This window comes from Streptomyces sp. NPDC002730, assembly GCF_042888805.1.
In the GTDB taxonomy this organism is placed as follows: domain Bacteria; phylum Actinomycetota; class Actinomycetes; order Streptomycetales; family Streptomycetaceae; genus Streptomyces.
Genome location: NZ_JBIAQG010000019.1, coordinates 1 through 55100, shown reverse-complemented (window position 1 = coordinate 55100; position 55100 = coordinate 1). Strand labels below are relative to the sequence as shown.

Sequence of the window (55100 nt, the reverse complement as noted above, 5' to 3'; positions counted from 1 at the left end):
ACGACGCCGACGACCTGGTGAGCGTGGCCCGCGCCGGGCACGCTGCCCCGGTGGACCGTGAACTCGCCGCCGCCGACGTGGCGTTGATCAGCTATACCTCGGGCACCAGTGGCACCCCCAAGGGCGCCATGAACCTCCACGGGGGCATCACCCACAACGCCGAGCGCCAGCGCACCGGTCACCCCGTGCCCGAGGGCGCCTGTTACTTCGCGCTCGCGCCCCTGTTCCACATCACCGGCATGGTCTGCGAGCTCGCCACCTGTATCGCCAACGCCGGAACCCTGGCTCTCGCCTACCGCTTCGAGGCAGGCGTCGTCCTCGACGCCTTCGCCGAGCACCGCCCCGCCTACACCGTCGGCCCCTCCACGGCCTTCATGGCGCTCGCCGCGCAACCCACCGCCACCCGCGAGCACTTCGACTCCTTCCGGGTGATCTCCTCGGGCGGGGCCCCGGTACCGCCCGCGCTGATCGAGAAGTTCCGCGCCGGCTTCGGCCCGTACATCCGCAACGGCTACGGCCTCACCGAGTGCACCGCGCCCTGCGCCTCCGTGCCGCCGGAGAAGGAGGCCCCGGTCGACCCGGCCTCCGGCACCCTCTCCGTCGGCCTGCCGGGACCGGACACAATCGTGCGGATCATCGACGAGAAGGGCGAGGAGGTGCCCTTCGGCGAGCAGGGCGAGATCGCGGTCAGCGGCCCCCAGGTCGTGCCCGGCTACTGGAGGCTGCCGGAGGCCACCGCCGAGACGTTCCCGGACGGCGAGCTGCGCACCGGAGACATCGGCTTCATGGACGCGGACGGCTGGCTCTATGTCGTCGACCGCAAGAAGGACATGATCAACGCCTCCGGCTTCAAGGTCTGGCCGCGTGAGGTCGAGGACGTCCTCTACACCCACCCGGCGGTGCGCGAGGCGGCCGTGGTCGGCGTCCCCGACGACTACCGTGGGGAAACGGTCAAGGCTTACATCAGCCTGCGCCCGGGGGCCAGTGCGGAAACGGCGGAGCTCTCCGCCTACTGCGCGGAGCGGCTGGCCGCGTACAAGTACCCGCGCGTGGTTGAGATCCTGCCGGAACTGCCGAAAACGACGAGTGGGAAGATCCTCCGGCGGGAACTGCGTTTCCCCAGGTAAGTTACTCAGTGGTACCGAGTGAGAGGCGGGTGGCGGCAATGGCCAGGACGACGGACAGGGACGGCACCCCTGTCCCGCAGAGGCTGCTGGCTGCCGCCACCCGGCTCTTCGCCGAACGCGGCTACGACCGCACCTCCGTGCAGGAGATCGTCGAGGCGGCCGGCGTCACCAAGGGCGCGCTCTACCACTACTTCGGCTCCAAGGAAGACCTGCTCCAGGAGGTCTATGCGCGGGTGCTCCGGATCCAGCAGGAGCGGCTCGACGCCTTCGCGGACGCCGACGAGCCGGTGGAGCAGCGGCTGCGCGGTGCCGCGGCCGATGTGGTCGTGACGACGATCGACAACCTCGACGACGCGGCGATCTTCTTCCGGTCCATGCACCATCTGAGCCCGGAGAAGCACAAGCAGGTGCGCGCCGAGCGCCGCCGCTACCACGAGCGGTTCCGCGCGCTGGTCGAGGAGGGCCAGCAGAGCGGGGTGTTCTCCTCGGCCACACCCGCCGACCTGGTGGTGGACTACCACTTCGGCTCGGTCCACCATCTGTCCACCTGGTACAGCCCGGACGGTCCGCTCACTCCGCAGCAGGTCGCCGACCACCTCGCGGACATGCTGCTGCGCGCGCTGCGCCCGTAGCCGAAACCCGGGGCTCCGCCCCGGACCCCGCACCTCAATCGCCGGCGGCGCTCCTTTGGAGCCCCGCCGGCGATTGGTTCGGGAGGGGGCCGGGTGGGAAAAGCCCCCGGCCAAGCTAGAGGTACTGCTTCAGCTCCCGCCGCGCCAGCGAGCGCTGGTGCACCTCGTCCGGCCCGTCCGCCAGCTTCAACGTCCGCGCCGCCGCCCACAGTTCCGCGAGCGGGAAGTCCTGGCTCACCCCGCCCGCGCCGTGCACCTGCACCGCCTTGTCGAGGATGTCGACGACCGCCCGCGGGGTCGCGATCTTGATCGCCTGGATCTCGGCGTGCGCCCCGCGGTTGCCGACCGTGTCCATCAGCCAGGCGGTCTTCAGGACCAGCAGCCGCAGCTGCTCGACGGAGACCCGGGCGTCCGCGATCCAGTTCTGTACGACACCCTGCTGGGCGATCGGCTTGCCGAAGGCCGTACGGGACACGGCCCGCTTGCACATCAGCTCGATGGCCCGCTCGGCCATGCCGATCAGCCGCATGCAGTGGTGGATACGGCCCGGACCGAGGCGCGCCTGGGCGATGGCGAAGCCGCCACCCTCCTCGCCGATCAGATTCGAGGCGGGCACCCGTACGTTGTCGAAGACGACCTCGGCATGGCCGCCGTGCGCGTGGTCCTCGTAGCCGTACACCTGCATGGCGCGCCGGACCTCCAGGCCCGGGGTGTCGCGCGGCACGAGGATCATCGACTGCTGGCGGCGGATGTCGGCGCTGTCCGGGTCGGTCTTGCCCATCACGATGAAGATCTTGCAGTCGGGGTTCATCGCCCCGGAGATGTACCACTTGCGGCCGTTGATGACGTAGTCGTCGCCGTCGCGGTCGATCCGCGTCTGGATGTTCGTCGCGTCGGACGAGGCCACCTCGGGCTCGGTCATGGCGAACGCGGACCGGATCTCCGCGGTCAGCAGCGGCTCCAGCCACTGCTTCTTCTGCTGCTCGTTGCCGAACTGCGCGAGCACCTCCATGTTCCCGGTGTCGGGGGCGGCACAGTTCAGCGCGGTCGGGGCCAAGTGCGGGCTGCGGCCGGTGATTTCGGCGAGCGGCGCGTACTGCAGATTGGTCAGTCCCGCACCGTGCTCCGCGTCGGGCAGGAAGAGATTCCACAGACCCTGCTTGCGCGCCTCGGCCTTGAGCTCATCAAAGATCGCCGGGGTGTCCCACGGCGAAGCCAGCTGGGCGCGCTGCTCGTGCTCGATCGCCTCGGCCGGGTAGACGTGCTCGTCCATGAAGGCGAGCAGCTTGGCCCGCAGTTCCTCGGTGCGCGCGTCGAATGCGAAGTCCATGGGGTACTCAGCCTTCCTGCAGGGTGGTGAGGCCGTGCTGGATGAAGAGGGGCACGAGATCGCCGATCCGGTCGAAGCCGGCGCCGACGGTCTGGCCGAGGGTGTAGCGGTAGTGGATGCCCTCGAGGATCACGGCGAGCTTGAACCAGGCGAAGGCCGTGTACCAGGAGATGGCGGAGGTGTCGCGGCCGGAGCGGGCGGCGTACCGCTCGATCAGCTCGGCCGCGTCCGGGTGGCCCGCCGCGCCCGCGGTGGTGCTGACGGGGGAGTCGGGCAGCTCCAGCTCGACGCTGTACATCACCAGCAGCCCGAGGTCGGTCAGCGGATCGCCGAGGGTCGACATCTCCCAGTCGAGGATCGCCTTGATCCGGTCGTCCGGGCCGACCAGGACGTTGTCCAGCCGGTAGTCGCCGTGGATGACGGTGGCCGCGGGTGAATCGGGCAGGGCGCGGCCGAGCGCGGCGTGCAGCTCGTCGATGCCGGCCAGCTCGCGGTTGCGGGAGGCGTCCAGCTGCTTGCCCCAGCGGCGCAGCTGCCGGTCGAGGAAGCCCTCGGGTCGCCCGAAGTCGCCGAGACCCACCGACTCGGGATCCACGGCGTGCAGTTCCACGAGGGTGTCGACCAGGCCGAGGACCGCGTCCCTGGTGCGCTCGGGGCCGAGCAGGGCCAGCTCCTCGGCCGTGCGGTACGGAGTGCCGTCCACGAACTCCATGACGTAGAACGGCGATCCGATCACCGAATCGTCCTCGCACAGCAGCACCGGCTCGGGCACCGGTACGGCGGTCGGGTACAGCGCGCTGATCACCCGGTGCTCGCGCTTCATGTCGTGCGCGGTGGCCAGTACGTGCCCGAGCGGGGGCCGGCGGACGACCCAGCGACCGGTGCCGTCGGTGACGGAGTACGTGAGATTGGAGCGGCCGCCCTGAATCAGCCGGGCGCTGAGCGGTCCGCTCACCAGACCCGGCCGCTCGCGGTCGAGGTAACCGCGCAGCTGCTCGGGATCGAGGCCTGGCGGGGGGACTGAGCTCATGGTTGGCACCTCCGGGGGCGCATAAGAACGGATCGCGTTCATGATGACCGACCAGTCGGTATGTAGTCCAGTGCGCAGCAGAACCTGGGGCTGGATCACATGCCCGACCGTCACATTGATGCATATCGGTCACATAGGGGAACAAGGTCGCTCTCGGGCAGACAGCGGTACGGGTACCGCTCAGGCGTGGCAGGCCACCGGTACGCCGCCGTTCATCGCCGCCATATCGCCGAACACGAGAACTGGATCCAGCGGCGAGCCCTCCGGCTCCCCGTCCAGCTCCGCGTACGCCCGGTGCAGATTCGCCACCAGCCGCTCGCTCTCGCGCAGCTCCGCGAAGACCCCGAGATCCGCCCCGCGCGCCGTCTCCAGCGGAGTGCGCCCCTTGGCGTGCCCCTCCTGGGCCAGCTCGGCGACATACCGCAGATAGCGCTCCGTCGCGTCGTAGGCCGACGGGTCGGTGACCGGACCGTGGCCGGGGACCACCGTCGTCGCATCGAGCGAGCGCAGCAGGTCCAGTGCCCGCAGGGACCCGCTCAGCGAGCCCACCGGGATGAAGGGCGTGCCGCCCTGGAAGATCAGGTCCCCGGTGAAGACCACCCCTTGCCGCGGCAGATGCACGACCGTGTCGCCGAGGGTGTGCGCGACGCCGCCGGGGTGGATCAGCCGCACCTCGATGTCACCGACATGGACGGTGAGCCGGTCGTTGTACGTCACGGTGGGGGCGGTGATCGTGATGTCGCCGAAGTCGGTCCGCGGCCACAGCAGATGGAGCTGATGGCCTGCCGCGAGCTGCTCGCTGCGGCACAGGTCGTGCCCGATCACCACGGCCCTCGGAGTGAAGACCGTGTTGCCGTAGGTGTGATCGCCGTGGTGGTGCGTGTTGACGATGGTGCGGGGCAGCGGGACGCCGCTCGCCAGGACCGCGTCACGCAGTGCTCGCGCCCGCCGTTCGGTGGCGGCGGTGTCGATGAGGAGGGTCGACTCCCCGTCGCTGACGAACCCCGCGTTGTTCAGGCACCAGCCGCCGTCCGGCTGGACATAGGCGTGCACTCCCGGCGCGAGCTGGACGGTGTACGGATCCGTTGCGGACAACTGAACTCCCCCGAGTCAAGGCCGAACTGGTCGGTAACAGACTGCCAGTTGGGCATGGCGCGGGGGAAGGCGGGAGCCGGCGGTGCTCAGTGGTCGTCCCAGTGTCCGTCGTGCTGGGCGTGCCGGTGTCCGTCGTGGACGTAGTCCACATGGTCACCGTGCTCCACGGCTGGGTGCCCGCAGCCCGGGCCGTGATCGTGCGCATGACCGCTGTGCGAGACATGCTCGCCCGGCTCGCACTCGTCCCAGTGCCCGGAGTGCGCCCTGTGGAGGTGGCCGTCGTGCGCGTAGTCGACGTGATCGCCGTGCGGAACCTCGGTATGTCCGCAGGCCGGACCGTGTGTGTGCTCGTGCGGGGGATGTTCGTGGTGGAGAACGGGCATGACGCTCACCTTTGATGTGATTCGTGGCGTTCTGTCGATCACCAGGCTAGCCGTGGAGACTCTGGTCATCCTGTATTCCCGGCCCCGTGCCGCGCCCGGGAATACAGGATGACCGCGCACACCGCACACCGCGCAGGCGCACGCGCCGTCCGGCCCGGGGTGCTCGCACTGCCCGGGGTGCGCGTGCTGCCCGGGGTGCTCGTACTGGAGGACCCGGCTTGCGCGAGCGCTGACCACACCTGAGGGTCGGATCATGAAGGCGATCAGCTACAGCCACTACGGCGGCCCGGAGGTCCTGGAGTACGGGGAGCGCCCCGACCCCACGGTCGGTCCCGACTCCATCCTGGTCAAGGTGCGCGCGGCAGCGGTCAACCCGGTCGACTGGAAGGCCCGCGAGGGCTATCTCGAGGCGATGTTCCAAGCGGTCTTCCCGGTCGTGCCGGGCTGGGACGTCTCGGGTGTGGTCGTCCAACCGGGCATCGCTGCAACGGAGTTCGCCGTCGGCGACGAGGTGATGGGATACGTACGCGAGGACTTCCTGTGCCGCGGCACCTTCGCCGAGTACGTCGCCGCTCCAGTCCGCACCCTCGCCCGCAAGCCGCTGAACCTGAGCTTCGAACAGGCCGCCGGGCTGCCGCTGGCCGGCCTCACCGCCTACCAGGTGCTCAACCGCGCGCTCGAGGTGGGCAGTGGGGACACGGTCCTGGTGCACGCGGCCGCGGGCGGCGTCGGCTCGCTCGCCGTACAGCTCGCCAAGCACGCCGGCGCGCGCGTCATCGGCACGGCGAGCGAGCGCAACCACGACCATCTGCGCGAGTTGGGCGCGGAGCCGGTGGAGTACGGGGAAGGGCTCGCCGACCGGGTGCGCGACCTGGCCCCCGACGGCGTCGACGCGGCCTTCGACACGGTCGGCGGGGACGCGCTCAGGGTCTCGGCCGAGGTGCTCGCCCCCCAGGGCCGCGTCGCCTCGATCGCGGACCGCGAGGTCCTCAGCCTCGGCGGCCACTACTGGTGGGTCCGGCCGGACGCCGCGGACCTGACGGCGTTGGCGGAGCTCGCCGAGCAGGGTGTGATCACCGTCCATGTGGACCGGACCTTCCCGCTGGAGCAGACGGCCGAGGCCCATGCGCTGAACGCGGAGGGCCGCACCCGCGGAAAGGTCGTCGTCACCGTCGACTGGGACGCCTGAACTCAGACGATCATCGCGACCGCGAAACCGGCCAGGGCGATCGTGCAGGCCACAGCGGCCAGCGCGGCCCGGTCCGACAGCACCTGCGGTCTGGGCCCGGCGCCCAGCGCGTGCACCCGCCGGTGGGCCACCCGCAGAAAACCCAGCCACACCAGCGCACTGCAGGCCACCGCCACGAACCCGGCCGTGCTCAGATCGCCGCCGGCCACCTGCCGGGCAGCGAGCACGGCCGCCACGGTGAACGCCAGGGTGGTCCTGCGCCACGCCAGCCGGGTTCGCTCGGGCTGCAGCCCCGGATCCCGCTCGGGCTGCAGCCCCGGACCCCGCTCGGGCTCGGCGGTCAACGCCCGCCCTCCCAGCCGAAGAGCACAACCACCACCATCGCCACCGCGACGACGGCGATCACCATGCTCAGGACGGTCGGGAACCGCGAAACGGGCAGATCCTCGCCCCGCCGCATCGCCCGCTCGCACCGCACCCAGTGATTCACGGCGCGCAGCGCACACAGCACCCCGGCGCCCAGCAGCCCGAGCGCCATCCCCGCGCGCATTCCCCAGGCCAGGTCCGGCAGAAACTGATCGACCGCGAACCCGCCGCCGATCAGTGCGAGCGCCGTACGCAGCCAGGCGAGAAAGGTCCGCTCATTGGCGAGCGAGAACCGGTAGTCGGGAGTCTCGCCCTCCTCCCGCACCCGCTGGGGCGCGAACCACAGCCGCAGGCTCCGTCCGATTTCGCTCACATGCCGCACCCTACCTGCGGGGTTGTCAGTGGCCCCGGCTACCGTGCGGCGGCATGGGCGACCAGGTGCACATCCCCGAGTACGAGCAGGAATTCGAGCTGGTGGCGGCCGAGGAGCTGGTGACCGGTCCGGCCTTCTGGTTCCTCCATCTGTGCTCGTGGCACGAGGAGCGGGAAGCCGTACGAGAACGCTTCGGCGCCGACACTGCCGATGTGGACGCGCTGTACGAGCAGCTCGCCGACGAAGAACACTGGCCGGTCTTCCGCGTCCCCCTCGGCGGCGGGCACACCGCCGTCGTCGCGCACCGCAACTTCCCCCAGGACAGCGGTATCGATTACTTCGTCCGCCACCCCGAGTGGGGGCGGCTCGGACACCTGGGTCAGATGGACGGTCATGACAGCGGACCCGGGCTGTCCTGGCACGAACTGACCGCCATCGCCGCCGCTGTGCCGGATGGCGTGGAAGGCCTCGCCGATCCCGCCGAGCGGTTTCTGATGCTGTTGCCCATGCTGCGCGACATCGACATGCCGCACGACGCCGCGGCGGTCGTCGCCCAGGCGCTGACGGACTGCGGCATACCTCAGGAGCACGCGCAGGACGTCGCGGGCAAGATCCTCGACAACTCCTTCTGGCAGCTGCCGAGTTGGGTCGTACGGGACGGCAGTCCGATCCCGGTCTGCGGCAGCGACCACAGCCCCCGGGCGCTTCCCCTGGCGCTGGGCATCACCTCTGACCAGGCCGGGGATCTCGCCGACGCCCTGTCAGGAGGGCTGCGTACCTGACTCCCGCAGCCGTTCGTACGCCGCGAGACCGTCCGGCGTCCACTCCCACTCCGTGAGCCGCCGTTCCAGCTCCTCCTCCGGCAGGAAGTCGTGCCAGGCGATCTCCTCGGCCTGTGGGTGCACCGGCAGCTCGCAGCGGACCTCGTACACGGCCGACCACCAGGTCCGCTCGCCGTTCTCGTACAGGAACTTGAACAGCGGTACGGGCCTGGGGAGTCCGGAGACCCCGAGCTCCTCCTCGGCCTCGCGCAGCGCCGCCTCGTCGTAGCTCTCGCCCGCGCCGACGACCCCGCCCACGAACATGTCGTACAGCGATGGGAAGACCAGCTTCGTCGGCGTGCGGCGGTGGACGAAGATCCGGCCCTCCGCGTCCCTGACGAGGATGAACGCGCAACGGTGGCGCATCCCGCGGGTGTACGCCTCGCCGCGCGGGGCCTGGCCGATCACCTCGTCGTTCTCATCGACGATGTCCAGGATTTCGTCAGCGGGAGTCATGACTCCATCCAATCACCGGTCGGCCGGGCTGTTGACTAGTTACTGGCCCGTACCGAAGATCGGACCACCGCACGTGCCCATGACACGGCCCGAGCCCGACGAGGATGGAACCCATGGCGTACGACGCTGATGTGATTGTGATCGGGGCAGGGCTGGCGGGCCTGGTGGCCACCGCGGAGCTCGTCGACGCGGGGCGCAAGGTCATCCTGCTCGATCAGGAGCCCGAGCAGTCCATCGGCGGGCAGGCGCACTGGTCCTTCGGCGGCCTGTTCTTCGTCGACTCGCCCGAGCAGCGGCGGATGCGGATCAAGGACAGCCGGGCGCTGGCGCTGCAGGACTGGCTCGGCACCGCGGGCTTCGACCGCGACGAGGACCGGTGGCCGCGCGAGTGGGCCGAGGCATACGTCGACTTCGCCTCCGGTGAGAAGCGGGCCTGGCTGCACGCGCAGGGAATGCGGTTCTTCCCGGTGGTGGGCTGGGCCGAGCGCGGCGGCTACGACGCCACCGGCCACGGCAACTCCGTACCGCGCTTCCACGTCACCTGGGGCACCGGACCCGGCGTCGTCGCGCCCTTCGAACGGCGGGTCAGGGAAGGCGTCGCGCGTGGCCTGGTCCAGCTGAAGTTCCGGCACCGCGTCACCGGGCTGAGCAGCAGCGCCGGAGTGCTGGACACTGTCAGCGGCGAGGTTCTCGAGCCGTCCGCCGCCGAGCGCGGCACCGCGAGCAGCCGTGAGGTGGCCGGCGCCTTCGAGTTCCGCGCGCAGGCGGTGATCGTCACCTCGGGCGGCATCGGCGGCAACCACGATCTCGTACGCGCCCAGTGGCCCGAGCGGCTCGGCACCCCGCCCGAGAAGATGCTCTCCGGCGTCCCCGCACACGTCGACGGGCTGATGCTCGGCATCGCGGAGGGCGCGGGCGCGAGCCACATCAACCGCGACCGGATGTGGCACTACACCGAGGGCATCGAGAACTGGAACCCGATCTGGGCCAGACACGGCATCCGCATCCTGCCCGGCCCCTCCTCGCTCTGGCTGGACGCGCGCGGCAAGCGGCTGCCCGTCCCGCTCTTCCCCGGCTTCGACACCCTCGGCACGCTGGAACACATCATGAAGTCGGGTTACGACTACACCTGGTTCGTGCTCGACCAGAAGATCATCGGCAAGGAGTTCGCACTGTCGGGCTCCGAGCAGAACCCGGATCTGACAGGGAAGTCGATCCGCGATGTGATCGGCCGCGCCCGGGCCGATGTCCCGGGCCCGGTGAAGGCCTTCATGGACAACGGCGTCGACTTCGTCGTCGAGCGCGATCTCTCCGCACTCGTACGAGGGATGAACGCACTCACCAAGGAGCCGCTGATCGACGAGGCGGAGCTGCGGCGCGAGATCACCGCGCGGGACCGGGAGATCAAGAACCGGTTCACCAAGGACCTCCAGGTCACGGCCATCCGCGGGGCTCGCAACTATCTCGGCGACAAGCTCATCCGCACGGCCGCACCGCACCGCATCCTCGACCCCAAGGCCGGACCGCTGATCGCCGTACGGCTGAACATCGTCACCCGCAAATCCCTCGGCGGCCTGGAGACCAATCTGTCCTCGCGGGTACTCGGAGAGGACGGCCGGCCGCTGGCGGGTCTGTACGCGGCGGGCGAGGCGGCCGGCTTCGGCGGCGGCGGGGTGCACGGCTACCGCTCGCTGGAGGGCACATTCCTCGGCGGCTGCATCTTCTCGGGGCGGGCGGCCGGGCGGGCGGCGGCGAAGGCGGTGGGCTAGTGCTCGCCCGGGCAAATCAAGCCTCTCCGGCGATTGAGGAGCGGGGGCCCGGGGGCGGAGCCGCCGAAGAGCGCGAGTGTGACGAAAGTCTGACGTGCGGCCGATTTTCCTGGCGCCCACGCTTCCGTGGTGTTCGAATCGAAGGGTGACCACACACCACTCCGACGAAGAGGGCGCGCCCGTCGGGCGCCGCTTGGTGCTCGGCATGCTCGGCCTCGGCGCTACCGGAGTCGTGGCGGCGCCGTATCTGCAGCGCGGGCTCGAGTCCTTCCTCGGCGCGGCCTCGGACAAGGACCCGACCGGTCTGAGCGGGCTGCTGCCCAACGGCGGCGGCTTCCGCTACTACTCGGTCGCCACCTCCGTACCGCGCAAGGACCAGCAGAGCTACCGGCTGACCGTCGACGGTCTGGTCCACCGCCCGGCGACCTACACCCTGGACGCGCTGCGCAAACTGCCGCAGACCCGGGTCGTACGCGACGTGCAGTGCGTTACCGGCTGGCGGGTCCCCGACACCCCGTTCGCGGGCGTCAAGCTGTCGCTGCTGCTGGACGCCGCGGGCGTACGCCCCGAGGCCAAAGCGATCCGCTTCAGCTGCTTCGACGGCACGTACAGCGAGAGCCTGACCCTGCCGCAGGCCCGCCGCGACGATGTGCTGGTGGCCCTGCAGATGCAGGACAGGCCGGTCAGCCACTCCCACGGCGGCCCGGTCCGGCTCTATGTCGCGCCGATGTACTTCTACAAGTCGGCGAAATGGCTCTCCGGGATCACCGTCACCGACGGCGTCCGGCCCGGCTACTGGGAGGAGCGGGGCTATGACGTCGACGCCTGGGTCGGCCGGTCCAACGGCCGCACCGACACCCCCACTGTCTGAACGGCCCGCGCGGGTACGGCGGTTCAGCCGCGCCGAGCGCTGGGTGCACCGCACGACCGCCGCGCTGATGCTGCTGTGTGTGGCGACCGCCGCGGCTCTGTACATACCCCAGATCGCCGAACTCGTCGGCCGCCGCTATCTGGTGGTCACCGTCCATGAGTGGGCCGGGCTGCTGCTGCCCGTGCCGTTCCTGCTCGGTCTCGCCTCGCCCGCCTTCCGAGCCGATCTGCGCAGGCTGAACCGCTTCGGGCCGCACGACCGTACGTGGCTGCGTGCGGCCCGCCGGCGCGACCGCCGTCCCGAGTCCCGTCCCGCGGGCAAGTTCAACGCCGGGCAGAAGGTGTACTCGGCGTGGATCGCGGGCGCGGTGCTGGTGATGCTGGCGACCGGGCTGCTGATGTGGTTCACCCACCTGACACCACTGGTGTGGCGGACCAGCGCGACTTTCGTCCATGACTGGCTTTCGCTGACCGTCGGCATCGTGCTGGCCGGACATATCGGAATGGCGCTCGCCGACCCGGAGGCACGGAGGGGTATGCGTACCGGGTCGGTCGAGCGCCCGTGGGCCAAGCAGGAACACCCGCTGTGGCTGGACGACCGACTAGAGGACGAGTGACAGCAGCAGTACGAAGCCGAGGCCGACCACGGAGATGATCGTCTCCATCACCGACCAGGTCTTGATCGTCTGGCCGACGGTCATTCCGAAGTACTCCTTCACCAGCCAGAATCCGGCGTCGTTGACATGGCTGAAGAAGAGCGAGCCCGTGCCGATCGCCAGCACCAGCAGGGCCGCGTGCGTGGTCGACATATCGGCCGCGAGCGGCGCGACCAGACCGGCGGCGGAGATGGTCGCCACCGTCGCCGAGCCGGTCGCCAGACGGATGGCCACCGCGATCAGCCAGGCCAGCAGCAGCGCCGGAATCGCCCAGTCCTTGGACAAGTCCAGGATCATCTGGCCCACGCCGACGTCGATCAGCGTCTGCTTGAAGCCGCCGCCCGCGCCCACGATCAGCAGGATGCCCGCGATCGGGGCGAACGACTTCTCGACGGTGGAGGAGAGCCGTTCCTTGGTGAACCCGGCCGCGCGTCCCAGCGTGAACATTCCGACGATGACCGCGGCGAGCAGGGCGATGAGCGGCGAGCCGATGACGTCGGTGACGCGCTGGACGCCGCTTTCCTTGTTGTCGACGACGATGTCCACCAGCGCCTTGACCAGCATGAGGACGACCGGAAGCAGCACGGTGGCCACGGTGGCGCCGAAGCCGGGACGCCGGTCCAGGTCTTCGGAGGGACGCTGCGGAATCATGCGCTCCGGTGCCGGGATGTCCACCCAGCGCGCGGCGAATCGGGAGAAGACAGGGCCCGCGATGATCACGGTCGGGATGGCGACCACCAGACCCAGCGCCAGCGTGACGCCGAGGTTGGCGCCGATGGCGTCGATCGCGACCAGCGGTCCGGGGTGCGGCGGGATCAGCCCGTGCATCACGGAGAGGCCTGCCAGGGCCGGGATGCCGATCCGCATGAGCGAGTAGTTGCCGCGCTTGGCGACGAGCAGTACCACCGGGATCAGCAGCACGATGCCGACCTCGAAGAAGAGCGGCAGCCCGATCACCGAGGCGATGAGCACCATCGCCCACGGCATGGCGCGCCCGCCCGCCTTGGCGAGGATTGTGTCGACGATCTGGTCCGCGCCGCCGGAGTCCGCGAGCAGCTTGCCGAGGATCGCACCGAGCGCGATGAGCACGCCCACACCGGCGACGGTGGTGCCGAGGCCGGTGGTGAAGCTGACGATGGCCTTGTCCAGCGGGGCGCCGGCGAACGCGCCGAGAGCCAGTGAGCCGATGGTCAGCGCCAGAAAGGCATGGAGCTTGAACTTGGTGACGAGAACGACGATGACGGCGATGCCCGCGAGGACGGCGATGCCCAACTGCGCGTTGCCGGCCGAAGTGATCGTTTCGGTGGCGTCCGCCGCCAGCGTCTCGACGCTGAGACTGGTCACGGTGGCGATTCCTCAGCTCTCGAGCCGACGCAGTGCGGCGACGGCCCGTTCGGTTATTTCTTCCGGAGTGCCGGACACATCGACGGCGACGCCCGCCTCGTCCCCGAGCGGCTGGAGCGTGGCGAACTGCGAGTCCAGCAGCGCGGCGGGCATGAAGTGGCCCTTGCGCTCGGACATCCGCTGTTCGACGAGCGCCCGGTCGCCGGTGAGATGGAGGAAGACAGCACCGGGCGCGGCGGCCCGCAGCCGGTCGCGGTAGACCCGCTTGAGCGCGGAGCTGGACACCACTCCGCCGAGGCCCGCCCTGCCGTGCGCCCACTGCCCGATGGCATCGAGCCAGGGCCGGCGGTCCGCGTCGTCCAGCGGGGTGCCGGCCGACATCTTGGCGATGTTCGCCGGGGGATGGAAATCGTCGCCCTCGGCATACGGGACGCCCAGTGCGGCGGCGAGCAGGGGACCGATCGTGGTCTTGCCGGTGCCTGTCACGCCCATCACCACGACGACATGGGGGGTGCTCATTACGTGCCTCGCTGTCTTCGTCGACATCGGTCCGTCGCGCTACTGAAACTCATTAGGTATGACGTATTCAAGAGGTCGAGATCTAAACGTCATACTTTTCGTTCTCGAATCGTGCCCCCGTACTCTTGCCCCATGACCACTGAGGGCCGGGGCCTCCATGCCCATGTGCTGGACAACCTGGGCCTCGCGATCACCGCGGGCGAGTATCCACAGGGCAGCGTGTTGCGCACGGACGAGGTGGCGCAGCGCTTCGATGTCTCGCGCACCGTCGTCCGCGAAGTGGTCCGGGTCCTGGAGTCGATGCACCTCGTGGAGTCCCGGCGCCGGGTCGGTGTGACCGTCCGCCCGACCGAGGAGTGGAACGTCTACGACCCGCGGGTCATCCGCTGGCGGCTGGCCGGCACCGACCGCCCGCGCCAGCTGCGCTCACTGACCGTGCTGCGCTCGGCCGTCGAGCCGGTCGCGGCCGGGCTCGCCGCCCGCAACGCCACCCCCGAGCAGTGCGCCGAACTCACCGAGTGCGCCCTGGGCATGGTCGCCACCTCGCGCGGACACCAGCTCGAGGGATATCTGAAGCACGACATCGCCTTCCACCGTGTTGTGCTCAACGCCTCCGGCAACGAGATGTTCGCGCGGCTCGGAGATGTGGTCGCCGAGGTCCTCGCCGGCCGTACGCACCACCAGGTGATGTTCGACGACCCCGATCCGGCGGCCGTGACCCTGCATGTCCAGGTCGCCGAGGCGGTCCGCGAGGGCGACGCGGTCCGGGCCGAGGAGATCACCCGCCAGATCTCGGTCGGGGCGCTCGCGGAACTGGATGTGCTGGCGCCCTGAGGCGTCCGGCGCCGCCGCACCCCTGACGTGGCGAGTGCGTGCGCGACCTTGGTTTACTGGGCCGTAACCTCTGAAACACCTCAGATCTATTCCTGCGTGACCTAGGCCACTGCCAAAATCGCAGGGTTGCCCTGATTATGTTCCGGGTTATGTGCCGTCGGGCCATAACAGGGTGACCACCCCCCCACCGGTTACGGCCGGGACGCCCACCCCTCCCCTCACGAAGGCGAACTTCTCCATGAGTGACCGCACCACTGCGGCCGAAACGCTCGCCGCCGGGGCACCGGCGAAGAGCTCCCCCCACGTCGACGCAGGCGACGCCGGCTACAGCAAGGACCTCAAGTCCCGCCACATCAACATGATCGCCATCGGCGGAGCGATAGGCACCGGCCTGTTCCTCGGCGCGGGCGGACGGATGGCCGGCGCGGGTCCTTCGCTGGCCATCGCCTACGCGGTCTGTGGTGTCTTCGCCTTCTTCGTCGTCCGCGCGCTCGGCGAGCTGGTCCTCTACCGCCCCTCATCCGGTGCCTTCGTCTCGTACGCCCGTGAGTTCATGGGCGAGAAGGGCGCCTTCGCGGCCGGCTGGCTCTACTTCCTCAACTGGTCGACCACCGCGATCGCCGACATCACCGCGGCCGCCACCTACGCCCACTTCTGGGCCATGTTCAGCGATATCCCGCAGTGGGTCCTCGCGCTGATCGCACTCGCCGTCGTCCTCACCGCGAACCTCATCTCGGTGAAGTACTTCGGTGAGATGGAGTTCTGGTTCGCGATCATCAAGGTCGCCGCGCTGGTCGCCTTCATGATCGTCGGCATCTTCCTGGTGGTCACCCAGCACCCGGTCGACGGCCACACCCCCGGCTTCTCCACCATCACCGACAACGGCGGCATCTTCCCGACGGGCATGCTGCCGATGCTGCTGGTGATTCAGGGCGTCGTCTTCGCGTACGCCTCCGTCGAGCTGTGCGGCGTCGCCGCGGGTGAGACCGAGAGCCCCGAGAAGATCATGCCCAAGGCGATCAACTCGATCATGTGGCGTGTCGGTCTGTTCTACGTCGGCTCGGTGGTGCTGCTCGCGCTGCTCCTCCCGTACACGGCGTACTCCGGCGACCAGAGCCCCTTCGTCACCGTCATGGACAAGCTCGGCGTCCCGGGCGCGGCCGGCGTGATGAACCTCGTGGTGCTGACCGCGGCGCTCTCCAGCCTGAACTCCGGCCTGTACTCCACCGGCCGCATCCTGCGCTCCATGGCGCTGTCGGGCTCCGCACCCAAGTTCACCGGCCGGATGAACAAGGGCCAGGTGCCCTACGGCGGCATCCTGCTGACCGCAGGCTTCGGTGTGCTGGGCGTTGCGCTCAACTATGTCGTGCCCGGCCAGGCCTTCGAGATCGTCCTGAACCTGGCGTCGATCGGCATCCTCGGCACCTGGGGCATGATCATGCTCTGTTCGCTGCTGTTCTGGCACCGTGCGCAGGACGGCCGGGTCACCCGCCCCGCCTACCGGCTGCCCTGGGCCCCGTACACCCAGATCGTCACGCTGTTCTTCCTCGCCACCGTGGCCTTCCTGATGTGGTGGGGCGGCGGTGTGGGCCGTACGACCGTGATGTTCCTGCCGCTGATCGCGGCGGCGCTGGTCGGTGGCTGGTACCTGGTCCGCGGCCGGGTGAGCGCCATCGCGCAGGAGCGCCAGGACGCCTGACCGAATCATTTCCAGGAGAACGGCCCCCGCGAGATCGCGGGGGCCGTTCCCGTACCGGTCGGCCGTGGTGCGGACCGTGGCCCGCGCCGTGACAGTCCATAGTGGTGGTCGACTTCACATGCGAAGAAGGGCAGGTTCTCTATGTCGCAGCAGGTGCAGGGCGTGGTCGCGCCAGGGAAGAACGAGCCGGTACGGGTCGAGACGATCATCGTCCCCGATCCCGGACCCGGAGAGGCCGTGGTGAAGGTGCAGGCGTGCGGCGTCTGCCACACCGATCTGCACTACAAGCAGGGCGCGATCAACGACGACTTCCCCTTCCTGCTCGGGCATGAGGCCGCGGGGGTGGTGGAGTCGGTCGGCGCGGGCGTCACGGACGTCGCTCCCGGCGACTTCGTCGTCCTCAACTGGCGTGCCGTGTGCGGACATTGTCGCGCCTGTCTGCGCGGCCGCCCCTGGTACTGCTTCGCCACGCACAACGCCGAGCAGAAGATGACGCTGACCGATGGCACCGAGCTCTCCCCGGCGCTCGGCATCGGCGCCTTCGCCGAGAAGACCCTGGTCGCCGCCGGCCAGTGCACCAAGGTCGACCCGGCGGTCTCGCCGGCTGTCGCGGGTCTGCTGGGCTGCGGGGTGATGGCCGGCATCGGTGCCGCCATCAACACCGGCCAGGTCGGCCGCGGTGACTCCGTCGCGGTCATCGGCTGCGGCGGCGTGGGCGACGCGGCCGTCGTCGGCGCACGCCTGGCGGGCGCGGCCCGCATCATCGCCGTCGACATCGACGACCGCAAGCTCGAGACGGCGAAGAGGATGGGCGCCACCCACACCGTCAACTCCCGTTCCGGCGACCCCGTCGAGGCGATCCGCGAGCTCACCGGAGGCTTCGGCGCCGACGTCGTCATCGAGGCGGTCGGCCGACCGGAGACATACGAACAGGCCTTCTACGCCCGCGACCTGGCCGGCACGGTCGTTCTCGTCGGTGTGCCGACGCCCGAGATGAAGCTGGAGCTGCCGCTCCTCGATGTCTTCGGCCGCGGCGGCGCGCTCAAGTCCTCCTGGTACGGCGACTGTCTGCCGTCCCGTGACTTCCCGATGCTCATCGACCTCCATCAGCAGGGCCGTATCGACCTCGGCGCGTTCGTGACCGAGACCATCGGACTCGGCGACATCGAGAAGGCCTTCGCCCGGATGCACGAGGGTGACGTACTGCGTTCGGTGGTGCAGTTCTGATGAACCCCCGGAACTGCAGGATCGACCATCTGGTCACCTCCGGCACCTTCTCGCTCGACGGCGGCACCTGGGACGTCGACAACAACGTCTGGATTGTCGGCGACGACCAGGAGGCGATCGTCGTCGACGCCGCCCATGACGCCGCGGCCATCCTCGATACGCTCGGCGGCCGTACGCTGCGCGCCATCGTCTGCACCCACGCGCACAATGACCACATCGACGCCGCTCCCGCCCTCGCCGCCGCCACCGGCGCGCCGATCCTGCTCCACGCCGACGACCTGCCGCTGTGGAAGCAGACGCACCCGGACCGCGCCCCCGACGGCGAACTCGTCGACGGCCAGGTGCTGGAAGTGGCCGGGACGCGGCTGCGCGTATTGCACACACCCGGCCATGCCCCCGGTGCCGTATGCCTCTACGCGCCCGAGCTGTCCACGGTCTTCACCGGCGACACGCTCTTCCAGGGCGGCCCCGGCGCCACCGGCCGGTCCTTCTCGCACTTCCCGACGATCATCGACTCGATCCGGGACCGGCTGTTCACACTGCCGCCGCAGACCGTGGTGCGCACCGGCCACGGCGACGCGACCACCATCGGAGACGAGTCACCTCAGCTCGTGGAGTGGATTCAGAGGGGCCACTGAGTCAGCCGTAGCCTGCTCTCGAAGCGGTACGGCTCTCCCGTCACCGGGTCGGTGAACTCCAGCACCTTCGCCAGGAGTTGAAGGGGACGGGAGTAGTCGTGGGGCCCCGCCTCCTGGACGACCGGATAGACCGGGTCGTTCAGGAGCGGCAGCCCCAGGCTGTTCATATGGACCCGCAGCTGATGCGTGCGGCCGGTGGCCGGGAGCAGCCGGTACCGGCCGAGCCCGGCGCGGTGCTCGAGCAGCTCGATCCGGCTCTCGCTGTTCGGCTCGCCCGGCTCCTCGCGTGCGGCGATCACCCCGCGCTCCTTCACGATCCTGCTGCGTACGGTGCGGGGCAGCGCCACCGCCGGGTTGTACGGTGCCACCGCCTGGTACTCCTTGCGCACCTCCCGGTCCCGGAACAGCGTCTGGTACGCGCCCCGGTCCCCGGGCCGTACGACGAAGAGCGCGAGCCCCGCGGTCAGCCGGTCGAGACGGTGCGCGGGCTGCAGCTCGGGCAGTTCCAGATCGCGGCGCAGCCGGGCGAGCGCCGTCTCGGTGATGTGCCGGCCGCGCGGCGTGGTGGCGAGGAAGTGGGGCTTGTCGGCGATCACGAGACGCTCGTCGCGATGGACGATCCCGATGTCGAAGGGGACGGGCTCCTCGGGGGCGAAGTCCCGGTGGAACCAGAGATACCGGCCGGCGGTGTAGGGCTCGTCGGCGGCGACAGGACCGTCCGTACCGACGATGCGGCCCTCGCGGAACATCGCGTCGACGGTTTCGGCGCCGATGGCGTCGGCGTACCGCCCGGCGAGATGGTCGCGCACCGTCGCCCAGGCGCCGTCCGGATCGGCGGGCAGCCGCAGCCGCACCGGGTCGATCCCGTCGCGCTGGGGGAGCGGCGCGGCCGGGGCTCTGTGTCTGCGTCTCACCGACGTGACTGTATGCCCACTACATCGGATGCCGGTATCGGATACCGGTGGAACGGGGGCCGGAGCCGAGGGTGCACAAAAAGATCCCCACGGGAATCCGTGGGGATCTTGATTGTGTCCGAGGGGGGACTTGAACCCCCACGCCCGATAAAGGGCACTAGCACCTCAAGCTAGCGCGTCTGCCATTCCGCCACCCGGACCAGGTGTCTGTCTCGCGGCGCTGGGCCGTTCCGACGTGGAAAACCATAGCAAACATTCGACTGTGCTCGATCACGCCCGGATCCGGTGTGACGGCCCTATGGCGGCGGACAGTCGCCCTTGGGGTACGGGGCGGGGCGCGGGAGGATGAGGGGGAACCACCAGCAGCGACAGTGGGAGGAATCAGCGTGAGCGAGTCGAACAGGGCCGACAAGACCAAGCCCCTTTCGGGTGAGGACGAGGTCGTCGACCTCTGCCGTGAGCTGATCCGGATCGACACGAGCAACTACGGCGACCACTCGGGTCCGGGGGAGCGGGCCGCCGCGGAGTACGTCGCGGAGAAGCTCGCCGAGGTCGGGCTCGAGCCGCAGATCTTCGAGTCCCACAAGGGCCGCGCCTCCACAGTGGCCCGTATCGAGGGTGAGGACCCGTCGAGGCCCGCGCTGCTCATCCACGGCCACACCGACGTCGTACCGGCCAACGCCGACGACTGGACCCACCACCCCTTCTCCGGCGAGATCGCGGACGGCTGTGTGTGGGGCCGGGGCGCGGTCGACATGAAGGACATGGACGCCATGACCCTGGCGGTCGTACGGGACCGGCTGCGCAGCGGCCGCAAGCCCCCGCGCGACATCGTGCTGGCCTTCCTCGCCGACGAGGAGGCCGGCGGCACGTACGGGGCGCGGCATCTGGTCGACAAGCACCCGGATCTCTTCGAGGGCGTGACGGAGGCGATCGGCGAGGTCGGCGGCTTCTCCTTCACCGTCAACGAGAATCTGCGGCTCTATCTCGTCGAGACGGCGCAGAAGGGCATGCACTGGATGCGGCTCACTGTGGAAGGCACCGCCGGGCACGGGTCGATGACCAACAACGACAACGCCATCACCGAGCTCTGCGAGGCGGTCGGCCGGCTCGGTCGGCACAAGTGGCCGGTAAGGATGACCAAGACCGTACGGTCCTTCCTCGACGAGCTCTCCGACGCGCTCGGCACACCGCTCGACCCGGAGGACATGGAGGCGACACTCACCAAGCTCGGCGGCATCGCCAAGATGATCGGCGCCACGCTGCGCAACTCCGCCGCCCCCACCATGCTCGGCGCCGGCTACAAGGTGAACGTGATCCCCGGGCAGGCGACCGCACATGTCGACGGGCGCTTTCTGCCGGGGTACGAGGAGGAGTTCCTGGCCGACCTCGACCGGCTGCTGGGCCCTCGGGTCAAGCGGGAGGACGTGCACGGGGACAAGGCGCTCGAGACCAGCTTCGACGGGGATCTCGTCGACGCCATGCAGATCGCGCTCAAGGCCGAGGACCCGATCGCCCGGGCCGTGCCGTACATGCTCTCCGGCGGAACCGACGCCAAGTCCTTCGACGACCTCGGCATCCGCTGCTTCGGCTTCGCGCCGCTCAAGCTGCCGCCGGAGCTGGACTTCGCGGGGATGTTCCACGGGGTGGACGAGCGGGTTCCGGTGGACGGCCTGAAGTTCGGCGTACGGGTTCTTGACCGATTCCTGGACCAGTGCTGAACCGTATCGGGGTCAGATCTGCTGAAACGGAACTCTAATAATCGCCAGTGCGTGCGTACTTGACCAAAAAGAGTGAATGGGGCCGTCGGCTCGTAGCCCTGTTCCCTCCTCCTCGTTACAGGTGATGCGGTCCGCGGCTGGGACCGCATTGCCAACAAGGAGGAACAATGATCAAGAAGGTCGTCGCTGCTGCGGCTGCCACCGGTGGTCTGGTGCTCGCTGGTGCGGGTGTCGCCATGGCCTCTTCGGGTGCCCAGGGTGCTGCTGTCAACTCCCCCGGGGTGGTCTCCGGCAACGTCATCCAGGCGCCCATCCACGTGCCGGTGAACGCATGCGGCAACACGGTCTCCGTGGTCGGGCTGTTGAACCCTACCTTCGGCAACACCTGCGTCAACGAGTGACGTTGTGACTCGACCCGTATGGGTCTGGGTTTGAACTCGAGCGGCCCCGGAGTGCGCGCCACGCACTCCGGGGCCGTCCGAGCATTCCACCCCCGGGTACCGACGCCCGCGGGTATTCCTGAAGCAAGAAGGCAGGGATTCAACCTATGCGACAGATCACGCGCAAGGGCCTGATCACCATGGCAGCGGCGGGCGGCGTACTCGCGCTCGGCGGTGGCTATGCGAACGCGGACGCCGGTGCGAACGGAGGCACGGCGAATTCGCCGGGCGTACTGTCCGGAAACACGGTTCAGGTTCCGGTGCATGTTCCCGTCAACGTGTGCGGGAACACCGTGAATGTACTCGCACTGCTCAACCCCGCCAGCGGCAATGAGTGCAGCAATAAGTCCGGCGGGTCCCACGCAGGCGAGGACCCCAAGGACAATCCCGGCGTCATCTCGGGCAACCACGTCCAGGTGCCGATCGACGTCCCCGTGAACGCCTGCGGGAACGCCGTCACCATCGGTGGCCTCGGCAACACCGCCACGGGCAACGAGTGCGACAACGGCTCGAGCGTCTCCACCCCGCCCGCGAAGCCGAGTACTCCGAGCAAGCCGACTACTCCGAGCAAGCCGAGCAAGCCGAGCACCCCGAGCAAGCCCAGCAAGCCCAGTCAGCCGTGTGACCACACTCAGCCGAGCAAGCCGGAGAGCCCGAGCAAGCCGAGTAAGCCGGAGAGCCCGAGTACTCCGAGCAAGCCGAGCACTCCGAGCAAGCCGAGCACTCCGAGCAAGCCGAGCACCCCGAGCAAGCCGAACACCCCGACCACCCCGGGTCTGCCGAACACTCCGAGCATTCCGGGTCTGCCGAACACTCCGAGCATTCCGGGTCTGCCGAACACCCCGAGCATTCCGGGTCTGCCGAACACCCCGACCACCCCGGGTCTGCCGAACACCCCGACCACCCCGGGTCTGCCGAACACCCCGACCACCCCGGGTCTGCCGAACACCCCGACCACCCCGGGTCTCCCGAACACCCCGACCACCCCGGGTCTCCCGAACACCCCGACCACCCCGAGCAAGCCGAGCACCCCGAGTCAGCCGGGCAAGTCCACCACGCCGGTAGTGCCCGTCACCCCGAGCAAGCCGAACACCCCCGGCACGCAGACAGTCACCCCGCCCAAGGGCGTCGACCAGCTCGCGCACACCGGTGCCGACTCGCTCGACACGCTGGCCCCGGCCGGCGCGGGCATGCTGCTGGCGGGAGCGGTGCTGTACCGCCGGGCCCGCGCCTCGGCGTAGTCAAGCGGTCGCATCGGCATAAATGGCATGAAAACGGAGCGGGCCCCGCGTAGGCGGGGCCCGCTCCGCCTTATTGCTCACCAGGTGGCGCGCACCTGACGAATGATGCGCCGGCGCAGCCGCACCCTACGGCTGCCGTCCCGGTGCAGACTCAGTCGGTCCAACTCCCAGTGTCCGTACTCGGCATGGTCGGTCAGCAGACGGGTCGCTTCCTTGCGGGACACCCCGCGCGGTACATACACGTCGACAAATTCGTATTCCGGCATCGCATCTATTGTGCGGGCAGAGCCCAGGTACGGATAGCGTCTGCACTATGTCTGATGCTGCGCAGCCCACCGCTGCCGAGGTACGTGCCGCCGCCGAGGCGGTCAAAGCCGCACTGGACCGTCACCTCGAGGCGGTCGAAAACCGCACGGGCGAGGACGACCCGGCCGTCTATGACGCGTTCAATGTCCTTGCCGCGGCGGCGGAGGCGTACGACGAGCGGCTCTACGACCGCTATGACGAGGTGACGCCGTTCGAGATCCCGGGCGCGGACGATTCACTTCCGCCGTACGCGGGTCCCGAGGAGCCGAGCGCGCTGAGCGTGCTGATCCGCCGCGACTATGCGGTGGTGGAGCCACAGCGACTGCTTTCACAGGCGCAGCGCCTCGCCGACCTGGACCCCGATGACGACCGGGGGCCGGAGAACGCCCCGGTGGTCGGCACGAGCGTGCATGCGGCACTCGGCGTGCTCTTCGGTGAGTACGAACCGGATGAAATCGCTTCCCGGCACAAGGAGTTCGGTCTGGAGGAGGGCGACTCCACGCTGTGGGTGTCGGCCTCGGACGACGCTCCCGAACCGGGCGAATGGCTGAGCACACCCTTCGACCAGGCGGATCCGCAGCGGGTCGTCTGCCGCTTCGACGTCAGCTCGGTCTTCGACGAGGACGAGCTGGCCGAGGAGCTGGACGACCTCGACGAAGTGGAGTCCTGACCACACTGCCTCGTGCGACCCGCAGCCCGGGTCCCGCCCCGTCCAGGAGGCGGGCCCGGGCCGTCGCGCGAGCTACGACGTCGGCGTCGGTGTCGGCGTCGCGAGCAGCTCCTCGAGCAGCGTCCGCAGCCGCGTCGTGCGGTGCTGGGACGCCACCTCCGCCACCGCGCGCGGCAGCGCCTGATCCACGCCGTGCACCACGGACAGATGGCGCTCGGCGCGGCTGAACGCGGTATACACCCACGGTCGGCTCAGCCCTTGCGCCGCGTCGCCCGGCAGTACCACGACCACCGCGGGCCAGCGCATCCCCGCGGCCTGGTGCGCCGTCAGCGCCCAGCCGTGGCGCACCGCCGATTCGACCCGCTCCTTCGGTACGACGACAGGCGTGCCGTCGCAGTCGAGATGCAGGCCCGCAGCGTCCGCCGAGACGACCGTGCCGGTAAGTGTCCGGCCGAGAGCGGGTGCGTAGGCGACCCGGTCGCCCGGGTCGAAGCCGCCGAACCGGCCCGGACCAGCGTTCAGCCGCTCCTTGAGCGCGGCGTTGAGCGCGCGGGTCCCGGCTGAGCCGCCATGTCCCACCGTGATCACCTGGGTCTGCTCGGTCGGCACGCCGATGGCCCGCGGCACCGAGTCCGCGACGAGCTGCACCGTACGGTGGACCGCCTCGCCCGCGTCACGCACCGGGACGATGACGACCTCTTTGCCGGGCGCCGCCACCTGGTTCAGCTCACCGATGCCGATGCCCGAGACAAGCTCTCCGATCGGACCGGGGTCCGGCGTCCGCGAGGCGATCTGCGGGCACACCCTGGCCGCCAGCACATCCGCGAACACCCGGCCCGCGCCCGCCGAGCACAGCACACCGGGATCGCCGCTCAGCATCAGTCGGCTGCCGTCCGGCATCGACTCCACCAGCATCGCCGCGGTCTCCACGTCCAACTGCGCTGCGTCCAGCACGATCAGGAGATCGAGTGCGAACGCCCCGTCCTCGTCCCTGCCGGGACCCTCCGCACCGGACAGCAGCCCGGAGACGGTGACCGCCGCAGGGCCGAGCCGCCGGCTGCCGTTTTCGCTGTGGACCGCGACGACCGCACGCAGTCCGAGCGCACTGGCGGCCTCGGCCACCGCGACCGGCTCGGCCCGCGCCGCCTCCCCGCCCGTGTGCAGGACCAGACCGCTCGCGGCGACCGCACGGATCAGCTCGGTGGGCTCCGCGGCATCCCACCTGGCGTCCGCACCGGCCTTGGCAAGCCGCGCCAGGCCGTCCGCGAGACTCTCCTCGGCGAGTGCGTACCGGTCGAGCCCCAGCAGCACCGGCACAGCCGGCTGCTCGGACTCCTCCCCGTCCGCGGCCTGCTCGGTCTCCTCGACACCGTCCTGGAACACCAGCACGGCACCTTCGGCGATTGCCTGCTGCAGCGCTTCGTCAGGATCGGGCACCGACCGTTCTGCCAGCGCCGCGCGTACGGCCGAGGACTCCAACGCGGTGTGGCCCTGCAGCGCCGCGCGCTCCAGCTCCCAGGCGACGAATGCCGCCGCCCGGCGCTCGTCACCAGGGCCGCACTCAGCGCCGAGAAGCGCCCGGGCGAAGCCGTCGGCCTGCTCCGGCCGGACGCCGGGCACGGACAGCAGGCGCCACGGATCCTCGCGCAGCACATCCGCGGCCTGCTCGCCGAGCACGCGCGCGACCTGCGCCGCCAGCGCCTCAGGTGCGCCGCCCTCGGCGAGCACGGTCTGTACCGTCGTCACGGTCTCCGGCGCCGTGGCCCGCGGTGCCTGCACGGGCTGCGGAACCCGGTGCCGTACGGGCTCCGCGGTCGGTGCGGTACGTCTGGGGGCGGGCGCGGGGGAGTCGAAGAACGCGGTGTCGGCCTTCTCGCCGCTCTCCACGGCCCGCACCGCCGCGAGCAGATCGGCGGCCGTGCCGCTCAGCTTCGTGCCGCTCTCGATGGGCCCCGCCTTCTCGGCCTTCCGCTGCTCGATCCGGGCCCGCAACTCCCGCTGCGCGACCAGCTCCGCCTCGGCCTCGGACAGCTCGGCCGCCTTCTCGGCAGCTGTCTTCTCGGCCTCCGATGTGCCGGCTTCCGGCTTGTCCCCCTCGGGCGCGTCCCCTTCGGGCGCGTCCCCTTCGGGCGCGTCCGCCTCGGGTGCGTCCGCCTCGGGTGCGTCCGCCTCGGCGGTGCCCGATGCCGGGTCGACGGCCTCGTCCGCGGTCTCGTCCGCGGCGTCGCGGGCCTCGTCCGGGGGTCCGGGGGGCGTCCCCCGGGAAGGCACAGTCACAGCGTGCTCCAGTCCTGGTCGGGATAGCGGTGCACGGGCGCCGACACATCGTCGAGCGCCTGGCAGATCTCGTCAGGAAGACTAAGGGCCTCCACTGACAATGCCGCCGTGAGCTGCTGTGCGTTGCGTGCGCCGACGATCGGGGCCACCACACCCGGCCGGTCCCGCACCCATGCCAGCGCCACCTGCAGCGCCGTCGCGGCGAGCCCGTCAGCCGCTGTCGCCACCGCGTCCACGATCCGGCTCGCCGCCTCGTCGAGATACGGCTCCACGAACGGAGCCATCTGCTCCGAAGCACCCCGCGAATCCACCGGAGTGGCATGCCGGTACTTACCCGTCAGCACCCCGCGCCCCAGCGGCGACGACGGCAGCAGCCCGACCCCCAGGTCGAGAGCGGCCGGCAGCACCTCCCGCTCCACCCCGCGCTGCAGCAGCGAGTACTCCATCTGCGTACTGGCCAGCCGTGTCCGCACTCCCGGCGAGGCCAGCTGCCAGGTCGCCGCCTTCGCCAGTTGCCAGCCGCAGAAGTTCGACACTCCCGCGTACCGCGCGCGCCCGCTGCCGACCGCGATGTCCAGCGCCTGGAGTGTCTCCTCCAGCGGGGTCTCCGGGTCGAAGGCGTGGACCTGCCAGACGTCGACGTAGTCCGTACCGAGCCGCTCCAGTGAGGCGTCCAGCGCCGACAGCAGATGCCCCCGCGAGCCGTCGAAGCGCCGGTCCGGATCGGGCACGCTGCCCGCCTTCGTCGCGATGACCAGTTCCCGCCGAGGTACGAGCCGCTCGACGAGCTGCCCGAGCAGATACTCCGAATCTCCACCGCCGTACACATCCGCGGTGTCGACCAGGGTCCCGCCCGCCTCCCAGAACACTTTCAGCTGGTCGGCAGCGTCGTGCTCATCGGTGTCGCGACCCCAGGTAAGGGTGCCGAGCCCGATCCGGGACACGCGCAGGCCGGTACGGCCGAGATGCCTCTGCTCCATGGGCGCTGAGATTACTGGCCAGGCGCCCACCCGGAGAGAGCCTGTGGACAACCTCCCCCTGACGGATCCTGTGAACCCGCGCTAGAGTCCCCCGGAACAGGGACGTTACTGATCAGTAAGAGGGAGCGGTTATGCGGCTCGGCATCAACCTCGGCTACTGGGGCGCGGGGATGGACGGAGACAATCTCGCCGTCGCCAAGGAGGCCGACCAGCTCGGCTACGACGTCTGCTGGGCGGCCGAGGCGTACGGCTCCGACGCTCCTACCGTGCTCGCCTGGGTCGCCGCCCAGACCGAGCGCATCGACGTCGGCTCCGCGATCATGCAGATCCCGGCCCGCCAGCCCGCCATGACCGCGATGACGGCCGCCACGCTCGACTCGCTCTCCGGCGGCCGCTTCCGGCTCGGCCTCGGCGTCTCCGGCCCGCAGGTCTCCGAGGGCTGGTACGGCATCAAGTTCGACAAGCCGCTCTCCCGCACCCGCGAGTACGTCGAGATCGTCCGCAGGGCGATGTCCCGCGAGCGCCTCTCGTACGAGGGAGAGCACTGGACGCTCCCGCTGCCGGGCGGTCCGGGCAAGCCGATCAAGCTCACCGTCCACCCGGAGCGCGAGCACATCCCGCTCTACATCGCCGCGATCGGCCCCAAGAACCTTGAGCAGACCGGCGAGATCGCCGACGGCGCCCTGCTGATCTTCCCGTCCGCCGACCACCTCGAGGACACCGCGCTCAAGTACCTGCGCGCGGGCCGTGAGAAGGCCGGAAAGACCATGGAAGGCTTTGACGTCTGTCCGACGCTGCCGCTCGCGATCGGCGACGACGTCGCCGGACTGGCCGACATGTTCCGTCCGTACACCGCGCTGTATGTCGGCGGCATGGGCAGCCGCAAGCAGAACTTCTACAACCAGCTTGCGCAGCGCATGGGTTACGAGAAGGAAGCCGCCGAGATCCAGGACAAGTACCTGGCCGGCGACAAGGAGGGCGCGGCCGCGGCCGTCCCCCACCAGCTGATCGACCAGACGACGCTGCTGGGCTCCGTGGACCGGATCGCCGAGCGGATGCAGGCGTACGCAGATGCCGGTGTCACCACGCTGACCCTCGCTCCGGCCGGCTTCACGCTCGACGAGCGGATCACGGCACTGCGGGCGGGCACCGAGGCCCTGGAGCGCGCCGGCCTCGCGTAAGGAATGTGCGCAGGCAACTCGGGTGAGCGACGCCCGTACGTCACTGGAGAGGTCTGCGGCCGTGGTGGGGGCTCGGGGGGTCTCCCCGCCACGGCCGTCACGCAGCACAACGCCCGAAAGCCGGTCCTGGTTACTCACGCGAGGTTCCCTGTCGTCCACCGTTCGGCGCAGTTGTGCCGCTCAGCTGTTGCCTCGCCTCCCGCGCCGCATTTGACTTGCTCTTTGCGGACGCTCTCACGGAGGTGGAAGTGATGCTCTCGGCGCGAAGTCTCTTCCAGGAAATCATCGACGACGATGATGCCTTCCAGCTCTTCTGCTCGATCGCCGCCAGCGGTGAGGCACAGGGCGGCTGGGAGAACGGCCGTATCGCCGCCCTGGTGCCCGAGAGCATGCGGGGCCTCGCGCCGAAGATCACCCGGCACGGCGCCGACGAGGACAAGCACGGCAGGCTGTTCAATGCCCTGCTCAGGAAGCGGGAGCTCGCTCCGGTCGACGTCCCGCCCGAGACCGACTACACGATGCTGCTCGAGAAGCGGGGCGTCGGCCTCACCCACGCGAAGCTGCGCCGCGAAGAGCCGCTGAGCGAACGGGACATCGTCGTCTATCTCTCGCACAGCAGGGTCACCGAACAGCGGGCCGCCGACCAGATGGTCATGCTGGTGAGGTACTTCGGCGACCACCCCGAACTCGGCAGGGCGATCAGAATGATCTGCGACGACGAGGACAACCATCTGGCGTACTGCCACGAGGAGCTGCTCCGCCTCGCCGCCGAGGGACACGGCCGTACGATCCAGGGGGTGCTGCGCGAGAGCGCCCTCGCCGAGATCAAGGTCTACCGCGATGTCAGCCTTGCCGTGATGGGCCATATGGGACGTCTGCTGCACTGGCCCCATGCCAAGTCGGCCGCGCTGGCCGCGGGCATCCACGCCATGTACGCGTACGAGAGGCTCGGTGGCTGGCACCGGATGGTCAGCCTGAAGATGCCGCAGCGTCGCGGCGCACTCGACGGACCGCCCACCGCCGCGCCCGCCTTCTAGCGCCCCGGCCGCAGAGCATTACAGCCAGCCGCGGCGCTTGAACAGCTTGAACAGCCCGTACACCGCCCCGGCCATGAACAGCAGCACCGCCGGATACGCCCACACCAACCGCAGCTCCGGCATGTGCTCGAAATTCATGCCGTAGATGCCCGCGACCATCGTGGGAACTGCGACCATGGCCGCCCACGCCGAGATCTTGCGCATATCGTCGTTCTGCCGCACGCCCATCTGCGCGAGATGGGCGGACAGGACGTCCGACAGCAGCCGGTCCAACCCCTCCACCTGCTCGTTCACTCGGGTCAGATGGTCGCTGACGTCCCGGAAGAAGGGCTGTGAGTGCTGATGGACGAACGGCACGCCCGCGCTCGCGAGACGCGCCATCGGGGCCGCCAGCGGCGCGGCGGCGCGGCGGAACTCCAGCACCTGCCGTTTGAAGGTGTAGATCCGCACCGCGCTGTTGCGCGTGCTGCCGACGGGTGCGAAGACCTCGGTCTCCAACTCCTCCAGGTCCACCTGGAGCTCGCCGACCACTTCGATGTAATGGTCGACGACCGCGTCACCGATCGCGTACAGCACCGCCGTCGGGCCGTGCTTGAGAACCTTCGGTTCGGCCTCCAGGCGCTGCCGTACGGCGTGCAACGGCGAGCTCTCACCGTGCCGCACCGTCACCACGAACGAGTCGCCGATGAAGACCATCAGCTCGTCGGTGGAGACGGCGTCGCTCTTCGGCTCGTACACCACCGGCTTGAGAACCATGAACAGCGAGTCGTCGTACACCTCGAGTTTGGGGCGCTGATGAGCGTTGAGCGCGTCCTCCACCGCCAGCGGATGCAGCCCGAACTCCGCCGAGACGTGGTCGAACTCCTTCTCGGTCGGTTCGTAAAGACCGATCCAGAGAAAGGCGTCGCCGGTGGCCCGTGCCTCGTCCAGAGCATCGGAAAGGTCGGGCGGGCCCTGTGTTCGGCGCCCGTCGCGGTAGATGGCACAGTCCACGATCACGGCGTGCATTCTTCCCTGCCTGCGGCCCCGACGCACCCCCGGGCGCCGGGCCGCCTAGGCTGACGGGCATGGCAACGCTGATCCTCGTACGCCACGGACGCTCCACCGCCAACACCGCGGGGGTGCTCGCGGGCTGGACGCCGGGCGTCTCCCTAGACGAGCGCGGTGCGACGCAGGCATCCGCGCTGCCGGAGCGACTCGCCGCCGTGCCGCTCGCCGCGGCCGTCTCCAGCCCGCTGGAGCGCTGCCTGCAGACCCTGCGACCGCTGCTGGACGCCCGGCCAGGTCTTGAGCAGCACACCGACGAACGGATCGGCGAGTGCCACTACGGCGACTGGTCCGGGCGCAAGCTCGCGGAGCTCGCCGACGAGCCACTGATGGAGGTCGTGCAGCAGCATCCGTCCGCGGCGGCATTCCCGGGCGGCGAGTCGATGCGGGACATGCAGGCGCGCGCCGTCGACGCCGTACGCGACTGGAACGCGCGTATCGACGCCGCGCACGGCGAGGACGCGGCCTATGTGATGTGCTCGCACGGAGACATCATCAAGTCCCTGGTGGCCGATGCCCTTGGTATGCATCTCGATCTTTTCCAGCGGATCCATGTGGAGCCGTGTTCCGTGACGGCGATCCGTTACACCCGCACTCGCCCGTTTCTTCTGCGCCTCGGTGACACCGGGGACTTCGGCTCGCTGGCGCCGCGCGAGAACGGCGGTGGCGGGGCCGCGGTCGTCGGAGGCGGCGCGGGCGCACCGTGATCGCCGCGCGCAGTAGGGTGGACGGGCCGAAAACCCGTATGCCCGCTCGATAGCCGTCCGAAGTCGTACGACAGTCGTCGATACCGACCGATCCCAAGGGAGACAGAACGTGTCCCGTCAGGTGTTCCTCTACGACCCGCCGGACCGCTTCGTGGCCGGTACGGTCGGGCTGCCTGGACGCCGTACGTTCTTCCTGCAGGCTTCCTCAGCGGGGCGCACCACCAGCGTCGCCCTGGAGAAGACCCAGGTGGCCGCACTCGCCGAGCGGATCGACGAGCTGCTGGACGAGGTCGTGCGCCGGACCGGGGGCAATGCGCCGGTGCCGGCCGTCGCGCCCGCCGACGTCGCGGACACCGCGCCGCTCGACGCGCCTGTGGAGGAGGAGTTCCGGGTCGGCACGATGGCGCTGGCCTGGGACGGCGAGGAACAGCGCATGATCGTCGAGGCACAGGCGCTGGTGGAGCTGGACGCCGACTCCGAGGAGGACCTCGCGGAGGCCGAGGAGCGGCTGCTGCAGGACGAGGAGAACGGTCCGCCGATGCTCCGTGTCCGGCTGACCGGAGCGCAGGCCAGGGCCTTCGCCAAACGCGCGCTGGACGTGGTGAACGCCGGCCGGCCGCCGTGCCCGCTGTGCAGCCTGCCGCTCGATCCGGAAGGACACGTATGCCCGCGCCAGAACGGATACCGCCGGGGCGCGTGACCTCGGGGGACCTGCGCACCCTGCTGACCAAGGGCGAGCTCACCGTGCGCGGACGGATCCGTGAGGCGTCCAACGCGGTGCTGTACTGCTCCGTCTCGTACGAGGGCGAAGAGGCCCACTGCGTCTACAAGCCGGTCGCCGGGGAGCGGCCGCTGTGGGACTTCCCGGACGGGACGCTGGCACAGCGCGAGGTGGCGGCGTACGAGCTCTCCGAGGCGACCGGGTGGGGCCTGGTGCCGACGACAGTCCTGCGGGAGGGCCCGTACGGCGAGGGCATGGTCCAGCTCTGGATCGAGGCGGATCCTTCGGCGTCCCTGCTGGCCCTGGTCGAGGACGAGGAGCCGGGCGAGGGCTGGAAGGCGGTGGGCTTCGCGGAGGTGGGCGAGGGCCGCACGGCCCTGCTGGTCCACGCGGACGATGTTCGGCTGCGGCGGCTGGCGGTGCTGGACGCGGTGATCAACAACGGTGACCGCAAGGGCGGGCATCTGCTGCCGACCGCTGACGGCGGGCTGTACGCGATCGACCACGGGGTCACGTTCAACGTGGAGGACAAGCTGCGGACGCTGCTGTGGGGGTGGGCGGGGGACCGGCTGCCGTCGGAGGCGACGCAGGCACTGGCGGGGCTGGCGGCGGCCCTGGCCGAGGGTGAACCGCTCGCCACCCGTCTGGCGGAACTGCTGACGGCGGCGGAGGTGGAGGCGCTGCGGGGGAGGGTGACGGAGCTGAAGGAGTCGGGGCGGCATCCGGAGCCGTCGGGGGAGTGGCCGGCGATTCCGTGGCCACCGGTGTGAGGTGGGGGGTGTTCCCCTGACCCGCCTCTTCCTTGAAACCGGGGGCAGCCCCCGGACCCCCGGGGGGAGAAAGACGTGGGGCTGACGCCCCCACACCCCCGGAGCGTGGCGCCGCGGGGCGGCGGACCACAGGACAAGACCGGGCACCCCGGGCGCCGATCCCCAGCGCGGCCACCCGCACTCGTATGCGGAACACCCGTCCGGTTAGGCTCATGACATGCATGCCTGGCCCGCTTCTGAGGTCCCCGCCCTGCCTGGCAAGGGCCGCGACCTACGGATCCACTCCACCGCGACCAATGGTCCAGTGACCCTCGACCCCGGTCCCGTCGCCCGTATCTACGTCTGCGGCATCACACCGTACGACGCGACCCACATGGGTCATGCGGCGACCTACAACGCGTTCGACCTCGTTCAGCGCGTGTGGCTCGACACCAAGCGGCAGGTTCACTACGTCCAGAACGTGACCGACGTCGACGACCCCCTCCTCGAGCGGGCGATCCGCGACGGGCACGACTGGACCGAGCTCGCCGAGCGGGAGACCGCGCTCTTCCGCGAGGACATGACCGCTCTCCGGATGCTTCCGCCGCAGCACTACATCGGTGCCGTCGAGGCGATACCGGGCATCGTGCCGCTCGTCGAGCGGCTCCGGGACGCCGGTGCCGCCTACGAGCTCGAAGGCGACGTGTACTTCTCCGTGGAGGCCGACCCGCACTTCGGGGAGGTGTCCCACCTCGACGCCGAAACGATGCGGCTGCTCTCCGCCGAACGCGGCGGCGACCCCGATCGGCCCGGCAAGAAGAACCCGCTCGACCCGATGCTCTGGATGGCCGCCCGTGAGGGCGAGCCGAGCTGGGACGGTGCCACCCTCGGCCGTGGCCGGCCCGGCTGGCACATCGAGTGCGTGGCCATCGCCCTGGACCACCTCGGCATGGGCTTCGATGTGCAGGGCGGCGGCTCCGATCTCGCCTTCCCGCACCACGAGATGGGCGCTTCGCACGCGCAGTCGCTCACCGGTGAGTACCCCTTCGCGAAGGCGTACGTTCACGCGGGCATGGTCGCACTCGACGGCGAGAAGATGTCCAAGTCCAAGGGCAACCTCGTCTTCGTCTCCAAGCTGAGGCGCGACGGCGTGGACCCGGCGGCGATCCGGCTGGCGCTCCTCTCGCACCACTACCGGACCGACTGGGAGTGGACCGACGCCGTACTCGACGAGGCGGTGGAGCGGCTCGGGCGCTGGCGCGCGGCCGTCTCGCGTCCCGACGGGCCGTCCGCCGACGCCCTCGTCGAGGAGATCCGCGACGCCCTCGCGAACGACCTCGACGCCCCCGCCGCGCTCGTCGCCGTCGACCGCTGGGCCGCGCTCCAGCAGTCCGAAGGCGGTACGGACGAGGGCGCGCCCGGTCTCGTCTCCCGCGCTGTCGACGCCCTCCTCGGCGTAGCCCTGTAAGCCCCTCCGGCCGCTCCTGGGCGTGCGATAAGTCCAGGAGCGGCCGGACACAAGTCCATGGTCGTGTATGTGCCAACGCGCTACACACACGCCATGAGATCTCCAACACGGTTCAGATCAGCGGTCGTTGCCGCTCTGCTCGGTCTGTTCGCCGCCTTCGTGCCATCGGTCACGGGCGCGCACGCCGAACCGGCCGACACGACGGTCGGTGACATCACCGGCTTCGCTCACGACGGAGCGGTATACCGGTTCACCGCCGGCGACGCCGCCGCCCGCGTCAGTTTCGTCTCCGCAGAGACCTTCCGTATCGAACTCGCCCCGGACGGCGCCTTCACCGACCCAACAGGCACGGACATCGTCCTGCCGCAGAGCGCGCCGCCCGCCACCCACTGGCGCGACAAGGGCGACCGTTACGAGCTGAGCACCTCCAAGGTCACCCTGCGCGCCTACAAGACGCCCCTGCGCTTCGCCCTCCACCGCGCCGACGGCACCCCGCTCTGGGCCGAGACCAAGGGCCTGACCTGGAATTGGGACAGGACCACACAGACCCTCGCCCGCGGCGCCGAGGAGCAGTACTACGGCGCCGGAATGCAGAACGGCCGCGGCAACACCTCGCACCGTGGCAAGACCGTCGAGGTCGGCGTCGACTACAACTGGAACGACGGCGGACACCCCAACTCCGTCCCGTTCTACCTCTCTTCCGCGGGATACGGCGTCTATCGCAACACGTATGCCCCCAACACGTACGTCTTCGGCGAGCCGGTCACCACCACCGCCAAGGAACAGCGCTTCGACGCCTACTACTTCGCGGGCCCGAGCACCAAGGACGTCATCGGCCAGTACACCCGGCTGACCGGCAAACCCTTCCTGCCACCCGTCTACGGCCTCGAAATCGGCGACGCCGACTGCTATCTGCACAACGCCAACCGCGGCGAGCGGCACACCCTCGACTCCCTCAAGGTCGCCGACGGGTATGTCCAGAACGACATGCCCAACGGGTGGATGCTCATCAACGACGGCTACGGGTGCGGATACGAGAACCTCGCCGAGACCGCCAAGGGGCTGCAGGACCGCAAGATGCAGATGGGCCTGTGGACCGAGGACGGCATCGGCAAGCTCGGCGACCAGGTCAAGGCCGGCCAGCGCGTCGCGAAACTGGACGTCGCCTGGGTCGGCGACGGATACAAGTTCGCGCTGGACGGCTGCAAGGACGCCCACCGGGGCATCGAGGAGAACAGCGACGCCCGCGGCTTCACCTGGGCGCCGGAGAGCTGGTCGGGCGCGCAGCGCTGCGGAGTTCAGTGGTCCGGCGACCAGTCCGGGAGCTGGGAGTACATCCGCTGGCAGATCCCGACCTACGCGGGCGCGAGCATGTCCGGACTCGCCTACACCACTGGCGACGTGGACGGAATCTTCGGCGGCAGCCCCAAGACGTACGCCCGTGATCTGCAGTGGAAGATGTTCCTGCCGGTGACGATGACCATGGATGGCTGGGCGGCGAACGACAAGCAGCCCTTCCGGTACGGAGAGCCGTACACCTCGGTCAACCGCAGCTACCTCAAGCTGCATGAGTCGCTGCTGCCGTACATCTACTCCCACGCACATGAGGCGACGAAGACGGGCGTCGGGCTCGCCAGGCCGCTCGTGCTGGAGTATCCGAACGACCCCGAAGCGGCGACGGACGCGGCCAAGTACGAGTTCCTCAGCGGTGCGGACTTCCTTGTCGCGCCCGTCTACCAGGACGCCGTCGAGCGCGACGGGATCTACCTGCCGAAGGGGACCTGGATCGACTACTGGAGCGGGCGGACCTACCAAGGACCGGTCACCGTCGACGACTACAGCGCGCCGCTCGACACGCTGCCGCTGTTCGTGAAGGCGGGGGCCACCGTCCCGATGTGGCCGGGCATCCGCTCGTATGCCGACCGCACCGCAGCCTCCCCGCTCGCCTGGGACATCTATCCGCAGGGGACGTCCTCCTTCACGCTGTACGAGGACGACGGCGTCACGCGGCAGCACCGCAGCGGCAAGTACGCCACCCAGCGCGCCGACGTCCAGGCGCCACGGCGCGGAGCGGGCGATGTGACGGTCCGGATCGGCGCGAGCAAGGGCGAGTTCACGGGCAGGCAGTCCACCCGTCCGTACACCTTCAGCGTGCACACCGGGGACGCGCCGAGCACGGTCGGGCTCAACGGGCGCAGGCTGCCGCGGCAGACCTCGAAGGCGGCGTACGCGAAGGCCGCGCAGGGCTGGTGGTACGACCAGGACGACCGCGGCGGTGTGGTGCACGTCAAGACGCCGTCGCTGCGCACCGACCGTGGCTTCGAGCTGAAGCTCGAGGACACCAGCGCGGTCGGCGGTACGACTCCGGGCGCGGCCGCGACTGTCTCCGTCCCGGCAGCTCAGGAGCTCGGCGCCGGTTCGCCGGGCACGGTCGCCGTCGATGTCACGGCGGGCGGCCGGGACGCGACCGGCGTCGAGGTCTCGCTGGACGCGCCGGCGGGCTGGCAGATCACCCCGGCGCAGGTCGTGGACCGGATCCCGGCGGGGACGACGAAGCGCGTCGAGGTGGCCGTCGTGCCGGCCGCGGACGCCAAGCCGGGCGAGGTGACGCTGACCGCGACGGCACGCCACCGGTCGGCGGGCGTGGACCGTACCGCCGGACAGCGGTTCGCGGTCGGGGTGATGCCGCCACCGCCGGCCGGCGACGCCTGGGCCAGTGACCTGGTGTGGCTGAAGTCGGCGAACGGCTACGGGCCCGCGGAACGTGACCGCAGCAACGGCGAGTCGGGAGCGGCCGACGGACACCCGCTCACGCTGGCGGGCAAGACGTACGAGAAGGGGATCGGCACCCACGCCGACTCCGATATCGAGGTCTATCTCGGCGGCCGTTGCACGGCGCTGACCGCGGATGTCGGAATCGACGACGAGATCAACGGCTATGGGGAGGTGGCCTTCTCGGTCGAGGCGGACGGAAAGGTGCTGTGGACCTCGCCCAAGGTGACCGGGGCCTCGGCGACCGTGCCCGTCGATGTCGCTCTGGACGGCGCACGCCAAGTGCGGCTGAAGGTCACCGACACCAACGGGTCGAAGACAGGCGATCACGGGGACTGGGGCGCCGCGCGTTTCAACTGCGCCTGAAGCCTGAAGCCTGAAGCCGGAGGCACAGGTAAGGGCGCCGGGCGGGCCGCTGCCCACCCGGCGCCCTCTGAGTGGACGTGCTACTTGTTCACCACGATCGCCACGAGCACACTGGCGTTGTTGGTGTCCCAGAACCCGATGACCTGCTGCCCGAAGGCGAACGCCTCCTGGACCTCGTCATGCGTGATCTGGTTCGGGTTCACCAGCTGACGCCAGGCGCCCTGGATGAACAGGTACAGGATGACCGGCTGGCCGGGCAGGGGCGTCACGACGTCCCAGAAGTGCTCGGCCACACCACTGGTGATGGCCTGGCTGTCGATCGCGCTCGGCAGGATCAGCGGCTGGCCCTGGCCCTGCTGTTGCTGGCCCTGTTGCTGGCTCTGCTGGCCGAGCTGCTGGAGCAGCTGCTGGTAGGGCTGCTGCTGGCCGAGCTGCTGCAACTGCTGGAGCGGCTGCTGGCTCATCTGCTGACCCTGCGGGGGCGGAGAGGTGCTTGCGCCCTGCAGCCGGCCGAACGGCTGCTGCTGCCCGTGCTGCTGCTGCCCGTACTGTTGCTGGCCGTACTGCTGACTCATGGAGCTGGGGTTCATCTGCGGGGTGGTGCTCATGCGATGTTCACCTTCCCTTTCGATTCATCCGGCGACGACCAGGCCCACGACCTCGTCGTCCGAGTACCAGACGCGTACGTCCGGCCGGCCCCCCGCGAAGGCGGCATGTACCGCCTGGCGGACTTCAGGGGCGGGGTGGTTGAGGTTGCGCCACGCGCCGGCCACGAACAGCCTCAGGCGCGGCGGAAGTTCACGCGGGTACGGCATCAGTTCGTCCCAGTACCGCTCCGCCTGTCCCGAGCCGACCGACGACGGCACCAGCTCGGTGACCGCCGCCTTGATGTCGGGGCGGTTGCCGATCCGCTGCGAGGCCGGGCGCCCCGGAGCGTCCTGCTGCGGCGAACCGGTCCTGCGCAGCACCTCGCGGGCCTGCACGGGGCCCATCGGCGCGAGGTGCGCGGCCTTGAGGATGCCCTGCAGGGCTGCCAGGGCGCCGACCACCACCGGCGAGGCCGAGGAGGTGCCGGAGAAGGTGTCCGTGTACCAGGCGATCTCCTCCGCGCCGCCCTGCAGGTCACCCGCCCGGTCCCAGAAGCCGCCGGTCGTGGTGACCTCGCGGCCCCAGCCCTGGGCGTCCAGCCGCGCGCCGTAGTTGGAGAACGCCAGCCGCGAGCGGTCGGGACCGTGGTCGCGGCCGTGCGTCCCGGGCGGGGGAGCGCCCGCGCCGACGAGGACCGCACCGGAGGGCTGGTTCGACGGGTTGAAGGGGTTGCGCCACCACTCGGGGAACGCGTCCGGCCTGCGCTCGTACACCGCGTCGTCCAGGCTCTCGCCGCCGTTGCCGGCCGCCTCCACGACCAGGACGCCCTTCGACGTCGCCCAGCGGATCGCGGCGAAGTCGTCCGGCCACCACTCCAGCGCGATGTAGCCGCGCTGGTCGTCGCGGACCTCGTGGTCGAACCGCGGTCCCGGCCGGTGGAGTTCGATCAGGAGGAGGTCGCCGGGGGTGAGACGCTCGGCCGCGGCATGGATGGCCGCGGCGGAGCCGATGCCCTGGAACGACGCCGCAGCGGTCAGCGCCTCGGGAGCGATACCGGTGATCCCCTTCTCGTCGCGGTCGCCGCCGATGACGCCGAGGACCGCCGTGCCGTGGTTGCGCCATGCGATGTCCTGGACCGGATTGCCGACGACGATCCCGGCGAGCTTCTCCGCCAGGTCCTCATGGCCCAGCTGCCAGGCCCCTTCGACATCGACGACGGTGACGTTCTGTCCGGAGCCGCCCGGCCGCTGCCAGGCCCAGTACGCGTCCACGCCCTCGGGCGCGGGCGCCAAGTAGCCCTGGCGGCCGGTGAAGTCGGGTGTCGCGGGTGCGCCTTCCTTGAGCCGCTTGGCCTCTTCGGGCCGGGCTTTTGCCGTGGCGCCGTGGGGTGCCGTCCGAGCGGGTACGGCGCCGGGCTTGAGGTACGCCGTCTCGATCTCGGGGAGGGCGGCCAGCCGGGCGGTGAGCTCCTCGGTCCGGTCCCCGCCGCCCCGTACCCGGTAGAAGAGCGAGAGGTCCGGCAGCGTGCCCCGGCCGCCGCCGGCCGGTCCCTCCGGCTGCGGAGGCAGAGCGGACCGGGTCCGCTCCTCACTGCCGAACACCGGTTCCAGCGCGAGCTGTTCGTCGCTCAGGAACATGTTCAGTGCGGAGATGTCCGCCCCGGAGGCCGACCGTACGCCTTGGGTGTCGGCGCGCAGCCGGGCCTCGGCCCGTGCGACGACGATCAGCTCCGGCTCGGCTCCTTGATAGGTGAATCCAGCTCCGTCGGGTCCAGGGCCCGCAGTTCCGGGGTCCTGACCTGGGAGTGCCTGATCGGTCATCGCTATGACCGCTCCCTTCGGGTGCCGTGCTCCTTGTCGTTCGTGGACTGTGCGTTGTCCGTGCTCGGTCTGTGCTCGGTCTGCGTGGTGGCCACCCTGCTACCTCCGCCGCAGCCCGTCCACCCTCCTTACGCGAAATGCGTTTTAAATCAAGCTGAATGGGAACCCCGTGCAATTCGGCTGGAAGAAGATGTCACGCCACAATTCGGCCAAAGACTGCGGAGAAGCCTGCCGTGTGCTGAGGTGAATGGGTCTGTAGAACACTTGTCGGAAGGACGACTCGATGCACCGTTCCTTCGCACGCCGAGGAGTGCTCGGAGCGGCCGCGGCCATGGCCGGCGCGGCACTCCTTGCCCCAGGGGAAGGCGTGGCCCGGGCGGCTGAATTAACCGGTACACGCCTCCCCACCCGTTTCCCGTTGCCGAACGGCTTCCAGCCCGAAGGGATCGCCATCGGACAGAGTCCGTATGCCTACTTCGGGTCGATAGCCACCGGCGATATCTACCGAGCGAGCCTGGCCACCGGCCGGGGAAGCGTCATCAGCCACGGTCTCGGAGTGGACCACCCCGCGGTCGGACTCAAAATTGACCGGAGCGAACGGCTGCTGTTCGTCTGCGGCGGTGTGAGCCGGGAGATCCGGGTCATCGAGGTCCGCTCGGGGAAGCTGCTGAAGACCTTCACCGTCGGCTCCGACGGCACCATGGTCAACGATGTGATCCTCACGCCGGGCGCCGCCTGGTTCACGGACTCGTTCAAACCGCAGATTTACCGCCTCCCGCTCGGCCGGCACGACGAGCCGGGCGACAGCGTGGCGACCGTCCCGCTGGGCGGCGACTGGGAGCAGGGGCCCTCTTTCACGGCCAATGGCATCGAGCGCACACCGGACGGGCGTGCCCTGCTGTTGGTCAACACCGTGGTCGGCGGCGGCGGCCTGATGCGGGTCGATCCGCGTACCGGCATCGCGCGGCGAGTCGACATCGGAGACACCCGACTCCCCAATGGCGACGGCCTGTTGCTGCTCGGCCGCACCCTCTATGTCGTACAGCAGGCGCAGAACGCCATCGATGTGCTGCGACTCAATGACTCGGGCACCCGCGGCACGGCTGTCGCGCGCATCACCGATCCGGAGCGCTTCAGAATTCCCACGACGGCGGCGGCCTGGGGCGACCGGATCTATCTGCCCAACGCCCGCTTCGATGTGGAGCCGACACCCGACACGACGTACGACGCGGTCGCGGTGGACCAGGTCTGAGTCCTCAAGACCTATGAGCACGACGTAAAGCCACGACGTAAACGTAAAGAGCGGGGCGGCGCCCACCGGCGCCGCCCCGCTCTTCATTCAGATGTCTCAGTCCTCCGAGGAATCTTCCTCGCCACCGGATTCCGACTCGGTTTCCGCTTCGGCTTCGGTGCCCGATCCGATTCCAGGTTCGGTCCCGGTCCCGGCTTCGGTCTCCGCCTCCGCACGCGGTGGCATCGGCGGCCGGGTGCGCCCGCTGGAGGTGTCGCGCAGATACGAACTGGCCTCGCCCCCGTCGGTCGCATGCCCGGGACCCCCGTCGCGCCGCCGCAGATACCGCTCGAACTCGCGGGCGATGGCCTCGCCCGTAGCCTCGGGAAGCTCCGCGGTGTCCCGTGCCTCCTCCAGCGTCTGGACGTACTCCGCCACTTCGCTGTCCTCGGCGGCCAGTTGATCCACGCCCAGCTGCCAGGCCCGTGCGTCCTCGGGCAGTTCGCCGAGCGGGATACGGAGGCCGATGAGGTCCTCAAGACGGTTCAGCAGCGCCAGCGTCGCCTTGGGGTTGGGTGGCTGCGACACATAGTGCGGCACCGCGGCCCACAGACTCACCGCCGGTACCCCCGCATGTGTGCACGCCTCCTGGAGAATGCCGACGATACCGGTCGGCCCCTCGTACCTGGTCTCCTCCAGATCCATGGTTCTGGCCAGATCCGGGTCCGAGGTGATCCCGCTGACCGGCACCGGCCGGGTGTGCGGGGTGTCGCCGAGCAGCGCGCCCAGAATCACCACCATCTCGACGCCCAGCTCATGGGCGAAGCCCAGGATCTCGTTGCAGAACGAGCGCCAGCGCATGGATGGCTCGATGCCGCGGACCAGCACCAGGTCTCGCGGTTTCTCGCCGCCGATGCGGACCACGGAGAGCCGGGTTGTGGGCCAGGTGATCTTCCGTACCCCGCCGTCCAGCCACACCGTGGGCCGGTTGACCTGGAAGTCGTAGTAGTCCTCGGCGTCGAGCGCCGCGAAGACCTCGCCCTTCCATTCCCGGTCCAGGTGTGCGACCGCGGTGGAGGCGGCGTCGCCGGCGTCGTTCCAGCCCTCGAACGCGGCCACCATGACCGGGTCGATCAGCTCGGGTACCCCCTCGAGCTCGATCACCCAGTGCCTCCTTCCGAAGTTCCTTGTCTACGCCCCAACCTTACGGCTTACGGGGCACCTCGCCGCAGCCCCCTTGCACGGCCGGGTGAACTTCCGCTCGATAGGGCATGCGTCGGAGAGCCAGACGTCCGGCAGTGGATTCATCCGAGCTGTGTCGAGAAATTTCGTCCCTGCCCTGGACGTTGCCGCGTGGACGGCGCTATACATCGGATGACCAAGAGGTCCGATGTTCTCCGATGTTCGTCTCACGGGGGTGCGTGCATGAGTCAGACCGTCACGGAGTTCGAGGTCCACGACATCCGCTTTCCCACCTCGGAACAGCTCGACGGCTCGGACGCCATGAACCCGGATCCCGACTACTCCGCCGCCTATGTGGTGATGCGCGCGACCGACGGGGCCGAGGGACACGGCTTCTGCTTCACCATCGGGCGCGGCAACGATGTCACCGCCGCGGCCATCGAAGCGCTGCGTCCCTATGTGGTCGGGCGCCCGGCGCCCCGTACCGCAGCAGACCTGGCCGCGCTCCACCACGACCTGACCCATGACTCACAGCTGCGCTGGCTCGGCCCGGAGAAGGGCGTGATGCATATGGCGGCCGGCGCGGTCGTCAACGCGGCCTGGGACCTGGCGGCGAAGCGCGCAGGCCGGCCGGTGTGGGAGTTCCTTGCCTCGATGTCGTCCGAGGAGCTGGTCTCGCTCGTCGACTTCCGCTATCTGACCGATGTCCTGACACGGGACGATGCGCTGGCCATCCTGCGGGCCGCGGAACCCGGCCGGGCCGAGCGGGCCGCGAACCTGCGGGAGAGCGGCTATCCCGCGTACACCACCTCGCCCGGCTGGCTCGGCTACTCGGACGAGAAGCTGGTGGCGCTGGCCAAGGAAGCGGTTGCCGACGGCTTCGGCCAGATCAAGCTGAAGGTCGGCGCGGACCTCGACGACGACATACGGCGGATGAAGCTGGCCCGCGCCGCTGTCGGCCCGTCCGTACGCATCGCCGTGGACGCCAACCAGCGCTGGGACGTTGCCGATGCCCTGCGCTGGATGACGGCACTCGCCCCGTACGAACCGCACTGGATCGAGGAGCCGACCAGCCCCGACGACATCCTCGGCCACGCCGCCGTCCGCGCCGGCCAGCCGGTCAAGGTCGCCACCGGCGAGCATGCCGCCAACCGCGTCGTCTTCAAACAGCTGCTCCAGGCCGGGGCCGTCGACTTCGTCCAGATCGACGCCGCGCGTGTCGCCGGTGTCAACGAGAACATCGCGATCCTGCTGCTCGCGGCCAAATACGGCGTCCCCGTCTGCCCGCACGCCGGCGGGGTAGGACTGTGCGAGCTCGTCCAGCATCTGGCCATGTTCGACTACGTCGCCGTCTCCGGCAGCTGGGAGGACCGGGTCATCGAGTACGTCGACCACCTCCACGAGCACTTCACCGATCCCGCCGTGATCGCCTCCGGACGCTATGTCGCACCACGTGCACCGGGTTTCTCCGCCCGCATGCTCCCCGAGTCGATCGCCGCCCACCGCTATCCCGAGGGGCCCGTCTGGCAGGCCCGCCGCACCATCGAGGAGGTCAACTCATGAGCGGAGCAAGGGACTTCGAGGGACTGTCCGCGCTGGTGACCGGCGGCGCCTCGGGCATCGGCGCCGCCGTAGCGACACTGCTGCTCAGCCGCGGCGCCCAGGTCGCCGTACTCGACCGCGAGACGGCGGGAGCGCCCGACGGCGTCCTCGCCCTCAAGGCCGATGTCACCGACGACGCCGCGGTCCGCACGGCCGTCGACAGGGCCGCGGCGGAGTTCGGCGCCCTGCACACCGTCGTCTCCAACGCCGGTATCGGCGCCATCGGCACCGTCGCCGACAACGCCGACGAGGAGTGGCAGCGCGTCCTCGACATCAATGTGCTCGGCATGGTGCGGGTAGCCCGCCACGCCCTACCGCATCTGCGCCGCGCCGCCGCGGACCGCCCCGGCCATGTCTCCATCACCCAGACCTGCTCCATCGCAGCCACCGCAGGACTGCCCCAGCGCGCCCTGTACAGCGCCAGCAAGGGCGCGGTCCTCTCACTCACCCTCGCCATGGCCGCCGACCATGTCCGCGAAGGCATCCGCGTCAACTGCGTCAACCCCGGCACCGCCGACACCCCGTGGATCGGCCGCCTGCTCGACCGGGCCGACGACCCCGCGGCCGAACGTGCCGCCCTCGAGGCCCGCCAGCCCACCGGACGGCTGGTCGCGGCGGACGAAGTTGCCGCCGCCATCGTTTATCTCGCCGGCCCCGCCGCGGCCGCCGTCACGGGCACGGCACTCGCCGTCGACGGTGGAATGCAGGGGCTGCGCCTGCGTCCCCCGAACCAAGCGCCCTGAGCCGACACCACCGAAGGACGGGACAATGAGAGTGCGTACGACAAGTGCCGCGGCCTGCACAGTACTTCTGGCCGTGACGGCCCTCGCGGGCTGCAACCGTGACTCGGGCACCGGGTCCGGCGGGGGCAAGGTGGGCATCGATCTGCCGCGCAGCGACAGCGACTTCTGGAACTCCTATCAGCAGTACATGGAGAAGGGCGTCAAGGACGGCGAGGTCGACGCGCTGTCCCTGACCAACTCCCAGAACGACATCGGAAAGCTGGTCGCCAACGTCCAGACCTTCACCGACCAGGGCGCCAAGGCCGTCGTCATGGCCCCGCAGGACACCGGCGCGATAGCCGAGTCGCTGCAGAGCCTTCAGGAGAAGAAGATCCCGGTCGTCAGCGTCGACACCAGGCCCGACAAGGGCAAGGTCTACATGGTCGTCCGGGCCGACAATCGCGCGTACGGCGAGAAGGCCTGCAAGTATCTCGGCGAGCAGCTGAAAGGCAAGGGCAAGGTCGTGGAGTTCCAGGGCGACCTGTCCTCCATCAACGGCCGGGACCGCTCCGAGGCCTTCAAGTCCTGTATGACCAAGGACTTCCCCGGCATCAAGGTCTTCGAGCTCGCCACCGACTGGAAGGGCGATGTCGCCTCCGCCAAGCTCCAGTCCACGCTCGCCGCGCACCCCGACATCAACGGCATCTATATGCAGGCCGGCGGTGTGTTCCTGCAGCCCACACTCGCGCTGCTCGAGCAGAAGAAGCTGCTGAAGGCCCCCGGCACCCCGGGCCACATCACGATCATCTCCAACGACGGCATCCCGGAGGAGCTCGACGCCATCAAGGCCGGGAAGATCGACGCCACGGTCTCCCAGCCCGCCGATCTGTACGCCAAGTACGCGCTGTACTGGGCCAAGCAGGCGCTGGACGGAAAGACCCCCAAGGAGGGTCCGACCGACCATGAGTCCATGATCATCAAGATCCCGAACGGGTTCGAGGACCAGCTGCCCGCGCCACTGGTGACCAAGGAGAACGTCGACGACCCGAAGCTGTGGGCCAACCAGCTGGAGAAGAAGAGCTAGTCATGGAGCACCAGGCACCAGCCGCCGTACACGCGGCAGGCATCGTCAAGCGCTTCGGTCCGACCGTGGCGCTCGACGGTGTACGCCTCACCGTCGCGCCCGGCGAGTCGCACGCGCTCGTCGGGCGCAACGGCGCGGGCAAGTCCACGCTGGTCAGCGTCCTCACCGGGTTGCACAGGCCGGACGCGGGCGAGGTGAGCTTCAACGGCGAGCCGGCGCCGGCCTTCGGGGACATGGCGGCCTGGCAGTCCAAGGTCGCCTGCGTCTACCAGAAGTCGATGGTCGTCCCTGATCTGACCGTCGCCGAGAACCTCTTCCTGAATCGCTTCGACGCCGGTAGCCGCTTCATCAGCTGGCGGCAGCTGCGGCGGCGCGCCGAGGAGCTCCTCGCCGGATACGGAGTGAGCGTCGACCCCAGAACCAGGGCGAAGGATCTCGCCGTCGAGCAGCGCCAGTTCGTGGAAATCGCCCGCGCCCTGTCCTTCGGCGCGCGGCTGATCGTCCTCGACGAACCGACCGCGCAGCTCGACGCCCGCGGAATCCAGCGGCTCTTCACCAAACTGTGTGAACTGCAGAGCCGGGGAGTGGCGTTCCTCTTCATCTCCCACCATCTGCAGGAGGTGTACGAACTGTGCACCGCCGTCACCGTCTACCGCGACGCCCGCCATGTCATCACCGCCCCGGTCGCGGAACTCTCCAAGGACGACCTGGTCACAGCCATGACGGGCGAGTCCACCGGCGTCCCGTCGACGTGGCACGCTCCCGTCGGCGCGGTCCGGGACGAGGAGCCGGTACTGCGTACCGAAGGCCTCACCGTGGAGGGCGAGTTCGAGCCGCTCGACCTGGAGGTGCGGCCCGGCGAGGTGCTGGGTCTTGCCGGGGCCGCGGCCAGCGGCAACACCGCCCTCGGCGAAACCCTGGTCGGTATGCGCAGGGCGAGCGCGGGACGGATCACCGTACGCGGCCGGGCCGTGAAGCCGGGCAGCGTCCCGCACGCGCTCAACGCCGGTATCGGCTACATCCCCGAGGACCGCCACCTCCAAGGGCTGGTCATCGGCCGCAGCGTCGCCGAGAACGCCACGCTCACCGTCACCGACCAGCTCGGCCCCTGGGGGACCGTACTGCCGTCTCGTACAAGGGAGTTCGCCCAGTCCATGATCTCTTCGCTCGACATCAAGACGCAGGGACCGGAGCAGCCCGTCTCCGGCCTCTCGGGCGGCAATCAGCAGAAAGTCGTGGTCGCCCGCGCCCTGGCCCGTAGACCCAGCGCGCTGGTGGCGGTCCGGCCCACCGCGGGCGTCGATGTGAAGTCCAAGGACTCGCTGCTCTCAGTCGTACGACGGGTGGCGGACGAGGGCAGCGCGGCCGTGATCGTCTCGGACGAGCTGGACGATCTGCGGGTGTGTGACCGGGTGCTCGCCCTCTTCCACGGGCGGGTGGTCGCGACGTTCGGCAGTGGGTGGACCGACCGCGAACTGGTCGCCGCCATGGAAGGTGTGGGGGAGCAGGAATGACCGGGACGATACGGCCGCTCACGGCCGACGAGCTCAAGACCGCGAGCCCGCGCAGCAGCCTGCGGCTGATCCGGTGGAGCGACTTCTCGCTGGTGCCGGTGATTCTGGTGCTGATGGTGATCGGTTTCATTGTCTCGCCGGTCTTCCTCACCTCGAACAACCTGATCAGCGTGGTCCAGCAGTCTTCCGAGCTCAGCCTGCTGGTCCTCGGCCAGGCGCTGATCCTGATCTGCGGCCGGATGGATCTGTCGCTGGAGTCGACGATCGGCATCGCGCCGGTCATCGCCATGTGGCTGGTCCTGCCGACGGAGGGCGGGCGCTTCGCGGGCCTGGAGCTGTTGCCGGTCTGGACGGCGATCCCGCTCTGTCTGCTGGTCGGTACGGCGATCGGCGCGATCAACGGCTTTCTGATGCTGAAGCTGCGCGTCAACGGCTTCATCGCCACGCTCGGCATGCTCACCATGCTGCGTGGCCTTCACATCGGTATCACCGAGGGCAAGTCGATCACCGATGTCCCGGAGTCCTTCAGGTACTTGGGCAAGACCGACTGGCTCGGCGCGCCGGCCGCCGTGTGGATCTGTCTGGCACTCTTCGCGATCGGTGGCGCGGCACTGGCGTATCTGCGCCACGGGCGCGCGCTGTATGCGATCGGCGGCAACCCGGAGGCGGCGCGGGCGGCCGGTATCCGCGTCGACCGGATCACCTGGATCGTGCTGGCCGTCGGCGGCCTGCTCGCCGCCTTCGCCGGCATCCTCTACACCGGCCACTACGGCTCGGTCGCGGCCACCCAGGGCAACGGCTGGATCTTCCAGGTGTTCGCCGCGGCCGTGATCGGCGGGATCAGCCTCAAGGGCGGCCGCGGCACGCTCTTCGGCGCGCTGACCGGTGTGCTGACGCTCCAGCTGGTCGTCAATGTGATGACGCTGGGCGGAGTGCCGGCGCTGTGGAACCAGTTCCTGAACGGAGCGATCATCATTGTCGCGCTGGTGATCTCCCGCTTCGCGAGCGGGGAGAAGCAGGACTGACGGGGCGGGGGCGGGGCCGCTGCGCGGGGCTTGTCCCCGGGCAGATCAAGCCCCGCCGGCGATTGAGGCGCGAGGGTTCGGGGCGGAGCCCCCGCTACAGCGTTGACCTCAGCCACTGCTCCACGCTCGCGATATGCACCGTCGCCCACGACTTCGCCGCCTCCGCGTCGCGGTCGCGGAGCGCCGACAGGATCGCCCGGTGCTCGTGGAGCGTACGGCTGACCGCGTCCTCCTGCGTCAGCCCGCGCCAGATCCTCGCCCGGGTGGTCGGTCCGGACAGCCCGTCCAGCAGTGAGCAGAGCACCGAATTGCCCGAGGTCTGGACGATGCCGCGGTGGAATTCCAGGTCGGCGGCGACCAGTTCCTCCACCGAGGGCTGCGGGCCGAGCGCGTCCAGCTGGGCGCTCAGTACGTCCAGTTCGCTCTCGCTGATCCGGGTGGCGGCCATCGCCGTGGCGGCCGGTTCCAGGATGCGGCGTACGGCCAGGAACTCCAGCACCGTGTCGTCCCGGTGGAAGTCCACGACGAAGCTCAGCGCCTCCAGCAGCAACTGCGGGTCCAGGCTGGTCACATAGGTGCCGTCCCCCTGCCGTACATCCAGGATGCGGATCAGCGACAGCGCGCGTACCGCCTCCCGCAGTGAGTTGCGGGACAGCCCCAGCTCGGCGGCGAGTTCGCTCTCCTTGGGGAGGCGGTCGCCGGGGCGCAGCGCGCCCGAGACGATCATTCCCTTGATCTTCTCGATGGCCTCGTCGGTGACAGCCATGGGCGACCTCCAGACATCCGATGTATCGGCACCCATTATGCGTCCCAGAGGGTGGTCGGAGCCTCCTTCCGCACGATCGGGGCGATCTCCTCGGAAAATCGATGCAGGGTTTCCATCTGTTCCGCCCGATCGAGCCCGAAACCGTCCACCGTGATCGACTGCAGATCGTGCCGGTACACCTGGTGGTAGCCGAGGATCTTGTCGATGATCTGCTGCGGGCTGCCGATCAGCTGCGGCCCGTCCGCGATCGCGTCCTCGATGGTGCGGAACGGGGTGTTGTAGCCCGCTCTGCCCTCCAGATGCGGCTTGAAGTTCTGCCGCACCCGCGCCTCGTACACCTCCTTGTAGCGCGTCACCGCCTGCTCGGCCGTGTCCGCGATGAGCAGACCGCCCGAGCCGGCCGCCACATGGGCACGGGCCGGGTCATGGCCGTACGCGACGAAGCGCTCGCGGTAGTGGTCGATCAGCTTCGCGTACGCCTCACGCGGCTGAATGGCGTTGGCGGTGAAGAGCGGATCGCCGTGCTTGGCGGCCAGCTCCGGGGAGTTGAGGCTGGTGGCGGAGCCGTGCCAGATGCGCGGCGGCCCGGCGTACGGACGCGGCACCGTGGTCACCTGATGCAGAGGCGGCCGGAACTCCCCCTCCCAGTCCACGCCTTCCTCGGTCCAGAGTCTGCGCAGCAGCTCGTACTTCTCCTTCTGGAGGTCCCACTGGCGCGCCTCGTCGAGACCGAAGAGATCGAAGTGCCCGGCCTCCGCGCCCTTGCCGACGACCAGCTCGATCCGGCCTCGTGAGATCTGGTCGAGGGTCGCGAAGTCCTCGGCGACCCGCACCGGATCGAGGATCGCGACCACGGTGACGCCCGTCAGCAGCTTGATCCGGCTGGTCCGGGCGGCCAGCGCGCCCAGCACCGCCGTGGGACTCGACGAGAGGAACGCGCCCGCGTGACGCTCACCGATCGAGTACGCGTCGAAGCCGAGCCGCTCGGCCGCCTCGCCGACCGCGAGGACCTCCTCGAACCGGTCCGCGGGGGAGAGCTGCTCATGTGTCAGCGGATGCGGAGCGTGATTGATGAGAGAGAGCACTTGAAACTTCATGCTTCAACTGTCCCTGCGGGATGTTGCGGCACTGTGGCGGACGTATGGCACGGGTGGCCGTATGGGATGGGCGTCCGTATGGCATGGGCGTCCGTATGGCATGGGTAAGGGGCGGCCTCCAGGGAGGCCGCCCCTTACCCATGCCACACAAGTGCCGTGCTGTTACGCCTTGTCGGTCAGCAGCTTGTCGACCTTGTCGCGGACCTCGTCCGTCGCCAGACCGCGGATCGTCAGCGTCGTACGGCGACGCAGCACATCGTCCGCCGTCTCGGCCCACTCGTGGTCACGCGCGTACACGACCTGCGCCCAGATCTCCGGCGCGTCCGGGTGGATGCGCTCGGCGAGCGCCGGGTTCTCGTTGGCCAGGCGCGCGATGTCGAAGGACAGCGAACCGTAGTGGGTGGCGAGGTGACGGGCCGTGTCGGCCGCCATCCGCGGGCCCGGCGTGCCGCCGTCGACGAGCAGCCGGTGGGCGACCGCGTTCGGGTTGGCTATCCCGGGCAGCGGGAGCTTCTTCGGCAGATGCGCGATCGGCTCCATGTCCTCGGCCAGCGGCTGGCCGGGCAGGGCGGCCAGCTTGTTCATCACCGTACGGCCGATGTGGCGGAAGGTAGTCCACTTGCCGCCGGCCACCGACAGCATGCCGCCGCGGCCCTCGGTGACGACCGTCTCGCGCTTGGCCTTCGAGGTGTCGCCGGGACCGCCCGGCAGCACCCGCAGGCCCGCGAAGGAGTACGTGATCAGATCACGCGACAGCTGCTGGTCCCGGATGGAGAACGCGGCCTCGTCCAGGATCTGCGCGGTGTCCTTCTCGTTGACCGCGACATCCGCCGGGTCGCCCTCGTACACCTCGTCCGTCGTACCGAGCAGCAGCATGTCCTCCCAGGGGAGGGCGAAGGTGATGCGGTACTTGTCGATCGGGGTCGCCAGCGCGGCCTTCCACGGCGAGGTCCGCTTGAGCACCAGGTGCGCGCCCTTGGAGAGACGAATGGACGGAGCCGCGTCCGGGTTCTCCATCCGGCGCAGGTGGTCGACCCACGGACCGGTGGCGTTGAGTACCAGACGGGCCGTGACACCGAACTCGGTACCGTCCAGACGGTCCTTGAGCTCCGCGCCCGTGACCCGGCCCTTGGTGAAGCGCAGCCCGGTGACCTCGGCGTGGTTGAGAACGGTGGCGCCCGACTCGACGGCCGCACGCACCGTCATCAGCGCCATCCGGGAGTCGTTCATCTGGTCGTCGCCGTACACGGCAACGGCCTTCAGGCCCTCCGTGCGCAGCTCGGGAACATCACGCTGCGCCTTGTTCGCGCTGATGACATGGCCGACGCCGTCACCGAACGCCGAGAGCGCGGAGTAGGCGAAGACGCCCGCCCCGAGCTTCGCCGCGCCGTGCGGTCCGCCCTTGTAGACCGGCAGATAGAAGGTGAGCGGGTTGGCCAGGTGCGGGGCCACCTGACGGGAGACCGCGCGCCGCTCGAAGTGGTTCTCCGCGACCAGCTTCACCGCGCCGGTCTGCAGATAGCGCAGACCGCCGTGGAGAAGCTTGGAGGAGGCGGAGGAGGTGGCGCCGGCGAAGTCGCCGGCGTCCACCAGAGCCACCCGCAGCCCGGACTGCGCCGCATGCCAGGCGGTGGAGATGCCCAGGATGCCGCCGCCGATCACCAGGAGGTCGTACGTCGCCTTGGAAAGCTGCTCCCGAGTCTCGGCGCGGCTCGGAAGGGAGCCGGAGGCCGGGTGCGTCCCCAGGGCAGGGACGCTCTGCAGGGTGGTCATCTTGATTTACTCCTCGTCAGCGTCGTCTTCGAGCCAGCCCATGGTCCGCTCGACGGCCTTGAGCCAGCTCTTGTACTCGCGGTCCCGTTGGTCCGCTTCCATGTGGGGGGTCCACTCGGCGGCCCTGCGCCAGTTGGCGCGCAGCGCGTCGGTGTCCGGCCAGTAGCCGACGGCAAGACCGGCGGCGTAGGCAGCGCCGAGGCAGGTCGTCTCGGCGACCATCGGACGCACCACCGGTGCGTCCAGGAAGTCCGAGAGGGTCTGCATCAGCAGGTTGTTGGAGGTCATGCCGCCGTCGACCTTGAGCGCGGTCAGCTCGACGCCGGAGTCCTTGGTCATGGCGTCACTGATCTCGCGGGTCTGCCAGGCGGTGGCCTCGAGAACGGCGCGGGCGATGTGCGCCTTGGTGACATAACGGGTCAGGCCGGCGATCACACCGCGGGCGTCGGGACGCCAGTACGGGGCGAACAGGCCGGAGAAGGCCGGTACGAAGTACGCGCCACCGTTGTCCTCGACGGAGGAGGCCAGCGTCTCGATCTCGGCCGCGGAGTTGATCAGGCCCATCTGGTCGCGCATCCACTGCACCAGCGAACCGGTGACGGCGATGGAACCCTCAAGGGCGTACACCGGTGCCTGGTCGCCGATCCGGTAGCCGACGGTCGTCAGCAGGCCGTTGTACGAGTTGACGGGCTCGTGACCGGTGTTCATCAGCATGAAGGTGCCGGTGCCGTACGTCGACTTGGCCTCGCCCTCGGCGAAACAGGTCTGGCCGAACAGGGCCGCCTGCTGGTCACCGAGCGCCGAGGCGACCGGCACACCGGCGAGGGCGCCGCTCTTGGCGGTCCCGTACACCTCGGCGGAGGAACGGATCTCCGGCAGCACCGCGGCCGGGACCTCCATCGACTGGAGGATCTTCTCGTCCCAGTCGAGGGTGTGCAGGTTCATCAGCATGGTGCGCGAGGCGTTGGTGACGTCGGTGACGTGCACGCCGCCGTTGACGCCGCCGGTCAGGTTCCAGATGACCCAGGAGTCCATGGTGCCGAAGAGGATCTCGCCGCGCTCGGCGCGCTCGCGCAGGCCCTCGACGTTGTCCAGCAGCCAGCGGATCTTCGGGCCGGCGAAGTACGAGGCCAGGGGCAGGCCCGTCTCGCGGCGGAAGCGGTCCTGGCCGACGTTGCGGCCGAGCTCCTTGCAGAGAGCGTCGGTACGGGTGTCCTGCCAGACCAGGGCGTTGTGCACCGGCTCACCGGTGTTCTTGTCCCAGAGGACGGTGGTCTCGCGCTGGTTGGTGATGCCGATGGCCTTGACGTCGGCGGCGGTGATGCCCGCCTTCGCGACCGCGCTGTCGACGACCTCCTGGACATTGGTCCAGATCTCGGCGGCGTTGTGCTCCACCCAGCCCGGCTTCGGGAAGATCTGCTCGTGCTCCTTCTGGTCGACCGAGACGATCCGGCCATCCGTGTCGAAGACGATGCAGCGGCTGGAGGTGGTGCCCTGGTCGATGGCCGCGATGAACGGGCCGGTGGTGTGTGTATCGGTCACGGAGTGCTCCTGCGAGGTCAGAGGGTCGGCTTAGGCGAACGCGAGGTTGTAGATACCTGCTGCGAGGGCGCCGCCGATCAGCGGGCCGACGACCGGGATCCAGGCGTAGCCCCAGTCCGAGCCGCCCTTGTTGGGCAGCGGCAGCAGCGCGTGCACTATGCGCGGGCCCAGGTCGCGGGCCGGGTTGATGGCGTAGCCCGTCGGTCCGCCGAGCGAGAGGCCGATGCCGACGACGACGAACGCGGTGATCAGTGCGCCGATGACGCCGAGACCCTTGCCACTGGCGTTGAGGCCCTGGGTCAGGACCGCAAGCACGAGCACCGTGGTGCCGATGATCTCGGTGGCCAGGTTCTGCCACACGACCCGGACCTCGGGGCCGGTGGAGAAGACGCCGAGTACCGGTCCGGCCTTCGGTGCGGCCTCCTCGCTCACCAGGCCTTCCTCATGCGGCGCCGCGGAGATGATCTCCGGGTCCGTGAGGTGGGCCTGGAACTGCCCGTAGTACGCGATCCAGACCAGAGTGGCACCGATCATGGCGCCGAGCAGCTGCCCGGCGAGGTAGACCGGGACATTGCCCCAGTCCCCGTCCTTGATCGCGATGCCGACCGTGACCGCAGGGTTGAGGTGGGCGCCGGAAAGAGTGCCCGTCATGTAGACCGCGGTCATGACCGCGAATCCCCACCCGAAGGTGATCGCCAGCCAGCCGGCGTTCTGCGCCTTCGAGCGCTTGAGTACGACGGCGGCGACCACGCCACCACCGAGCAGGATGAGTACGGCGGTACCAATGATCTCGCCGATGAAGATGTCGGAGTTGGACACCCGCGACTCCTTTGTCCTTCGTCCAGGGAAAGCGAACCCCGGGTCCCTCCGGTGGTCCGCGCCCTCAGGTGAGGGCGTTTGCCGGCCCTGGCGTTGTCACACCCTAGCGCGTATTGCCGGTAGGTGTTCGACAATGCCGACCGATGCACGGCAGTTTTGCCCTGGTGTTAACACGACGTCAAGGGTTCCGTGGCCGAAAACTCGATCGTTATCGACGAAGAGCCAAACCGTGCCGAAATGCCGCTCAGAAGCGCTGGGCGCCCAGATCCCTGGAGACCGCGCGGGCACAGTCCCGTACCGCCGCGACCAGCTCGGACCGCACCTCGTCGGAGTTGCAGACGCGCTCGACCGCGCCCGTGATGGCCACCGCGCCCACCGGCATGCGGCGCCGGTCGTGGATGGGCGCGGCCACCGAGGCGACGCCCTCCCAGGTCTCTTCCATGTCGGCCGCCCAGCCGCGCGCCCGCGCATGCTCGAGCACCGACTCGAAGTCGTCCGGGCCCGTGACGGTCCGCGGCGTGAAGGCCTTGCGCTCGACCTCCATCGCTTCGCTGTGCGCCACCGGGTCGTACGCCGAGAGCACCTTCCCGAGTGCGGTGGAGTGCAACGGCTGCATGGCCCCCACCTCCAGGACCTGGCGGCTGTCGTCCGGCCGGAAGACGTGGTGGATGATCAGAACGCCGTGCTGGTGCAGCACTCCGAGGTGGACGCTCTCACCGCTGGAGCGCGCCAGGTCGTCCGTCCAGACCAGGGCGCGGGCGCGCAGCTCGTGTACGTCCAGGTAGCTGTTGCCGAGCCGCAGGAGCTCCGCCCCCAGCTGGTAACGGCCGGACGCCGGGTCCTGCTCGACGAAGCCCTCGGCCTGGAGCGTGCGCAGAATGCCGTGGGCGGTGCCCTTGGCCAGATCCAGCGACGAGGCGATGTCGGACAAGCCCAGTCGGCGTTCTCCGCCGGCGAGCAGTCGCAGCATCGCCGCCGCTCGCTCGAGCGACTGGATGTTCTTCGCCATTGGTCGGCCCTTCTCCACTGCAGTTCGACAATGCCGAACACTATCGCTCGATGTCGACCTTGGTCACCGCAGAGGGAGTACTCAACGACCAAAAGGCATCGCAGAGCCCGAGAAGAGGAAGGAGTCCGCCCCGTGGGACGCCCGCGCCCACAACGGTCCGCCCGGCTACTCTGGCTCCGTGCGCCTTCCACCGGAAGACGCAAAGCCGACAGCCGTCGCATCCCTGGGAGCACATCCATGGCCTCGTTGCCGACCCCCTCCGCCGACAGCCGGACCCGAATCGACGCCCTCCGTGAGGCGCTTGCCACGCGTGTGGTGGTGGCTGATGGTGCGATGGGCACGATGTTGCAGGCGCAGGATCCGACGCTTGA

General features: G+C 69.5%; 52 protein-coding genes and 1 tRNA gene (1 of these 53 running past the window's edge). 29 read left to right on the top strand and 24 right to left on the bottom strand.

Annotated elements, in window-relative coordinates; all coding sequences use genetic code 11:
• Both ACFYXH_RS37510 and ACFYXH_RS37505 read left to right on the top strand, forming a co-directional pair.
• Positions 1–1127: the 3' portion of an AMP-binding protein gene (locus tag ACFYXH_RS37510; RefSeq protein WP_389572985.1), read on the top strand. The gene continues 526 nt to the left of window position 1, outside the view; only the last 1127 of its 1653 coding nucleotides appear in the window; its start codon lies beyond the left edge, outside the window; it ends in the stop codon at positions 1125–1127.
• Between the two features lie 38 nt (positions 1128–1165).
• Complete coding sequence (locus ACFYXH_RS37505; protein ID WP_327322492.1) at positions 1166–1759, top strand: TetR/AcrR family transcriptional regulator; 594 nt, start codon at positions 1166–1168, stop codon at positions 1757–1759.
• A gap of 115 nt (positions 1760–1874) precedes the next feature.
• Here the strand turns inward: ACFYXH_RS37505 and ACFYXH_RS37500 are convergent, their stop codons facing one another.
• From ACFYXH_RS37500 to ACFYXH_RS37485, 4 genes are all read right to left on the bottom strand, one after another.
• Positions 1875–3089, bottom strand: a complete 1215-nt coding sequence (locus ACFYXH_RS37500; protein ID WP_389572982.1) for an acyl-CoA dehydrogenase family protein — start codon at positions 3087–3089, stop codon at positions 1875–1877.
• A gap of 7 nt (positions 3090–3096) precedes the next feature.
• Positions 3097–4119 carry a phosphotransferase family protein gene (locus ACFYXH_RS37495; RefSeq protein ID WP_389572980.1) on the bottom strand — a complete coding sequence of 341 codons (1023 nt, stop codon included), beginning with the start codon at positions 4117–4119 and terminating at the stop codon, positions 3097–3099.
• A gap of 180 nt (positions 4120–4299) precedes the next feature.
• Positions 4300–5214, bottom strand: coding sequence for an MBL fold metallo-hydrolase (locus tag ACFYXH_RS37490; protein ID WP_389572977.1), 915 nt, complete (start codon positions 5212–5214; stop codon positions 4300–4302).
• Positions 5215–5300: 86 nt separating this feature from the next.
• Complete coding sequence (locus tag ACFYXH_RS37485) at positions 5301–5597, bottom strand: hypothetical protein (RefSeq protein ID WP_389572974.1); 297 nt, start codon at positions 5595–5597, stop codon at positions 5301–5303.
• A 108-nt stretch (positions 5598–5705) separates the two neighbouring features.
• On the opposite strand from ACFYXH_RS37485, the gene ACFYXH_RS37480 reads away from it, so the two are divergent.
• Positions 5706–5840, top strand: a complete 135-nt coding sequence (locus tag ACFYXH_RS37480; protein ID WP_389572972.1) for a hypothetical protein — start codon at positions 5706–5708, stop codon at positions 5838–5840.
• Positions 5841–5850: 10 nt separating this feature from the next.
• Positions 5851–6786, top strand: a complete 936-nt coding sequence (locus tag ACFYXH_RS37475) for an NADP-dependent oxidoreductase (protein ID WP_389572969.1) — start codon at positions 5851–5853, stop codon at positions 6784–6786.
• A gap of 2 nt (positions 6787–6788) precedes the next feature.
• Here ACFYXH_RS37475 and ACFYXH_RS37470 read toward each other — a convergent pair whose 3' ends face one another.
• Together ACFYXH_RS37470 and ACFYXH_RS37465 are read right to left on the bottom strand one after the other, a co-directional pair.
• Complete coding sequence (locus ACFYXH_RS37470) at positions 6789–7130, bottom strand: DUF202 domain-containing protein (protein ID WP_389572966.1); 342 nt, start codon at positions 7128–7130, stop codon at positions 6789–6791.
• Positions 7127–7525 carry a DUF202 domain-containing protein gene (locus tag ACFYXH_RS37465; RefSeq protein ID WP_327322485.1) on the bottom strand — a complete coding sequence of 133 codons (399 nt, stop codon included), beginning with the start codon at positions 7523–7525 and terminating at the stop codon, positions 7127–7129. Before ACFYXH_RS37465 ends, ACFYXH_RS37470 begins: the two co-directional genes overlap by 4 nt.
• A 53-nt stretch (positions 7526–7578) precedes the next feature.
• On the opposite strand from ACFYXH_RS37465, the gene ACFYXH_RS37460 reads away from it, so the two are divergent.
• Positions 7579–8307, top strand: coding sequence for a hypothetical protein (locus ACFYXH_RS37460; RefSeq protein ID WP_389572962.1), 729 nt, complete (start codon positions 7579–7581; stop codon positions 8305–8307).
• On the opposite strand, the gene ACFYXH_RS37455 is transcribed toward ACFYXH_RS37460, so the two are convergent.
• Entirely contained in the window at positions 8287–8802 is a 516-nt protein-coding gene (locus tag ACFYXH_RS37455; protein ID WP_389572960.1) for an NUDIX hydrolase, read from the bottom strand. The genes ACFYXH_RS37460 and ACFYXH_RS37455 overlap by 21 nt on opposite strands.
• Positions 8803–8915: 113 nt before the next feature.
• On the opposite strand from ACFYXH_RS37455, the gene ACFYXH_RS37450 reads away from it, so the two are divergent.
• The 3 genes from ACFYXH_RS37450 to ACFYXH_RS37440 all read left to right on the top strand — a co-directional run bounded on the left by ACFYXH_RS37450 (position 8916) and on the right by ACFYXH_RS37440 (position 12058).
• A complete protein-coding gene (locus tag ACFYXH_RS37450) occupies positions 8916–10571 on the top strand; it encodes an FAD-binding dehydrogenase (protein WP_389572958.1) in 1656 nt (551 codons plus the stop codon).
• 205 nt (positions 10572–10776) lie between these two features.
• The gene (locus ACFYXH_RS37445; RefSeq protein WP_389573088.1) at positions 10777–11442 is read left to right on the top strand and encodes a molybdopterin-dependent oxidoreductase; all 666 of its coding nucleotides are present in this window, start codon (positions 10777–10779) and stop codon (positions 11440–11442) included.
• Positions 11384–12058: a cytochrome b/b6 domain-containing protein gene (locus ACFYXH_RS37440; protein WP_389572956.1), complete on the top strand. Its 675-nt coding sequence runs from the start codon at positions 11384–11386 to the stop codon at positions 12056–12058. The genes ACFYXH_RS37445 and ACFYXH_RS37440 overlap by 59 nt, the downstream gene beginning before the upstream one ends.
• On the opposite strand, the gene ACFYXH_RS37435 is transcribed toward ACFYXH_RS37440, so the two are convergent.
• Together ACFYXH_RS37435 and ACFYXH_RS37430 are read right to left on the bottom strand one after the other, a co-directional pair.
• Positions 12044–13441, bottom strand: coding sequence for a gluconate:H+ symporter (locus ACFYXH_RS37435; RefSeq protein ID WP_389572954.1), 1398 nt, complete (start codon positions 13439–13441; stop codon positions 12044–12046). The two genes, ACFYXH_RS37440 and ACFYXH_RS37435, sit on opposite strands and share 15 nt — an antisense overlap.
• A gap of 12 nt (positions 13442–13453) precedes the next feature.
• A complete protein-coding gene (locus ACFYXH_RS37430) occupies positions 13454–13960 on the bottom strand; it encodes a gluconokinase (RefSeq protein WP_389572952.1) in 507 nt (168 codons plus the stop codon).
• 132 nt (positions 13961–14092) lie between these two features.
• Between ACFYXH_RS37430 and ACFYXH_RS37425 the strand changes: the two genes are divergently transcribed.
• The 4 genes from ACFYXH_RS37425 to ACFYXH_RS37410 all read left to right on the top strand — a co-directional run bounded on the left by ACFYXH_RS37425 (position 14093) and on the right by ACFYXH_RS37410 (position 18358).
• On the top strand, positions 14093–14794 hold the full coding sequence (locus tag ACFYXH_RS37425; protein ID WP_389572949.1) for a FadR/GntR family transcriptional regulator: 702 nt from the start codon (positions 14093–14095) through the stop codon (positions 14792–14794).
• Between the two features lie 238 nt (positions 14795–15032).
• On the top strand, positions 15033–16493 hold the full coding sequence (locus tag ACFYXH_RS37420; RefSeq protein ID WP_327322477.1) for an amino acid permease: 1461 nt from the start codon (positions 15033–15035) through the stop codon (positions 16491–16493).
• A 141-nt stretch (positions 16494–16634) separates the two neighbouring features.
• A complete protein-coding gene (locus tag ACFYXH_RS37415; protein WP_362678892.1) occupies positions 16635–17720 on the top strand; it encodes an S-(hydroxymethyl)mycothiol dehydrogenase in 1086 nt (361 codons plus the stop codon).
• Positions 17720–18358, top strand: coding sequence for an MBL fold metallo-hydrolase (locus tag ACFYXH_RS37410; protein ID WP_389572946.1), 639 nt, complete (start codon positions 17720–17722; stop codon positions 18356–18358). Before ACFYXH_RS37415 ends, ACFYXH_RS37410 begins: the two co-directional genes overlap by 1 nt.
• Here ACFYXH_RS37410 and ACFYXH_RS37405 read toward each other — a convergent pair.
• Positions 18343–19272: an RluA family pseudouridine synthase gene (locus ACFYXH_RS37405; protein ID WP_389572944.1), complete on the bottom strand. Its 930-nt coding sequence runs from the start codon at positions 19270–19272 to the stop codon at positions 18343–18345. The two genes, ACFYXH_RS37410 and ACFYXH_RS37405, sit on opposite strands and share 16 nt — an antisense overlap.
• 115 nt (positions 19273–19387) lie before the next feature.
• Positions 19388–19472: transfer RNA gene (locus tag ACFYXH_RS37400), tRNA-Leu, on the bottom strand.
• A 186-nt stretch (positions 19473–19658) separates the two neighbouring features.
• On the opposite strand from ACFYXH_RS37400, the gene ACFYXH_RS37395 reads away from it, so the two are divergent.
• The 3 genes from ACFYXH_RS37395 to ACFYXH_RS37385 all read left to right on the top strand — a co-directional run bounded on the left by ACFYXH_RS37395 (position 19659) and on the right by ACFYXH_RS37385 (position 22674).
• Positions 19659–20993: a M20/M25/M40 family metallo-hydrolase gene (locus ACFYXH_RS37395; protein WP_389572941.1), complete on the top strand. Its 1335-nt coding sequence runs from the start codon at positions 19659–19661 to the stop codon at positions 20991–20993.
• A 167-nt stretch (positions 20994–21160) separates the two neighbouring features.
• Positions 21161–21394, top strand: a complete 234-nt coding sequence (locus ACFYXH_RS37390; RefSeq protein WP_327322472.1) for a chaplin — start codon at positions 21161–21163, stop codon at positions 21392–21394.
• Between the two features lie 146 nt (positions 21395–21540).
• Positions 21541–22674 carry a chaplin family protein gene (locus ACFYXH_RS37385; RefSeq protein WP_389572937.1) on the top strand — a complete coding sequence of 378 codons (1134 nt, stop codon included), beginning with the start codon at positions 21541–21543 and terminating at the stop codon, positions 22672–22674.
• A 77-nt stretch (positions 22675–22751) separates the two neighbouring features.
• Here ACFYXH_RS37385 and ACFYXH_RS37380 read toward each other — a convergent pair whose 3' ends face one another.
• Positions 22752–22940, bottom strand: coding sequence for a DUF5703 family protein (locus tag ACFYXH_RS37380; RefSeq protein WP_005319466.1), 189 nt, complete (start codon positions 22938–22940; stop codon positions 22752–22754).
• 47 nt (positions 22941–22987) lie between these two features.
• Here ACFYXH_RS37380 and ACFYXH_RS37375 point away from each other — a divergent pair, with 47 nt between their 5' ends.
• Positions 22988–23650, top strand: coding sequence for a hypothetical protein (locus ACFYXH_RS37375; protein ID WP_327322470.1), 663 nt, complete (start codon positions 22988–22990; stop codon positions 23648–23650).
• A 72-nt stretch (positions 23651–23722) separates the two neighbouring features.
• On the opposite strand, the gene ACFYXH_RS37370 is transcribed toward ACFYXH_RS37375, so the two are convergent.
• Both ACFYXH_RS37370 and ACFYXH_RS37365 read right to left on the bottom strand, forming a co-directional pair.
• The gene (locus ACFYXH_RS37370) at positions 23723–25927 is read right to left on the bottom strand and encodes a helix-hairpin-helix domain-containing protein (protein ID WP_389572935.1); all 2205 of its coding nucleotides are present in this window, start codon (positions 25925–25927) and stop codon (positions 23723–23725) included.
• On the bottom strand, positions 25924–26907 hold the full coding sequence (locus ACFYXH_RS37365) for an aldo/keto reductase (RefSeq protein WP_327322469.1): 984 nt from the start codon (positions 26905–26907) through the stop codon (positions 25924–25926). Before ACFYXH_RS37365 ends, ACFYXH_RS37370 begins: the two co-directional genes overlap by 4 nt.
• Positions 26908–27038: 131 nt before the next feature.
• Here ACFYXH_RS37365 and ACFYXH_RS37360 point away from each other — a divergent pair, with 131 nt between their 5' ends.
• Positions 27039–28088: an LLM class F420-dependent oxidoreductase gene (locus ACFYXH_RS37360; RefSeq protein WP_389572932.1), complete on the top strand. Its 1050-nt coding sequence runs from the start codon at positions 27039–27041 to the stop codon at positions 28086–28088.
• 251 nt (positions 28089–28339) lie between these two features.
• Entirely contained in the window at positions 28340–29125 is a 786-nt protein-coding gene (locus ACFYXH_RS37355) for a ferritin-like domain-containing protein (RefSeq protein WP_389572929.1), read from the top strand.
• A gap of 18 nt (positions 29126–29143) precedes the next feature.
• Here ACFYXH_RS37355 and corA read toward each other — a convergent pair whose 3' ends face one another.
• Entirely contained in the window at positions 29144–30133 is a 990-nt protein-coding gene (corA, locus tag ACFYXH_RS37350; protein ID WP_389572926.1) for a magnesium/cobalt transporter CorA, read from the bottom strand.
• A 59-nt stretch (positions 30134–30192) separates the two neighbouring features.
• Between corA and ACFYXH_RS37345 the strand changes: the two genes are divergently transcribed.
• The 5 genes from ACFYXH_RS37345 (at position 30193) to ACFYXH_RS37325 (ending at position 36955) form a co-directional block, all read left to right on the top strand.
• The gene (locus ACFYXH_RS37345) at positions 30193–30879 is read left to right on the top strand and encodes a histidine phosphatase family protein (RefSeq protein ID WP_389572923.1); all 687 of its coding nucleotides are present in this window, start codon (positions 30193–30195) and stop codon (positions 30877–30879) included.
• A gap of 109 nt (positions 30880–30988) precedes the next feature.
• Positions 30989–31579 (top strand): DUF3090 domain-containing protein, encoded by a 591-nt coding sequence (locus tag ACFYXH_RS37340; protein ID WP_326648776.1) that lies wholly within the window; start codon positions 30989–30991, stop codon positions 31577–31579.
• Positions 31543–32370, top strand: coding sequence for an SCO1664 family protein (locus tag ACFYXH_RS37335; RefSeq protein WP_389572919.1), 828 nt, complete (start codon positions 31543–31545; stop codon positions 32368–32370). The genes ACFYXH_RS37340 and ACFYXH_RS37335 overlap by 37 nt, the downstream gene beginning before the upstream one ends.
• A 217-nt stretch (positions 32371–32587) precedes the next feature.
• A complete protein-coding gene (gene mshC / locus ACFYXH_RS37330; protein WP_389572916.1) occupies positions 32588–33817 on the top strand; it encodes a cysteine--1-D-myo-inosityl 2-amino-2-deoxy-alpha-D-glucopyranoside ligase in 1230 nt (409 codons plus the stop codon).
• A 93-nt stretch (positions 33818–33910) separates the two neighbouring features.
• Positions 33911–36955, top strand: a complete 3045-nt coding sequence (locus tag ACFYXH_RS37325; protein ID WP_389572913.1) for an NPCBM/NEW2 domain-containing protein — start codon at positions 33911–33913, stop codon at positions 36953–36955.
• An 80-nt stretch (positions 36956–37035) separates the two neighbouring features.
• On the opposite strand, the gene ACFYXH_RS37320 is transcribed toward ACFYXH_RS37325, so the two are convergent.
• Positions 37036–37563, bottom strand: a complete 528-nt coding sequence (locus tag ACFYXH_RS37320; RefSeq protein ID WP_389572911.1) for a hypothetical protein — start codon at positions 37561–37563, stop codon at positions 37036–37038.
• A 24-nt stretch (positions 37564–37587) separates the two neighbouring features.
• Positions 37588–39363 carry a S8 family peptidase gene (locus ACFYXH_RS37315; RefSeq protein WP_389572909.1) on the bottom strand — a complete coding sequence of 592 codons (1776 nt, stop codon included), beginning with the start codon at positions 39361–39363 and terminating at the stop codon, positions 37588–37590.
• Between the two features lie 283 nt (positions 39364–39646).
• Here ACFYXH_RS37315 and ACFYXH_RS37310 point away from each other — a divergent pair, with 283 nt between their 5' ends.
• Positions 39647–40615: a superoxide dismutase gene (locus ACFYXH_RS37310; RefSeq protein ID WP_389572906.1), complete on the top strand. Its 969-nt coding sequence runs from the start codon at positions 39647–39649 to the stop codon at positions 40613–40615.
• A gap of 96 nt (positions 40616–40711) precedes the next feature.
• Here ACFYXH_RS37310 and ACFYXH_RS37305 read toward each other — a convergent pair whose 3' ends face one another.
• Entirely contained in the window at positions 40712–41758 is a 1047-nt protein-coding gene (locus ACFYXH_RS37305) for a PAC2 family protein (RefSeq protein ID WP_389572904.1), read from the bottom strand.
• 261 nt (positions 41759–42019) lie between these two features.
• Between ACFYXH_RS37305 and ACFYXH_RS37300 the strand changes: the two genes are divergently transcribed.
• From ACFYXH_RS37300 to ACFYXH_RS37280, 5 genes are read left to right on the top strand one after another with little or no spacing between them, the layout of a single operon-like run.
• Positions 42020–43339 carry an enolase C-terminal domain-like protein gene (locus ACFYXH_RS37300; protein ID WP_389572901.1) on the top strand — a complete coding sequence of 440 codons (1320 nt, stop codon included), beginning with the start codon at positions 42020–42022 and terminating at the stop codon, positions 43337–43339.
• On the top strand, positions 43336–44121 hold the full coding sequence (locus ACFYXH_RS37295; protein WP_389572897.1) for an SDR family NAD(P)-dependent oxidoreductase: 786 nt from the start codon (positions 43336–43338) through the stop codon (positions 44119–44121). The genes ACFYXH_RS37300 and ACFYXH_RS37295 overlap by 4 nt, the downstream gene beginning before the upstream one ends.
• A 25-nt stretch (positions 44122–44146) precedes the next feature.
• Positions 44147–45184, top strand: coding sequence for a sugar ABC transporter substrate-binding protein (locus tag ACFYXH_RS37290; RefSeq protein ID WP_389572894.1), 1038 nt, complete (start codon positions 44147–44149; stop codon positions 45182–45184).
• 2 nt (positions 45185–45186) lie between these two features.
• The gene (locus tag ACFYXH_RS37285) at positions 45187–46698 is read left to right on the top strand and encodes a sugar ABC transporter ATP-binding protein (RefSeq protein WP_389572891.1); all 1512 of its coding nucleotides are present in this window, start codon (positions 45187–45189) and stop codon (positions 46696–46698) included.
• Positions 46695–47723 (top strand): ABC transporter permease, encoded by a 1029-nt coding sequence (locus ACFYXH_RS37280; protein WP_389572889.1) that lies wholly within the window; start codon positions 46695–46697, stop codon positions 47721–47723. The genes ACFYXH_RS37285 and ACFYXH_RS37280 overlap by 4 nt, the downstream gene beginning before the upstream one ends.
• Positions 47724–47817: 94 nt before the next feature.
• Here ACFYXH_RS37280 and ACFYXH_RS37275 read toward each other — a convergent pair whose 3' ends face one another.
• The 6 genes from ACFYXH_RS37275 to ACFYXH_RS37250 form a co-directional block, all read right to left on the bottom strand.
• Entirely contained in the window at positions 47818–48489 is a 672-nt protein-coding gene (locus ACFYXH_RS37275) for a FadR/GntR family transcriptional regulator (protein ID WP_389572886.1), read from the bottom strand.
• 35 nt (positions 48490–48524) lie between these two features.
• Positions 48525–49586 carry an LLM class flavin-dependent oxidoreductase gene (locus tag ACFYXH_RS37270; protein ID WP_389572883.1) on the bottom strand — a complete coding sequence of 354 codons (1062 nt, stop codon included), beginning with the start codon at positions 49584–49586 and terminating at the stop codon, positions 48525–48527.
• 162 nt (positions 49587–49748) lie between these two features.
• The gene (locus ACFYXH_RS37265) at positions 49749–51359 is read right to left on the bottom strand and encodes an FAD-dependent oxidoreductase (protein WP_389572881.1); all 1611 of its coding nucleotides are present in this window, start codon (positions 51357–51359) and stop codon (positions 49749–49751) included.
• A 6-nt stretch (positions 51360–51365) separates the two neighbouring features.
• Entirely contained in the window at positions 51366–52901 is a 1536-nt protein-coding gene (gene glpK, locus ACFYXH_RS37260; protein WP_389572879.1) for a glycerol kinase GlpK, read from the bottom strand.
• Between the two features lie 30 nt (positions 52902–52931).
• Positions 52932–53720 (bottom strand): MIP/aquaporin family protein, encoded by a 789-nt coding sequence (locus ACFYXH_RS37255; RefSeq protein ID WP_389572876.1) that lies wholly within the window; start codon positions 53718–53720, stop codon positions 52932–52934.
• Positions 53721–53964: 244 nt separating this feature from the next.
• On the bottom strand, positions 53965–54729 hold the full coding sequence (locus ACFYXH_RS37250; protein ID WP_389572873.1) for an IclR family transcriptional regulator: 765 nt from the start codon (positions 54727–54729) through the stop codon (positions 53965–53967).
• Positions 54730–55100 lie beyond the last annotated feature (371 nt).

What these genes read in the sequence shown, in the direction of transcription:
- ACFYXH_RS37505 (WP_327322492.1), top strand. Translation starts at nt 1,166, where the DNA reads ATGGCCAGGACGACGGACAGGGACGGCACCCCTGTCCCGCAGAGGCTG.
- ACFYXH_RS37500 (WP_389572982.1), bottom strand. Translation starts at nt 3,089, where the DNA reads ATGGACTTCGCATTCGACGCGCGCACCGAGGAACTGCGGGCCAAGCTG.
- ACFYXH_RS37495 (WP_389572980.1), bottom strand. Translation starts at nt 4,119, where the DNA reads ATGAGCTCAGTCCCCCCGCCAGGCCTCGATCCCGAGCAGCTGCGCGGT.
- ACFYXH_RS37485 (WP_389572974.1), bottom strand. Translation starts at nt 5,597, where the DNA reads ATGCCCGTTCTCCACCACGAACATCCCCCGCACGAGCACACACACGGT.
- ACFYXH_RS37480 (WP_389572972.1), top strand. Translation starts at nt 5,706, where the DNA reads ATGACCGCGCACACCGCACACCGCGCAGGCGCACGCGCCGTCCGGCCC.
- ACFYXH_RS37475 (WP_389572969.1), top strand. Translation starts at nt 5,851, where the DNA reads ATGAAGGCGATCAGCTACAGCCACTACGGCGGCCCGGAGGTCCTGGAG.
- ACFYXH_RS37460 (WP_389572962.1), top strand. Translation starts at nt 7,579, where the DNA reads ATGGGCGACCAGGTGCACATCCCCGAGTACGAGCAGGAATTCGAGCTG.
- ACFYXH_RS37455 (WP_389572960.1), bottom strand. Translation starts at nt 8,802, where the DNA reads ATGACTCCCGCTGACGAAATCCTGGACATCGTCGATGAGAACGACGAG.
- ACFYXH_RS37450 (WP_389572958.1), top strand. Translation starts at nt 8,916, where the DNA reads ATGGCGTACGACGCTGATGTGATTGTGATCGGGGCAGGGCTGGCGGGC.
- ACFYXH_RS37445 (WP_389573088.1), top strand. Translation starts at nt 10,777, where the DNA reads ATGCTCGGCCTCGGCGCTACCGGAGTCGTGGCGGCGCCGTATCTGCAG.
- ACFYXH_RS37440 (WP_389572956.1), top strand. Translation starts at nt 11,384, where the DNA reads ATGACGTCGACGCCTGGGTCGGCCGGTCCAACGGCCGCACCGACACCC.
- ACFYXH_RS37430 (WP_389572952.1), bottom strand. Translation starts at nt 13,960, where the DNA reads ATGAGCACCCCCCATGTCGTCGTGGTGATGGGCGTGACAGGCACCGGC.
- ACFYXH_RS37425 (WP_389572949.1), top strand. Translation starts at nt 14,093, where the DNA reads ATGACCACTGAGGGCCGGGGCCTCCATGCCCATGTGCTGGACAACCTG.
- ACFYXH_RS37420 (WP_327322477.1), top strand. Translation starts at nt 15,033, where the DNA reads ATGAGTGACCGCACCACTGCGGCCGAAACGCTCGCCGCCGGGGCACCG.
- ACFYXH_RS37415 (WP_362678892.1), top strand. Translation starts at nt 16,635, where the DNA reads ATGTCGCAGCAGGTGCAGGGCGTGGTCGCGCCAGGGAAGAACGAGCCG.
- ACFYXH_RS37410 (WP_389572946.1), top strand. Translation starts at nt 17,720, where the DNA reads ATGAACCCCCGGAACTGCAGGATCGACCATCTGGTCACCTCCGGCACC.
- ACFYXH_RS37390 (WP_327322472.1), top strand. Translation starts at nt 21,161, where the DNA reads ATGATCAAGAAGGTCGTCGCTGCTGCGGCTGCCACCGGTGGTCTGGTG.
- ACFYXH_RS37385 (WP_389572937.1), top strand. Translation starts at nt 21,541, where the DNA reads ATGCGACAGATCACGCGCAAGGGCCTGATCACCATGGCAGCGGCGGGC.
- ACFYXH_RS37380 (WP_005319466.1), bottom strand. Translation starts at nt 22,940, where the DNA reads ATGCCGGAATACGAATTTGTCGACGTGTATGTACCGCGCGGGGTGTCC.
- ACFYXH_RS37375 (WP_327322470.1), top strand. Translation starts at nt 22,988, where the DNA reads ATGTCTGATGCTGCGCAGCCCACCGCTGCCGAGGTACGTGCCGCCGCC.
- ACFYXH_RS37365 (WP_327322469.1), bottom strand. Translation starts at nt 26,907, where the DNA reads ATGGAGCAGAGGCATCTCGGCCGTACCGGCCTGCGCGTGTCCCGGATC.
- ACFYXH_RS37360 (WP_389572932.1), top strand. Translation starts at nt 27,039, where the DNA reads ATGCGGCTCGGCATCAACCTCGGCTACTGGGGCGCGGGGATGGACGGA.
- ACFYXH_RS37355 (WP_389572929.1), top strand. Translation starts at nt 28,340, where the DNA reads ATGCTCTCGGCGCGAAGTCTCTTCCAGGAAATCATCGACGACGATGAT.
- corA (WP_389572926.1), bottom strand. Translation starts at nt 30,133, where the DNA reads ATGCACGCCGTGATCGTGGACTGTGCCATCTACCGCGACGGGCGCCGA.
- ACFYXH_RS37345 (WP_389572923.1), top strand. Translation starts at nt 30,193, where the DNA reads ATGGCAACGCTGATCCTCGTACGCCACGGACGCTCCACCGCCAACACC.
- ACFYXH_RS37335 (WP_389572919.1), top strand. Translation starts at nt 31,543, where the DNA reads ATGCCCGCGCCAGAACGGATACCGCCGGGGCGCGTGACCTCGGGGGAC.
- mshC (WP_389572916.1), top strand. Translation starts at nt 32,588, where the DNA reads ATGCATGCCTGGCCCGCTTCTGAGGTCCCCGCCCTGCCTGGCAAGGGC.
- ACFYXH_RS37325 (WP_389572913.1), top strand. Translation starts at nt 33,911, where the DNA reads ATGAGATCTCCAACACGGTTCAGATCAGCGGTCGTTGCCGCTCTGCTC.
- ACFYXH_RS37320 (WP_389572911.1), bottom strand. Translation starts at nt 37,563, where the DNA reads ATGAGCACCACCCCGCAGATGAACCCCAGCTCCATGAGTCAGCAGTAC.
- ACFYXH_RS37315 (WP_389572909.1), bottom strand. Translation starts at nt 39,363, where the DNA reads ATGACCGATCAGGCACTCCCAGGTCAGGACCCCGGAACTGCGGGCCCT.
- ACFYXH_RS37310 (WP_389572906.1), top strand. Translation starts at nt 39,647, where the DNA reads ATGCACCGTTCCTTCGCACGCCGAGGAGTGCTCGGAGCGGCCGCGGCC.
- ACFYXH_RS37300 (WP_389572901.1), top strand. Translation starts at nt 42,020, where the DNA reads ATGAGTCAGACCGTCACGGAGTTCGAGGTCCACGACATCCGCTTTCCC.
- ACFYXH_RS37295 (WP_389572897.1), top strand. Translation starts at nt 43,336, where the DNA reads ATGAGCGGAGCAAGGGACTTCGAGGGACTGTCCGCGCTGGTGACCGGC.
- ACFYXH_RS37290 (WP_389572894.1), top strand. Translation starts at nt 44,147, where the DNA reads ATGAGAGTGCGTACGACAAGTGCCGCGGCCTGCACAGTACTTCTGGCC.
- ACFYXH_RS37285 (WP_389572891.1), top strand. Translation starts at nt 45,187, where the DNA reads ATGGAGCACCAGGCACCAGCCGCCGTACACGCGGCAGGCATCGTCAAG.
- ACFYXH_RS37280 (WP_389572889.1), top strand. Translation starts at nt 46,695, where the DNA reads ATGACCGGGACGATACGGCCGCTCACGGCCGACGAGCTCAAGACCGCG.
- ACFYXH_RS37275 (WP_389572886.1), bottom strand. Translation starts at nt 48,489, where the DNA reads ATGGCTGTCACCGACGAGGCCATCGAGAAGATCAAGGGAATGATCGTC.
- ACFYXH_RS37270 (WP_389572883.1), bottom strand. Translation starts at nt 49,586, where the DNA reads ATGAAGTTTCAAGTGCTCTCTCTCATCAATCACGCTCCGCATCCGCTG.
- ACFYXH_RS37265 (WP_389572881.1), bottom strand. Translation starts at nt 51,359, where the DNA reads ATGACCACCCTGCAGAGCGTCCCTGCCCTGGGGACGCACCCGGCCTCC.
- ACFYXH_RS37250 (WP_389572873.1), bottom strand. Translation starts at nt 54,729, where the DNA reads ATGGCGAAGAACATCCAGTCGCTCGAGCGAGCGGCGGCGATGCTGCGA.